This is a genomic window from Siphonobacter sp. BAB-5405 (assembly GCF_002872335.1).
Taxonomy (GTDB): domain Bacteria; phylum Bacteroidota; class Bacteroidia; order Cytophagales; family Spirosomataceae; genus Siphonobacter.
Map to the genome: position 1 here is coordinate 1 of NZ_NJAG01000005.1, position 57,671 is coordinate 57,671.

At 48.9% G+C, this 57,671-nt stretch carries 49 protein-coding genes and 1 pseudogene (1 of these 50 running past the window's edge); 23 read left to right on the forward strand and 27 right to left on the reverse strand.

Annotated elements, in window-relative coordinates:
- Positions 1-121: 121 nt before the first annotated feature.
- The 3 genes from BWI97_RS04045 to BWI97_RS04055 form a co-directional block, all read right to left on the reverse strand.
- A complete protein-coding gene (locus tag BWI97_RS04045; protein WP_102200133.1) occupies positions 122-1,234 on the reverse strand; it encodes an MBL fold metallo-hydrolase in 1,113 nt (370 codons plus the stop codon).
- A gap of 43 nt (positions 1,235-1,277) precedes the next feature.
- Positions 1,278-2,324 carry a bile acid:sodium symporter family protein gene (locus BWI97_RS04050; RefSeq protein ID WP_102200134.1) on the reverse strand — a complete coding sequence of 349 codons (1,047 nt, stop codon included), beginning with the start codon at positions 2,322-2,324 and terminating at the stop codon, positions 1,278-1,280.
- A gap of 211 nt (positions 2,325-2,535) precedes the next feature.
- Positions 2,536-4,644 (reverse strand): M3 family metallopeptidase, encoded by a 2,109-nt coding sequence (locus BWI97_RS04055; protein ID WP_102200259.1) that lies wholly within the window; start codon positions 4,642-4,644, stop codon positions 2,536-2,538.
- A 271-nt stretch (positions 4,645-4,915) separates the two neighbouring features.
- Here BWI97_RS04055 and aqpZ point away from each other — a divergent pair, with 271 nt between their 5' ends.
- Positions 4,916-5,656: an aquaporin Z gene (gene aqpZ, locus BWI97_RS04060; protein ID WP_094812295.1), complete on the forward strand. Its 741-nt coding sequence runs from the start codon at positions 4,916-4,918 to the stop codon at positions 5,654-5,656.
- Between the two features lie 72 nt (positions 5,657-5,728).
- Here aqpZ and BWI97_RS04065 read toward each other — a convergent pair whose 3' ends face one another.
- On the reverse strand, positions 5,729-6,862 hold the full coding sequence (locus BWI97_RS04065) for a glycoside hydrolase family 18 protein (RefSeq protein WP_102200135.1): 1,134 nt from the start codon (positions 6,860-6,862) through the stop codon (positions 5,729-5,731).
- 300 nt (positions 6,863-7,162) lie between these two features.
- Between BWI97_RS04065 and BWI97_RS04070 the strand changes: the two genes are divergently transcribed.
- Positions 7,163-11,371, forward strand: a complete 4,209-nt coding sequence (locus BWI97_RS04070) for a M4 family metallopeptidase (RefSeq protein WP_102200136.1) — start codon at positions 7,163-7,165, stop codon at positions 11,369-11,371.
- A 120-nt stretch (positions 11,372-11,491) separates the two neighbouring features.
- Here the strand turns inward: BWI97_RS04070 and BWI97_RS04075 are convergent, their stop codons facing one another.
- Together BWI97_RS04075 and nudK are read right to left on the reverse strand one after the other, a co-directional pair.
- Positions 11,492-12,028 (reverse strand): hypothetical protein, encoded by a 537-nt coding sequence (locus BWI97_RS04075; protein ID WP_102200137.1) that lies wholly within the window; start codon positions 12,026-12,028, stop codon positions 11,492-11,494.
- A gap of 91 nt (positions 12,029-12,119) precedes the next feature.
- On the reverse strand, positions 12,120-12,701 hold the full coding sequence (gene nudK, locus BWI97_RS04080; protein ID WP_102200138.1) for a GDP-mannose pyrophosphatase NudK: 582 nt from the start codon (positions 12,699-12,701) through the stop codon (positions 12,120-12,122).
- A gap of 113 nt (positions 12,702-12,814) precedes the next feature.
- Here nudK and BWI97_RS04085 point away from each other — a divergent pair, with 113 nt between their 5' ends.
- Entirely contained in the window at positions 12,815-13,567 is a 753-nt protein-coding gene (locus BWI97_RS04085; RefSeq protein WP_102200139.1) for a DeoR/GlpR family DNA-binding transcription regulator, read from the forward strand.
- A 67-nt stretch (positions 13,568-13,634) separates the two neighbouring features.
- Here BWI97_RS04085 and fumC read toward each other — a convergent pair whose 3' ends face one another.
- The 3 genes from fumC to BWI97_RS28240 form a co-directional block, all read right to left on the reverse strand.
- Positions 13,635-15,032 carry a class II fumarate hydratase gene (gene fumC, locus BWI97_RS04090; RefSeq protein ID WP_102200140.1) on the reverse strand — a complete coding sequence of 466 codons (1,398 nt, stop codon included), beginning with the start codon at positions 15,030-15,032 and terminating at the stop codon, positions 13,635-13,637.
- Between the two features lie 138 nt (positions 15,033-15,170).
- Positions 15,171-16,112 (reverse strand): T9SS type A sorting domain-containing protein, encoded by a 942-nt coding sequence (locus tag BWI97_RS29175; RefSeq protein ID WP_369826538.1) that lies wholly within the window; start codon positions 16,110-16,112, stop codon positions 15,171-15,173.
- The gene (locus tag BWI97_RS28240; RefSeq protein WP_102200142.1) at positions 16,013-17,152 is read right to left on the reverse strand and encodes a sialate O-acetylesterase; all 1,140 of its coding nucleotides are present in this window, start codon (positions 17,150-17,152) and stop codon (positions 16,013-16,015) included. The genes BWI97_RS29175 and BWI97_RS28240 overlap by 100 nt, the downstream gene beginning before the upstream one ends.
- Before the next feature lie 337 nt (positions 17,153-17,489).
- Here BWI97_RS28240 and BWI97_RS04105 point away from each other — a divergent pair, with 337 nt between their 5' ends.
- Together BWI97_RS04105 and BWI97_RS04110 are read left to right on the forward strand one after the other, a co-directional pair.
- Positions 17,490-18,929, forward strand: a complete 1,440-nt coding sequence (locus BWI97_RS04105; RefSeq protein ID WP_158242681.1) for a serine hydrolase — start codon at positions 17,490-17,492, stop codon at positions 18,927-18,929.
- 255 nt (positions 18,930-19,184) lie between these two features.
- Positions 19,185-20,807 carry a hypothetical protein gene (locus BWI97_RS04110; protein WP_102200144.1) on the forward strand — a complete coding sequence of 541 codons (1,623 nt, stop codon included), beginning with the start codon at positions 19,185-19,187 and terminating at the stop codon, positions 20,805-20,807.
- Between the two features lie 68 nt (positions 20,808-20,875).
- On the opposite strand, the gene BWI97_RS04115 is transcribed toward BWI97_RS04110, so the two are convergent.
- Entirely contained in the window at positions 20,876-21,136 is a 261-nt protein-coding gene (locus tag BWI97_RS04115) for a response regulator transcription factor (RefSeq protein ID WP_102200145.1), read from the reverse strand.
- A gap of 142 nt (positions 21,137-21,278) precedes the next feature.
- Between BWI97_RS04115 and BWI97_RS04120 the strand changes: the two genes are divergently transcribed.
- The 4 genes from BWI97_RS04120 to BWI97_RS04135 are packed head-to-tail and all read left to right on the forward strand — an operon-like array spanning position 21,279 to position 26,826.
- Positions 21,279-21,875, forward strand: a complete 597-nt coding sequence (locus tag BWI97_RS04120) for an RNA polymerase sigma factor (RefSeq protein WP_102200146.1) — start codon at positions 21,279-21,281, stop codon at positions 21,873-21,875.
- 3 nt (positions 21,876-21,878) lie between these two features.
- Positions 21,879-22,586 carry a hypothetical protein gene (locus tag BWI97_RS04125; protein WP_102200147.1) on the forward strand — a complete coding sequence of 236 codons (708 nt, stop codon included), beginning with the start codon at positions 21,879-21,881 and terminating at the stop codon, positions 22,584-22,586.
- Between the two features lie 36 nt (positions 22,587-22,622).
- On the forward strand, positions 22,623-24,170 hold the full coding sequence (locus BWI97_RS04130) for a S8 family serine peptidase (protein WP_102200148.1): 1,548 nt from the start codon (positions 22,623-22,625) through the stop codon (positions 24,168-24,170).
- The gene (locus tag BWI97_RS04135; RefSeq protein WP_146010868.1) at positions 24,139-26,826 is read left to right on the forward strand and encodes a CHAT domain-containing tetratricopeptide repeat protein; all 2,688 of its coding nucleotides are present in this window, start codon (positions 24,139-24,141) and stop codon (positions 26,824-26,826) included. The genes BWI97_RS04130 and BWI97_RS04135 overlap by 32 nt, the downstream gene beginning before the upstream one ends.
- Here the strand turns inward: BWI97_RS04135 and radC are convergent.
- Both radC and rpsT read right to left on the reverse strand, forming a co-directional pair.
- Positions 26,823-27,523 (reverse strand): annotated as a pseudogene (gene radC / locus BWI97_RS04140) (DNA repair protein RadC). The gene BWI97_RS04135 and the pseudogene radC sit on opposite strands and share 4 nt — an antisense overlap.
- A gap of 87 nt (positions 27,524-27,610) precedes the next feature.
- Positions 27,611-27,874 (reverse strand): 30S ribosomal protein S20, encoded by a 264-nt coding sequence (gene rpsT / locus BWI97_RS04145; RefSeq protein ID WP_094812331.1) that lies wholly within the window; start codon positions 27,872-27,874, stop codon positions 27,611-27,613.
- Positions 27,875-28,054: 180 nt separating this feature from the next.
- Here rpsT and BWI97_RS04150 point away from each other — a divergent pair, with 180 nt between their 5' ends.
- Both BWI97_RS04150 and BWI97_RS04155 read left to right on the forward strand, forming a co-directional pair.
- Positions 28,055-29,005 carry a zinc dependent phospholipase C family protein gene (locus tag BWI97_RS04150; RefSeq protein WP_102200150.1) on the forward strand — a complete coding sequence of 317 codons (951 nt, stop codon included), beginning with the start codon at positions 28,055-28,057 and terminating at the stop codon, positions 29,003-29,005.
- Positions 29,006-29,223: 218 nt separating this feature from the next.
- Positions 29,224-30,414 (forward strand): class I SAM-dependent rRNA methyltransferase, encoded by a 1,191-nt coding sequence (locus BWI97_RS04155; protein WP_094812335.1) that lies wholly within the window; start codon positions 29,224-29,226, stop codon positions 30,412-30,414.
- A gap of 198 nt (positions 30,415-30,612) precedes the next feature.
- Here the strand turns inward: BWI97_RS04155 and BWI97_RS04160 are convergent, their stop codons facing one another.
- The 9 genes from BWI97_RS04160 to BWI97_RS04200 form a co-directional block, all read right to left on the reverse strand.
- Positions 30,613-31,488: an inositol oxygenase family protein gene (locus tag BWI97_RS04160; RefSeq protein ID WP_094812337.1), complete on the reverse strand. Its 876-nt coding sequence runs from the start codon at positions 31,486-31,488 to the stop codon at positions 30,613-30,615.
- Between the two features lie 146 nt (positions 31,489-31,634).
- The gene (locus BWI97_RS04165) at positions 31,635-33,245 is read right to left on the reverse strand and encodes a sodium/sugar symporter (protein ID WP_102200151.1); all 1,611 of its coding nucleotides are present in this window, start codon (positions 33,243-33,245) and stop codon (positions 31,635-31,637) included.
- Between the two features lie 164 nt (positions 33,246-33,409).
- Complete coding sequence (gene lepB, locus BWI97_RS04170) at positions 33,410-34,543, reverse strand: signal peptidase I (RefSeq protein WP_102200152.1); 1,134 nt, start codon at positions 34,541-34,543, stop codon at positions 33,410-33,412.
- A 97-nt stretch (positions 34,544-34,640) separates the two neighbouring features.
- On the reverse strand, positions 34,641-35,357 hold the full coding sequence (gene dapB, locus BWI97_RS04175; RefSeq protein ID WP_102200153.1) for a 4-hydroxy-tetrahydrodipicolinate reductase: 717 nt from the start codon (positions 35,355-35,357) through the stop codon (positions 34,641-34,643).
- A gap of 124 nt (positions 35,358-35,481) precedes the next feature.
- The gene (locus BWI97_RS04180; protein WP_094812345.1) at positions 35,482-36,096 is read right to left on the reverse strand and encodes a DUF5683 domain-containing protein; all 615 of its coding nucleotides are present in this window, start codon (positions 36,094-36,096) and stop codon (positions 35,482-35,484) included.
- Between the two features lie 73 nt (positions 36,097-36,169).
- Complete coding sequence (locus BWI97_RS04185; RefSeq protein ID WP_233207749.1) at positions 36,170-37,030, reverse strand: ParB/RepB/Spo0J family partition protein; 861 nt, start codon at positions 37,028-37,030, stop codon at positions 36,170-36,172.
- A gap of 101 nt (positions 37,031-37,131) precedes the next feature.
- Positions 37,132-37,911, reverse strand: a complete 780-nt coding sequence (locus BWI97_RS04190; protein ID WP_094812349.1) for a ParA family protein — start codon at positions 37,909-37,911, stop codon at positions 37,132-37,134.
- Positions 37,912-38,105: 194 nt separating this feature from the next.
- Positions 38,106-39,128: an SPASM domain-containing protein gene (locus tag BWI97_RS04195; RefSeq protein WP_094812552.1), complete on the reverse strand. Its 1,023-nt coding sequence runs from the start codon at positions 39,126-39,128 to the stop codon at positions 38,106-38,108.
- Between the two features lie 98 nt (positions 39,129-39,226).
- On the reverse strand, positions 39,227-40,984 hold the full coding sequence (locus tag BWI97_RS04200) for a cytochrome c peroxidase (RefSeq protein WP_094812352.1): 1,758 nt from the start codon (positions 40,982-40,984) through the stop codon (positions 39,227-39,229).
- Between the two features lie 193 nt (positions 40,985-41,177).
- Between BWI97_RS04200 and dprA the strand changes: the two genes are divergently transcribed.
- A complete protein-coding gene (dprA, locus tag BWI97_RS04205) occupies positions 41,178-42,275 on the forward strand; it encodes a DNA-processing protein DprA (protein WP_102200155.1) in 1,098 nt (365 codons plus the stop codon).
- 149 nt (positions 42,276-42,424) lie between these two features.
- Entirely contained in the window at positions 42,425-43,243 is an 819-nt protein-coding gene (locus tag BWI97_RS29180) for a DnaJ domain-containing protein (protein ID WP_094812356.1), read from the forward strand.
- Positions 43,244-43,722: 479 nt separating this feature from the next.
- Here the strand turns inward: BWI97_RS29180 and pyrE are convergent, their stop codons facing one another.
- Positions 43,723-44,358, reverse strand: coding sequence for an orotate phosphoribosyltransferase (pyrE, locus tag BWI97_RS04215; protein ID WP_094812358.1), 636 nt, complete (start codon positions 44,356-44,358; stop codon positions 43,723-43,725).
- A 206-nt stretch (positions 44,359-44,564) separates the two neighbouring features.
- Between pyrE and BWI97_RS04220 the strand changes: the two genes are divergently transcribed.
- Positions 44,565-45,248, forward strand: a complete 684-nt coding sequence (locus tag BWI97_RS04220) for an NUDIX hydrolase (RefSeq protein ID WP_094812360.1) — start codon at positions 44,565-44,567, stop codon at positions 45,246-45,248.
- A gap of 104 nt (positions 45,249-45,352) precedes the next feature.
- On the opposite strand, the gene BWI97_RS04225 is transcribed toward BWI97_RS04220, so the two are convergent.
- The 5 genes from BWI97_RS04225 to BWI97_RS04245 form a co-directional block, all read right to left on the reverse strand.
- The gene (locus BWI97_RS04225) at positions 45,353-46,417 is read right to left on the reverse strand and encodes an NADH:flavin oxidoreductase/NADH oxidase (protein WP_094812362.1); all 1,065 of its coding nucleotides are present in this window, start codon (positions 46,415-46,417) and stop codon (positions 45,353-45,355) included.
- Positions 46,418-46,514: 97 nt separating this feature from the next.
- Positions 46,515-46,976 (reverse strand): pantetheine-phosphate adenylyltransferase, encoded by a 462-nt coding sequence (coaD, locus tag BWI97_RS04230; RefSeq protein WP_094812364.1) that lies wholly within the window; start codon positions 46,974-46,976, stop codon positions 46,515-46,517.
- A gap of 36 nt (positions 46,977-47,012) precedes the next feature.
- Positions 47,013-47,855: a DUF3822 family protein gene (locus BWI97_RS04235; protein ID WP_102200156.1), complete on the reverse strand. Its 843-nt coding sequence runs from the start codon at positions 47,853-47,855 to the stop codon at positions 47,013-47,015.
- Between the two features lie 77 nt (positions 47,856-47,932).
- Complete coding sequence (locus tag BWI97_RS04240) at positions 47,933-48,313, reverse strand: hypothetical protein (RefSeq protein ID WP_094812368.1); 381 nt, start codon at positions 48,311-48,313, stop codon at positions 47,933-47,935.
- Positions 48,314-48,494: 181 nt separating this feature from the next.
- Positions 48,495-49,739 (reverse strand): ABC transporter permease, encoded by a 1,245-nt coding sequence (locus BWI97_RS04245; RefSeq protein WP_102200157.1) that lies wholly within the window; start codon positions 49,737-49,739, stop codon positions 48,495-48,497.
- A 209-nt stretch (positions 49,740-49,948) separates the two neighbouring features.
- Between BWI97_RS04245 and queA the strand changes: the two genes are divergently transcribed.
- From queA to BWI97_RS04290, 9 genes are all read left to right on the forward strand, one after another.
- Positions 49,949-51,004, forward strand: a complete 1,056-nt coding sequence (gene queA / locus BWI97_RS04250; RefSeq protein WP_094812371.1) for a tRNA preQ1(34) S-adenosylmethionine ribosyltransferase-isomerase QueA — start codon at positions 49,949-49,951, stop codon at positions 51,002-51,004.
- Positions 51,005-51,056: 52 nt separating this feature from the next.
- Entirely contained in the window at positions 51,057-51,737 is a 681-nt protein-coding gene (locus BWI97_RS04255) for a 2-C-methyl-D-erythritol 4-phosphate cytidylyltransferase (protein ID WP_102200158.1), read from the forward strand.
- Between the two features lie 188 nt (positions 51,738-51,925).
- Positions 51,926-52,885: a YitT family protein gene (locus tag BWI97_RS04260; RefSeq protein WP_094812375.1), complete on the forward strand. Its 960-nt coding sequence runs from the start codon at positions 51,926-51,928 to the stop codon at positions 52,883-52,885.
- A gap of 268 nt (positions 52,886-53,153) precedes the next feature.
- The gene (locus BWI97_RS04265; protein WP_094812377.1) at positions 53,154-53,525 is read left to right on the forward strand and encodes a BlaI/MecI/CopY family transcriptional regulator; all 372 of its coding nucleotides are present in this window, start codon (positions 53,154-53,156) and stop codon (positions 53,523-53,525) included.
- Positions 53,526-53,622: 97 nt separating this feature from the next.
- A complete protein-coding gene (locus BWI97_RS04270; protein ID WP_102200159.1) occupies positions 53,623-54,894 on the forward strand; it encodes a M56 family metallopeptidase in 1,272 nt (423 codons plus the stop codon).
- A 174-nt stretch (positions 54,895-55,068) separates the two neighbouring features.
- Entirely contained in the window at positions 55,069-56,136 is a 1,068-nt protein-coding gene (locus BWI97_RS04275; RefSeq protein WP_102200160.1) for a lipopolysaccharide assembly protein LapB, read from the forward strand.
- 2 nt (positions 56,137-56,138) lie between these two features.
- A complete protein-coding gene (locus BWI97_RS04280; RefSeq protein WP_102200161.1) occupies positions 56,139-56,357 on the forward strand; it encodes a hypothetical protein in 219 nt (72 codons plus the stop codon).
- Between the two features lie 89 nt (positions 56,358-56,446).
- Positions 56,447-57,262 carry an energy transducer TonB gene (locus tag BWI97_RS04285; protein WP_102200162.1) on the forward strand — a complete coding sequence of 272 codons (816 nt, stop codon included), beginning with the start codon at positions 56,447-56,449 and terminating at the stop codon, positions 57,260-57,262.
- Positions 57,263-57,484: 222 nt separating this feature from the next.
- A protein-coding gene (locus BWI97_RS04290) for an isoamylase early set domain-containing protein (protein WP_094812385.1) crosses the window boundary here: on the forward strand, positions 57,485-57,671 show its 5' portion. 122 nt of this gene lie beyond the right edge of the window; only the first 187 of its 309 coding nucleotides appear in the window; it begins with the start codon at positions 57,485-57,487; its stop codon lies beyond the right edge, outside the window.

Genomic DNA, 57,671 nt, shown 5'->3' on the forward strand with positions numbered 1-57,671 from the left:
TGGAAACTGAAACTGAAAACTGGAAACGGGAAACTGGAAACTGGAAACTGGAAACTGGAAACTGAAAACTGAAAACTGAAAACTGAAAACTGAAAACCGCAGCGGCCGCCGCTCACAACCCCTAATATCCCTCCCACCAACGTTCGGTAGAATAGTTACCTCCAATCGGCACTAGCTCACCAATGCGGGGCGTGGTAATCGGTTGTTGAACCTCTTTCGCTTTTTTTGTCATCCGCTCGATGGGCTCTTTCCAGGGGTGTAAGGCCAGCGTAAACTTGCCCCAGTGTACGGGCATCAGTACTTCGGCCTTTAAATCCTTGGCGGCCTGAACCGTTTCCTCGGGCATCATATGGATGTAATGCCACATCAGGTTATACTGCCCGCATTCCAGCAAAGCCAGATCAAAAGGACCATATTTCTCACCGATTTCCTTAAAGTGAGGGCCGTATCCCGAATCCCCACCGAGAAAAATAGTCTGCGTAGGTGTTTTTAGTACGTATGAATTCCAGAGCGTCTGTCCGCGTTTGAGTCCCCGACCGGAAAAGTGTCTTCCCGGCGTAGCGGTCAACTGAAGATCATCCGAGATTTTCCCGGCTTCGTACCAGTCATATTCAGTAATGGCTTCCGGTTTCACGCCCCAGCGTTCCAGGTGTGAACCTACGCCCAGAGCCACGTGAAAATGTTTGGTTCGGGAAGCCAGCTTCAGGATCGTATCATAATCCAGGTGATCGTAGTGATCGTGGGAAATAATGATGGCATCCAGCTCCGGGAAATCGTCTGCTCCGTACATTTCCGTACAGGGATAGGCCTTCGAACCCACGAATTGAAAAGGCGACGTTCGTCCGCTGAAAACCGGATCTACCAACAGATTTTTTCCGTTAACGCGAAGGAAGTACGACGAATGTCCAAACCAGACCAGCACGGGTTCCGTACCGGTTAGCGTTTTCAGATTGGTTTTCACCGACGGTAAAGGCCGTTCCGGCTCCCGCCCTTCGGTGGGTTTGAAATAGGCGGCGATGAGCTTAAACCAGGAAGATTCCGGGTTCATCATCGGCGTTTCGAGCGGATACTGAAACGTGCCGTTTTTGTAATTCGGCGAATGCTTAATTCGTTCGAGCCGGCCCCCCGAAGCCGTTCCTCCGAAGGTGGGCAACTGCAAGACGAGTACCGTAATCAAACCTAAAATCACAAGCGTACTCAGCAGAATAATCATGCCTTTTTTAAATTTTTTCATGGGGGAATAGTGAAAGTCCAACGCTTTCCAGACGACGTAATTCTCAATTCGTTAAAGTAGTTCCTTCCGACAAATGGTGCTGGGCCGCCATTCGTTGGGCCATCACACTCACTACGATCAATTGCAAGGCATGGTACAACATCAGCGGTAATAACAGAATCCCTAACGCCGCACTATTGGTAAAGAGAACTTTAGACATTACGGTACCGTGCACCAATGACTTTTTCGAGCCACAAAAAACCGCCGTAATGCGATCTTCCCGATTGAATCCCAGTAGATTACAGATACCCGTAATGATAAAATAACCCGTAAAAAACAAAACTAACATCCCTGCACTCAGTATCAACAAATCACCCCAGCTGAGGTTGCTAAACAGGTGTTGATCGAATGATTCACAGAAAGCCGTATAGACAATAATCAGAATGGTCGTCTGATCGAAATAGCGAAGAAACTTCTTCTTACTCTCGGCCCAGGCTCCACCGTATTTGTTGAGTACAATTCCCACAATCACGGGTAACAGTACCTGTAACATCAGTTTACCCATAATGTCGCCGAGGTGATTTTCGCCCCCTTCCCCTGCCGTATTCACAACCTGCATCCAGAGCGGCGTAATAAACACACCCATGATACTGGAAATGCTGGCGTTGAAAATCGCCGCCGGAATGTTTCCCTCCGCAATGGAGACCATCACTACGGAAGAAGATACTGTTGAGGGTAAGGTAGACAGAAAAAATACGCCCATCCACACCATTTGGTTGTCGGCATTTTCCAGAAAGGTTTTGGCGATTAAGACCAGCACCGGGAACAGGATAAAGGTACTAACGTGGACGACAATATGTAACCGCCAATTGGTAAGACCAGCCTTTAGTTTTTCCTTACTCAGTCGTAATCCGTAAAAAAAGAAGATCAGCGAAACACCGTAGTTAGCCAGATTGGATAACGAAAACGTTCCTTCTCCCAGTCCACCTTCGGGCCAGAGATACGCCAGGAGAATCATTCCCAGCAGGGCCAGAATGAACCCGTCCAGGCCAATTTTACTGAGCAGTTTCAAGGGATTGAACGAACGGGAAGACGCGGATACATTCGACATAACAGAGCAGTTTGTGGGATACTTTTCCTGATTTAGTATCCGATTCTTTTCAATAAGATCATACCGACGAAACTTCGGTTGCGATCCAGTCATTCAGAATTAGCTACAAATAAGCGTTCAGCTAACCATTTGTGAAGCAGAAATCTAAAAATAAAAGCAGGATGCGATTCTAGCCGCATCCTGCTTTTCAGTACTTTACCTTTATTGGTTTCTACATATTCGTCAGTAAGCCCCGACGACGCAGTAGTGGTTTGATGTCGGGTTCGGCTCCCCGGAAGTTTTTGTACAACTTCATGGGCTCGTCCGTACCGCCGCGTTCAAGTACGTTTTTACGGAATGCTTCCGCCGATTTTTTGTCAAACAGACCTTTTTGTTTGAAAACCTCAAACGCATCCGCATCCAGTACTGCTGACCAGATGTAGCTGTAATAACCTGCCGAATAGCCGCCCGAGAACGAGTGCTGGAAGTACGTACTCCGGTAGCGAGGTGGAATCTGCTCGATCAGGCCGATTTTATCCATGGCATTCTTCTCGAACGTCAGTACGTCGCTGGGTGTTTGTCCGGGAGCCAGCGTGTGATACGCCATGTCGAGGATGGAAGCCGCCAGGTATTCGCTGGTCAGGAAGCCCTGATTGAACAGGCTACTTTTCTTAAGTTTTTCGACCAGAGCGTCCGGAATGATTTCGCCCGTTTGGTAATGTTTGGCGTAAAGCTTCAGCATTTCTGGCTCAGTAGCCCAGTTTTCCATGATTTGCGAAGGTAGCTCCACAAAGTCACGCGGAACCGACGTTCCGGACAGACTACCGTAATTGACGTTCGACAGTAAGCCGTGCAGGGCGTGACCAAATTCGTGGAAGAAGGTCGTCGTCTCATCTATACTCAACAGAGCCGGAGCGTTGCCTACGGGTTTCGAAAAGTTACAAACGATGGATACGACGGGAGCGATAAACTTCCCGTTTTGCACTTCCTGCTTCCGGTAACTGGTCATCCAGGCCCCGCCACGTTTGCTGGCCCGGGGGAAGAAATCCATGTACATGATACCCACGTGCTTGCCATTGGCTTCCTTCACTTCGTACGCCATCGCTTCGGGGTGGTACACGGGTAGGTCAGCAAGAGGCGTAAACTTCAAGCCGTATAATTTTTCACAAAGCGTAAAAATTCCCTGCTTCACATTTTCCAGTGAGAAATACGGACGTAATTCTTCTTCGTCGAGGTTGTATTTTTCCTTACGAAGTTTCTCGGCATAATACCGCCAGTCCCAGCCCGCGAGTTTTTCGTTTTTACCCTCTTTGTCCATCAAAGCCTGTAAGTCAGCGGCTTCTTTTTTAGTCACGGGTACGGTAGCCGTCCACAGTTGGTTCAGCAGTTCGTTCACCTTGGCGGGCGTTTTAGCCATACTTTCTTCCAGCACGTACGCCGCGTGATTTTCGTAACCCAGCAACTGAGCCCGTTCGGCTCGTAGAGCGACGAGCTTGGCAATGATGGCTTTGTTGTCGCGATCGTCGTTGTGATTGGCCCGTTCGATATACGCCTTGAAGATTTTCTCACGAAGCGAACGATTATCCGCGTATTGCAGGAAAGGCATGACGCTCGGATTTTGGAGCGTAAAAACCCATTTACCGGCCATATTCCGCTTTTTAGCTTCGTCAGCAGCGGAGGCAATCAGTGATTGGGGTAAACCGCTTAAATCGGATTGCTGATCGATCACCAGCGTGTAGGCGTTGTTTTCACCCAGCAAATTCTGACCGTACTTCAGTGTCAGCAGGGATTGCTCCTGGTTGATTTCCCGCAGGCGAGCCTGTTTATCGGGCGAAAGTGCCGCTCCACTCCGTACGAAATTCTTGTAGGTTTTTTCCAGCAACATCAGTTGCTCGGGCGTCAGTTTCAGGGATTTCCGCTGATCGTATACGGCTTTTACCCGCTTGAACAGATCGGGATTCAACTGAATATCATCCCGGTGTTTAGACAATTGAGGAGCCAGTTGCTGAGCGATCTTCTGAATTTCATCGTTCGTATTGGCCGAATTCAGATTGTAAAATACGGTACTAACCCGATCCAGAATTTCGCCACTGTTATCCATGGCGACGATGGTATTCTCGAACGTTGGCATATCCCGACGGCGTACCAGAGCCTGAATCTGAGAGGCCTGTTGCCGCATGCCTTCTTCAAAAGCTGGCTGGAAATGTTCCGTGCGAATTTTATCAAAAGGCGGAACACCAAAGGGCGTCGTATAGGCTGCCAGAAAGGGATTGTCCGTAGCCGGACGAGGCTGTCCGAACGCCAGTGTTGCAGTCACCATGAGCGGGAGCAGAAGTTTCATTCGTAACGCGTTGTTGATGCTGAAAAAAGAAGCAAGGTACGGCTGAAAAGCGAGTCGAACAACCACCGCTTTCGCCAATGGTAAAAGCTATATCGCCTGATTTCTGTCATACTAAGTAAAATACCTGCCATACGTCTAAAATATACCTACCTACTTATGACTCATTTTACCTTCACATCAATTAGTTTAATAAACCTAAATATTAACGTATTTCTTACAGTATCTACCAAAAATATACTTAAGCATTTTAACCTTTTAACTTATCTTTTTTATGACAAAGAAATTTGCAGCTGAGTTTGTAGGCACCTTATGGCTGGTTCTGGGCGGTTGCGGCAGTGCAGTACTGGCGGCCGCTTTTCCTGAAGTGGGCATTGGTTTGGTGGGCGTATCCCTGGCCTTTGGTCTTACGGTAGTTACAATTGCCTACGCTTTAGGTCACATTTCAGGGGCTCACCTTAATCCTGCCGTTACGTTCGGATTTCTCGCCAGTGGCCGATTCAAAGCCAGCGAACTCATTCCTTATTTACTGGCTCAAATCCTGGGTGCCATTGCTGGAGCGGGCATTCTGTATCTGATCGCCAGTGGTAAAGCCGGGTTTGATCTAAGCGGCGGATTTGCCGCCAATGGTTATGGTACACATTCGCCCGGAGGCTACTCTTTACAGGCTGCGTTTGTAACTGAATTTGTCATGACGTTCCTGTTTCTCATCATCATTTTGGGAGCTACCGACGTAAAAGCAGCGAAGGGTTTTGCCGGTCTGGCCATTGGTTTAGGACTGACGCTGGTTCACCTGATCAGTATTCCGGTAACGAATACCTCCGTAAATCCGGCCCGTAGTATCAGTCAGGCTCTTTTTGTGGGGGATTGGGCGATGTCTCAATTATGGCTATTCATCGTGGCTCCGATTGCTGGAGCTATCGTAGCGGGAATTTTCTACCGCTTTGTATACAGTGAAGCTCCACGATTCTCGGATGATAAAATTCAGAAAGAACTGATTGAAGATAATCAGTAAAAGCAGCTACGGCTTCATACAGAAAAGGGTACGTCTTTATGGACGTACCCTTTTCTGTTGCTTTATGTTTTCTTACTTCAACCCTTCCACTACTTCGTTGAGTAGTTTCTTGCCGGGCATGTCGAGCTGGTATTCCCAGTACATGACGCCCGCCATCCCCTGCTTTTTGATATAGTCCATTTTGTATTGCATGGACTCTTCATCGCAGTAGGAAATGAAGGATTTGGTTTCCGGATTCCAGAGGTAAGGCACTTTCGCAGCCTCGTCCCAGTGACGGATATAGCCGTTTTTATTGATGTATTGGTCCGTCAACTCCGTGTAGCTGGTGAAGGAATGTTTGGTATTGGTTGTCGGTTGAAACAGCCCGTTTTGCTCGGGCTTCACGTTCGTCCAGCCGCGACCGTAGAAGGGTACGCCTAAAACGATTTTACCGATGGGCACGCCTGCTTTCACGTGACCTTTTACCGCATCATCCGAACTGTTCCGCGAATGATCCCCTAACTTAGACTGGTACAGTGGACTGTGATGCCCCGTTACTACATCATTGCCATGGTACAGATCGTAAGTCATGATGTTCACGTAATCGAGGTATTTCGCCGCCTTGCCCAGCTCCGTATGACTGACAAAAGCTGTATCACCACCGGTGGCCGAAGTCAGCAAATACGGATTGGATTTCAGTCGCTTGTTTTTCTTTTCCTGGGCATCCAGGTGTTCGCGTAGGGTCTTCAACAACAACGTATAATTCTGCTTGTCTTCCGGACGAAAAATGTTTCCGGCTCCGACCTGAGCGGGGTACTCCCAGTCAATATCCACGCCATCGAGGTGATACTCATTCAGGAGTTGCATACAGCTTTTGGCAAATTTCTGACGGGCCGGTTCATTCACCGAAACGTCCGAAAAGTACTTGCAACCGCCCCAGCCCCCAATGGAAATGAGCAGTTTCAGGTCTTTATTGACGCTACGCAGAGCATCCAGAGCTTTGAGCGTTTTTACGTCGCGTTGGTTCAAAGGAGCCAGTACACCTGCCTCGTTAGGTACGGCAAAGGCAAAATTGATGTGCGTCATTTTTTTTGCATCCGCTTCCAGGCTTTCCCTGGTCCAGCCACCGCCCGTCACGTAACCGATTACTACGTATTTTTTGGATTGCCCGAAGGCCCCTGCCGTACAAAAGAACAGCATCAGGATTAGAGAAAGATATTTAAGCATGTGAAGAAAGTTTAGTGGATAAAGGTACGCCGTATTCTGCAGTATGAACCAGATCAGTCACCGAATAACAGCCTTGTCCTGTCTCCTGCTTCATCTAAATCCGATCTAACCATCCCCTATACATGAATAAGATTTTACTTCCTCAAAATCTTATTCACCAGCCTTTTTGCATATAAATACACAGTTTAAAACTATACGTCATAGCTATTTATACTCCGCTTTTGCACCTTTCTTAGGATATTACTTACTTGTCGACATTATATTGAATAAGACTTTTTATCTAACCTTTGGGCTCCCTGTATGAAGCACGTATTACTTCTATTTTTTCTCATCTTCTTTCATGCCACAACCTTTGCTCAACGCGTAGCTAAGGAAACCATTCAGGCGTTTACCAGTCAAACGGGTTCTTTTGTATCCATCAGCCCGGTTAATCAAAACGTGAACTTTATCCGTCTCCCCTCCGCACGGGCTTTAGTACTCCCAGGTAGCGACGTTCAGGATAAATCACTGGCATTCTTAACTCAACAGGCCAAACTCTACGGTATTCGTTCGGGTATGGATTTATTCAGTCCGCAGCAATCGCAAAAGGACCTTTACGGAATCGAACACATTAGCCTCCAACAGTTGTACGCGGGTGTACCCATCTTCGACGGCGTTTTAAGATTCCATTATGATCAGGGAGGGGCATTAACTTCCGTCAATGGAAATTTTATTCCGGGTATTAAAGTAAATCCGAAGCCCACGCTTTCGCAACAAATCGTTGAGGAGCGGGCATTGAAAAATATTGAGTTACCGACAGGCACCCAGTCGCCATTGAAAGTGCGTCAGTCAACCTTATATATTTTTCAGAAAGGGTTGCTGCAGGGCTATCCCGGAGCGATCCATCTGGTGTATGAGGTGGAAGTTACTAATGATGTCAATGTACGGGAATTTGTCTTCGTCGATGCCCATACGGGTGAAGTCGTAGAGCAATTTACGGGCATTCACGGGATTCATCGTGAGTTATCAGAAAACAACCGGTCTAACGTCATTTGGAAAGAAGGCGATCCTTTCCCGGGTTCGCTGAATAAATGGCAACAATCCGAAATCGAATCCGCTGGGAACATCTACAATCTGATGAAAAATGCCTTCGGCTACGTTTCATACGATAACAAAGATGCACCCATGCGAACGGTCAACAACGACCCGCAAATTGCCTGCCCCAATGCGAGCTGGAATGGCAGCACGACTAACTATTGCGACGGCACAGCCGCTGACGACGTCGTGGCCCACGAATGGGGTCATGCCTACACCCAATACACGAGTGGTCTGATTTACGCCTGGCAATCGGGGGCTCTGAATGAATCCTATTCCGATATTTGGGGCGAAACCGTCGATTTGCTTAACGGCTACATGGATGAGGATGAGAATCTTTCCGTACGAACGAGTTGCGGGAGTTCCAGCCGATGGCAGGTGGGAGAAAAAGCCACGGCTTTTGGTGGGGCCCTCCGCGATATGTGGGATCCTACCTGTCACGGAGATCCGGGAAAAGTTTCCGATCCACAATACCGCTGCATTCCCTCCGACAGAGGAGGTGTACACGCAAACTCAGGCGTACTCAATCACGCCTACGCCCTGCTTGTTGACGGAGGTACCTATAATGGCTATACGATTAACGGCATTGGCCTAACCAAGGCCGCTCATATTTTCTGGCGGACACAAAGGGTATACCTGACCCGAACGAGCGATTTTACGGTCCAGGCTAATGCCCTGGAAGCCTCGGCTAATGATCTGATTGGCATCAATCTAAAAGCCCTTTCTACGGCTTCGAATGATCCTGGCTTCTCCGGACAAACGATTACCTCGAACGATGTGGAGGAGCTCGGTAAGGTTATTAAAGCCGTTGAATTACGACTCGCGAATACTGACTGCGACTTCACCAGCCTGTACAAGCCCGTTGCCGATAATTGCGACGGCTCCCTGCCCGGTAAAGCGTTTTTCTACGAGGATTTTGAAAGTGGTATGGACGGCTGGACGGTCGCTACCCTCGACACAAACGGTACTTTCACGCCGCGTCAATGGGAGGTAAAATCCACTTCACTAGTAAATCGCCCCGGACATGCCGCGTTTGCAACCGACCCTAATTCGGGCGACTGCTCAACGGTATCAGAAAGGGGCGTTCTTCGTTTGTATAGCCCCACCATTACCATTCCGGCGAACGCTTCTGGCCCTTTCAACCTGGCTTTCAAGCACTACATTGCACTGGAACCAGATTACGACGGAGGGAACATCAAATACAAGATTGGTGATGGGTCGTGGACACTGGTTCCATCCGATGCCTTCCTGGTGAATGCGTATCCTTCCCAATTGTTTACCAGTGCCCAGGACAATACAAATCCGCTGCAAGGCCAGTTCGCCTTTACGGGGGGAGACCGATCGAGCAATTCAAGTGGCTGGATTGAAAGCCGCATTGACTTAACGGCACTAGGGCTGGCTGCCGGACAAACCATTCAACTCCGTTGGGATATGGGTACCGACTGTGGCGTGGGTTGGTACGGATGGTACATTGACGACGTCAGTGTGTATTCCTGTGCCCTACCAGCCGTTCACTTTGCCCTGGCAGAATCGCAGCTCAATGAAGCGGAAGCGACGACTCCCGATAACTGTCGTAAATACGTGGAAAAAACGATTGAAATCGTCATTGACAAAGCCCCCTCTCAACCCGTAACGGTTACGCTTCAGAACCCTGGCGGTACCGCTACTCAGGGAATAGATTATACGTTTTCCCCGACTTCGGTCACCTTGCAGGCTGGCCAGCTCTCCAAACAAATTACGGTCCGAATGTACAGCGATGGTAATGTGGAGGGCGATGAAACAATTCAGTGGCGGTATACGGTCCATGCAAATGGAGGGGATGGATTTGCGGGAGGAACACTCCAAACCCACACGTTAACCATCCACGATAAGGAAATTGATCCGGAGAACTTTGGAGGCACCCTTTATTCGGCCAACTTTAATAATAGCCTTGAAAACTGGACCATCACCAATGGGGGAAATTCCAGCCCAACCTGGGAACGCGTACCTTATTATACATACAGTACGGGGGGCACTCGCTATTATCAAGCCCTGTACAACACCCCATTTTTGTTCGTGAATAGCAACGCCACGAGGGGCGATATGATGGATGAGATCGTGGAATCACCCCCATTCAATACCCTCGGATTCTCAGACCTGAAACTTTCTTTCGATCAGTATTTCCGCGTTTACAGGGGTTCAACTGACTACGATGAACAAGGGATAACCGAAATATGGGATGGGAATTCCTGGCAAACGTTAGATGTACAAACGGAAACTACCGGATCGAAAGGATCTTTTGGCTCTCCGAATACGAGAACGCTCACGATTCCTACTGCCTACGCCAATGCAGCGATGAAGATCCGATTCCGGTACCTGGCGAAGTTTGACTATTACTGGGCGATTGATAATGTAAAAGTGACCGGTACGCCACAAATTCAGACCTCCGTCAATACATCAGCACCGGATCAAAAGTACCTGGGCCCTAAAGCAACCGTTTACTTCTACGATCCTACTTCAGGGCGAGTGGTTACTAAAATTAAAAACCTGACGGATCATGATTACGGCTGTACCACCGTAGCGGTGGATCGTCAAGGTACGGATGCGACTCCCTGGTTTGATACCTATAAAATCACGAATAAAACTTTTAAAATAACACCGACGACTAACAATCCCTCGGGCGAATACGAAATCACGCTCTACTACCAATCGGATGAGTTGCCTTCTTTCAACGGTGACCAGATTAAGTCCATGGGCAAAAGCACGGGTTCGATTGGCAATACGAATAATGCGTCTAATTCTTCGACTCAGAAATTTGCCAGTTCCGCCTTCTACGGCCATTATGCGTTCAAATCCCGGTTTCAGTCCGGCTTTTCTGGATTTGGCATGTCGGATGCTCCGTTCGAAGGTGCCCTTCCCGTCACGCTGGTTGAATTCCAGGGCAAGTCTATTCCTGAAGGAAACCTGCTTCAGTGGAGTACAGCAAAGGAATCACAAAATGATTCTTTTATTCTGGAACGTGCTACGAAGGGCCAGGCTTTTGAAGCAATTGCCCGAATCCAGGGAGTTGGCAATGCCAACACGCTTCAGAGGTACCAGTATGTGGATCGTAAGGTTTCCAGCGGCATTCAGTATTACCGACTCAAACAAGTCGATTTTAACGGTGCCTCGACCTATAGCAAAGTGATTTCAGTAGACTCGCGTGTGCTACGTAATCTGGTGGGTTCACCCAACCCCGTCCACGCCTGGCTGACCATCAAACTGCCCGATGTTAAAACCGAAGCAGTCGATTTAATCGTGGTAAACGCCGTAGGCCAGCAGGTACTGCACCAGCAATATACCCAGTTGAAAGAGGGTACCCTCCAGACAGACCTGAGTCAGCTTCCTCCGGGAGTATACCGGATCATCCTCCAGGATGAAGTCGATCGCTATACGCTTTCCATCATCAAATACTGATGGGCATAAATCGTCCAAACAACACCCGCTGGTGAAGCCATTTCCTGCCTCCCCAACGGACAAAAAGAAAACCTCCCGAGCCTGCACTCGGGAGGTTTTCTTTTATTAGATCTTTTCCTGTTACTTAAGTTCTTTTTCAACACTCATGAGCCAGGTAGTTAGTTCCTCAGCGGCGGCATCCGTATTTTTCGTTTCCCAGTCCCCCGTTTCCTGCAACAGAATCGGCCAGTACATTTGCTTTTCTGCGTCGTATCGATAGGCGTAATACTGCCTCGATCCCTGGTCATTCCCCCGGTTTGTACGTTTACTAAAATGTTCGGCGTCTAATGCATTAATTTTAGAAGCGTACGTTTGTAGCACTACCGCCGAAATAGGTTCGCCCATTGGAGTAGTTTGCTCCATATTTTCCTGCACCTCACTTACCGTCAGGCCTTTATTCGGTTCGGCCCAATTCCAGCGGCTCGGATTTTGAAAAACCTGTATGTTTCCGGACCTGTCAATCAGGAACCCTTTTTGCTGTTTTCCCCAGGCCTGATTGGTGTACGTTACTTCAAAAAGTACTGCCTGGCTGATGCGTACGCCTTCTGTTTCCTTTTCACAATGGATAAAGGATAGAAGCGGGAAGACAAGACAGAAAGTACGAACGATTTTTTTCATAGTCTCAGTAAGCTATTAGCCTTAAATATACTAGTATTCCTGTTACCCGTATAGAAAACAAAGCTTAAAAACAGACTACAACTAATTACATCTACTCACATTTCATTCGACCGTTCAATTGGAGAAATTGAAGCAACAAGACGGTCTTCGCATCTTTGATTTCACCACTTCCTATCATTTGCAAAGCCTGGGGGAAAGGCAACTCCAGGACCCGAATGTCTTCTTCTTCCACTACCCCACCCCCTTGGTTGATCCGGTGCGTATCCTCGTATTCCGCGATGAAAAAATACAGGATCTCGGTAACCGAACCCGGACTCATATATAACTCAAACACCCGCTCGGGCTGCGTAACGCGGTAGCCCGTTTCTTCCTCCGTTTCGCGACGGATACAGTCCTCCGGGCTATCGGCATCGAGTAAACCCGCACAGGCTTCGATGAGCATACCGCTGGCATTGCCATTCACGTAGGTGGGCATACGGAATTGTTCCGTCAGAATGACCGTATTCTTTTCGCGATTATACAGCAGGATTACCGCTCCGTTTCCCCGGTCATAACATTCCCGCGACTGTCGCTGCCAGGAACCGTCTTTCTTAGGGTAATCGAAGGTGACTTTACGTAGGGTATACCAGTTGTCGGAAAGGATTTCTGTACTGACAATTTGAACGGTATTCATAAGGGGTCATTTTTGATGGTTGAACGAATGACACCAACAAAATTCGATCATTATTGATCAAAACCAAATTATTTCGATCAAAATAAATTATATTTGTTCATATTCGATCAACTATGAACATTACCAGACAGAAACAGATACTTGAATTTCTGGCCGACGGAAACGAACGGAGTGTGAGTTTCCTGGCCGAACAGTTACAAACGTCTGAGATTACGATTCGCCGGGATCTGAATACGCTGTCCGAACGGGGCAAACTGATTCGTACGCACGGCGGAGCCACCCGGAATGACTTGCCCTTTGTGCCCTTTACTCACAAATCGGTCATCCATACGCAGGCCAAAAAGCAGATTGGACAGCGGGCGGCTACATTAGTAGAGGAAAACGACGTACTCTTTCTGGATTGCGGCAGTACCGTGCTGGCGATGGCTCCGTACCTCAAAACCTTCCGTAACCTGAAGATTATTACTAACTCCCTGCCTTTAATTTGGGAATTGCGGGAAGCTCCTCACCTCTCCATCAATCTCATTGGTGGAGAGCTGGACGTACAGCGGCAGGCCGTACACGGTTCCGTAGCCCTGGAACACGTAGCTCGGTATCATGCTGATAAGGCGTTCATTGGGGTGGATGGTATTTCACTCAAAAATGGCTTGACGGCTCGCAGCGAAACGGAAGCTTCCTTTACCAAGGCCTTACTGGCCAACGCCGAAAAAAGCTTTTTACTGGCCGATCTCAGTAAGTTCGAGCAGGACAGCTATTTGAAATTTGCCCCGCTTTCGGCCATTCATCACATCATTACCCGTGCTGGACTGGATGAAAATCTGGTGCAACAGTATCGGGAAGCCGGTTGCGAATGGATTGAAGCGTGAGATAACAAAAAGGTCCCCGGAAACGTCGCGTTTTCGGGGTCCTTTTGCAAGTAAATTCTCTTCAATACTAGATTTTACCCACCATATTTTCAGGTTTCACCCACTCGTCGAATTCTTCGGAGGTAAGGTAACCTAGAGCAATAGCCGTTTCTTTCAGCGTAGAACCATTTTTGTGGGCGGTCTGAGCGATTTCGGCGGCTTTGTAGTAACCGATTTTCGGGTTCAGAGCCGTTACCAGCATCAGGGAGTTATTGACGTGCTTTTTGATGTTTTCCGTCAACGGTTCGATGCCCACGGCACACTTGTCGTTGAAGGCTACGCAAACGTCGCCAATCAGACGAGCCGAGTGCAGGAAGTTGTAGATCATCACGGGCTTGAATACGTTCAGCTCGAAGTGACCGTTTGAACCACCAATGTTGATGGCTACGTCATTACCCAGCACCTGAGCCGCCACCATGGTCATGGCTTCGCATTGCGTCGGGTTTACTTTACCGGGCATGATCGAGCTGCCGGGTTCGTTATCCGGAATGAAGATTTCGCCAATTCCCGCCCGTGGGCCAGACGACAGCATCCGAATATCGTTACCGATTTTCATCAGGCTTACGGCAACCGTTTTCAGGGCACCGTGAGCTTCCACGATGGCGTCGTGAGCCGCCAGAGCTTCGAATTTGTTTTCAGCCGTTACGAAAGGCAGACCCGTCAGATCAGCAATGTGCTTGGCTACTAACTCGGAATACCCTTCGGGCGTGTTGATTCCCGTACCTACAGCCGTTCCACCCAAAGCCAGTTCGGACAAGTGTTCCAGCGTATTTTTGATGGCTTTCAGACCGTGATTCAGTTGCGATACGTAGCCGGAAAACTCCTGACCCAATGTTAGCGGCGTCGCATCCATGAAGTGCGTACGACCGATTTTCACGACGTTTTTGAACGCTTCCGCCTTGGCTTGCAGCGTATCCCGCAGTTTTTCGATGCCGGGGATCGTAATCTCGATCAGAATTTTATACGCCGCAATGTGCATGGCCGTCGGGAACGTATCGTTTGACGACTGCGACTTGTTCACGTCATCATTCGGGTGAACAAATTTCTGCTTGTCCGCCAGATCGCCGCCATTTACGACGTGAGCCCGGTACGCAACAACCTCGTTCACGTTCATGTTCGACTGCGTACCCGAACCCGTTTGCCACACCACCAGCGGAAACTGATCGTCGAGTTTACGGTCCAGGATTTCGTCGCACACCTGACCAATCAGGTTTTTTTTATCTTCTGGCAGTACGCCCAGTTCGAAGTTAGTAATGGCCGCTGCTTTTTTCAGGTACGCAAACGCCGCGATGATTTCTTTCGGCATTTTATTAATGTCCTGAGCAATCGGAAAATTCAGGATGGAACGTTGGGTTTGAGCTCCCCAATACACATGAGCGGGCACTTGCACTTCACCCATGGTGTCTTTCTCAATACGGTATTCCATGATTTATCGTTTAACGGTTCCGCGAGAACGCCTGGCCGCGAACAGAAAACGTTCGGCCAGGGGCTTACGCAATTCGCCGCAAAGCTACCAAGTGAATGGAACGGGTAATGGATTTTTCTGAAAATTTCTGGTGATTTCTTAATGGCGAATCAGTAGTCGCCGGGTGAGTGTTCCCCGATTGGTTTGCACGCGGAGCAGATACAGGCCATTGGCGAGGTTTCCTACAACGAGTCGACTCTCACGCTGGCTCGTCGATTGTTGCCGATGTACCCGACCTGTCTGATCGAATAGCGTAATCTGAGCGGGCTGAGCCTCCGAAAGCTGGATAAGTACCTCCTGAGCGGCCGGATTGGGGCTTAGTTGCACCGACCAAGGTTGCGGTTCTTCAATCCCCGTAGGCAAGGACATCATCACCAACAACAGCGTCGTAACCTCTGCTGCTGACTGCAAGGTAGTACGCAGTCGGTAAACGTAACGGGAACCGGGAGCGACGGACTTATCCGTATACGTAGTACTGCTTGCGGGCAGTGTAGCCAGAGTCGTGAATGTACCCTGGTTCTCCTGCCGCTCAAGTTTCATTTCCCGGGTATTCGGCAACAGACTCCAGCGGAGAGCAACTTCAAATAAATCCACGCTGGTAGCCTGAAGCGTCTGATTAGGCTGGTAGGGACCAATGGCTACGTTTTCGAAACAAAACGCATACTGCTCTCGCTTGTTGAGCAGATACGGACCTGTATACGCAATGGCGTGTCCCGTCGGAACGACCGGTGGCAGATACGTCAGCCGGGTGGCCGTAGCGGGTTTATTGAGGTACACATGCACTTTATTACCTTCAGCCCGCAGGGAATCTACGCTGCCGCTCTGTCCGTCCAAATAGATATAATCTTTCAGATACAGCGTGAATTGCTGCCCATTAAGCACGGAAGTACCAACGAATGATTTTTGTGCTACCAGCTCCTGGTCTATATCAAATTCGATGGTTAGCTGGGTCTGTTGGGTATTGGAATAATAGATTTTACGTGGATCGGGGGAGTTGATTTGCAGCGTATCCGTCGAGCCGTAAAAATCCCGATTGACCATGCGATACAGATTATGGGCGAAAATGACGTTATCCTGAGCCCGGTAATGAATGCCATCGTGGCCCAGTAATCCCATGGTCGTAATGGTTCGTACATCGGGGTACAGCTGGGCCGTCCGACGCTGGAAATCCCGGACAAAGGCCGATCGATCCCCCACCCCGGCGGGCTGAATCCCGGTTTGCGTAACGTATACCTTTTGCAAACGGGGTAATCCTGTTTCCAGCTGCGGTACAGTTTATCAAATTGAGCGGGATACTCCAGCATTTGCGAAGATAAACCCCCAATTTCCGCCTCACCCTGCCGCCAGAAAATAGCCTTGACCTGATTCTGAACGCCTGCCATCATACTCCGGTGCAAAGCCCTCCCGTAATCGGTAGTCAGATCGGATGGATTAGCGGCGTTACGATCATTGAAAAACGTAATAGGCTGCCCCCCTGAACCATTATTGAGAATACAGGTGGGGATTTGATTATTCTGTCGGATCAGGCGTTGTAATTCCGTACCCCACACGCCAACGTTTACACTCAGACCATTGGCCACTACCCACTTGGGGCCTTCCGAACCGTAATTGGTGGTATAAGTTCGACAAAATTCATTCTGCTGGGGGTCGTACAAAATGTACTCGGGCCCTTCACCCCCGGCTACGGCATTCGACTGCCCGCTGATCAGGTACACATCGCCCGCGACCAGATTGACGCGGGTGGCATACAAGGTTGAGTCCCGGTTTTTGACAAGGTAAATTTTAGCCTGGTATTGAACCGTTTCGGCTTTGATGGTTGGGTTGAGAGCAAAGAAAGCTCGTCCGTTCTGAAAACTCAGGTTTTGCGAAGCGTAGCGGTACAGATTCGATCCGCGAAAAATCTGAACGGAGATTTTAGTAACGCTGGCATCGGTCACCGTACCAGCGATGGCCACCGTTCCTTCCGATTGCTCATTACGGGGAAAAAGCTGATTATCCGCTGGAAGTTTGGAGAAGGTTACCTGACCTAATACGGTCCCCAGACTCGCTATACTGAATATCCAGGTAAAAAATAGTTTCATAGAGTGGTTTTTGATGGGTATCGGGCGGGTGTTAAAAGCTAGTTACGCCCTTACAGTGCCCCTATGGAGACAACACCGGAAGTGAGCAAAGGTTAACACAATCAGAAAAGAAAATCCAGCATCAGCGTAGTACCGGGAAAGGCGGACTCAATACTACTAGGATAATTTGGCAAAAGCAGACAAGGCAGGCCTTATTCTCAGCTTTCCCGTATATATGATCGCTTGTTTGTGTCGTTACATTTGTAAATTCCCTTCGACATTTTCGTTAACTGCTTGTTCCTTATGCCAGGATTAAGGACTAATTTTGTTTTGTACCGTAACTAAACTCCCAATTACCGTGTCCGTTGCTCGTTTTTGTTCCGTTGCTATTATTTGGGGTTTATTTTCACTACTCGGTTGCTCGCAAAGCCCCAAAGAAGCGGCTTCGAGCGTTGCCGTCAGTAACCCAGCCGTAGCGATTCTTAACGACAGTATCGCCAAACGATTCAATCCGGCTGAAGCCAGCCGGAAAGCCGGTCAGCTCGACACGTTTTTTCATAATCTGCACAACAGGTACGGCTTCAACGGAACCGTATTGGTTGCTCAGTACGGTAAAGTAATTTACAAAGGTGCATTCGGCTACAAGAACCTGACCCTGCGGGATACGCTTACCACGACGACGCCCTTTCAGCTCGCTTCCGTTTCCAAGCAGTTTACGGCCGTGGCAATCATGCAGATGAAGGAAAAAGGACTGCTTAATTACGACGATCCGGTTTATAAATTCATTCCTACTTTTCCGTACGATTCGTCCATCACCATTCGCCTGCTACTGACGCACCGTTCGGGTCTGCCCAGCTATCAGTACGGACTGGAAAAGTACTGTGACAAATCCCAACCACTCAGTAACCAGGAGGTAGTTGATAAGCTTTGTCTGTACAAGCCCGTTCCCTACGGTCGCCCGGATGTGCGGTTTCACTACAACAATACCAACTACGTACTGCTCTCCTACATCGTCGAAAAACTGAGCGGTAAGCCCTTTAGCAAATACGCCGAACAAAACCTGTTCAAACCCCTGGGCATGAACAACACCTTCGTGTATGACGGCACCAATACCAACCTGCTCATGGCTGCCGCGACGGGTTATACGGGCGGGAGACGATCGCTGGCTATTGACTACCTCGACAGCGTAACGGGCGATAAGAGTTTGTATTCCACTGCGGAAGATATGTTTAAGTGGGATCGGGGTTTATATACCGAACAGCTCATTAGCCAGAAGACACTGGAAGAAGCCTTTCGACCAGCCAATGACGACGCCCGGCTCGTTACGCGGAACTACGGCTTCGGCTGGCGTTTACAGAAAATCCCCAACGATCAGTGGCTGACGTTTCATACCGGCTGGTGGCATGGTTTCAAGAATTATTTCATGCGAAACCGCCCCGATCAGAGTAGCATCATTATGCTTTCCAACGTAGCCAACAGCTACCTTTCGCAGGTAAAAATGGTACAGGCCATTCTGTATCCGGACAAAGCCCGGTTCTTCCTGCGGGGTGAAAACGTAGATCCCGAAACGGGTGATCAAATGCTGGCGGGCGAAGGGATGCAGGGCGGAGGCGACGTAACGCCGGAGCTTTCCCTTTCCGATCTCTACAAAATGCTACCTGTCGCTCCGGTGGTCAAACATAAGGTGGTTCACCGCAAAGGAAAGCAACACGTCGTGACCAGGCGGGGGGCAAAAGCTACAAAAGCCAAGGCCCCGGTCAAACGTAAGGCTCCGGCCCAGAAAAAAAGAAGACGATAACCCCAAGGCTGGTCCAGCGGAGACCAGCCTTTTCTGTACGCAAACTTTCCGAATTTATTTGCTATTTCAGCGGGTATCGCTGATCTTGCCAACTGTTCCGCCGCATTTCAGTATGCATCCATACGCTACTCCGCCAGGTAGTATTTCGCTGAAGCTGCTTTTTTAGAGGGAATCCGCTCATCCCTGCGTTTCAGCACCCCGCGTTCCCCTATTCATTGCTTTTCCATCAGGCATTAGTGTCATTCTTAACTACGAATGATGAAGGAACTCGTTTTGTTTGATAGCAATCCCATCTACTTTTTTATCCTGTCGCTGGGATTTCTGTTTATCCTCATCCAGTTGAACTGGCAGAAACATCAATCCGATACGGTGTTTCTAAGTACGTTGATTCTGATTCTCACCGTCTTACGCTTACCTTTTATTCTTTATAACCAGCAGATCAACATTGATGAAAGTTCGGTCATTACCCAAGCCATGACGTTATGGGAGCGGCCGATTTTCTGGCAGTCGGTGGATGGGACCACTTCCGGCCCTCTGAATAGTTACGTACTCTTTCTGGGAAAACTCCTCACGGGTACTTTTGATTATACGTCCTGCCGCCTGGTTTGCTTGCTTCTCATCATCGGCACGCTCATAGCTTTGTATAAGGCTCTCCAGTCTTTTTTCGATTCCCAGTCGGCTCGTTTATCGCTTACGCTGACCCTGCTCTTTTACGCGTATAATCAGACCCACGATTTCATTCATTACTCAAGCGAAATCCTGTCGATTTTTCTCTTCAGTATCAGCTTGTACATACTGGCTTCGATTCAGAAATCTCCGGGGGCGTTCGGATTTTTGCTGGGTTTTGTACTGGCTCTAGTGCCCTGGGCCAAGATTCAAAGCTTACCCATAGCCCTGGTTTTTACTGGCTATGGTTTGCACCTATGTTTTCAGATTCGAGCGTACAAAGGCATCCTTAACCTTGTGCTGGGAGCGACTTCCGTCACAGTACTGATTTTTGGCTTACTGCTCTATTACCAAGTTCTCGGCGATTTTTACCGGTATTACATTGAAGGTAACCTAGTGTATGGACAGGAAGTTAGTCTGTACCGACGGTTCCATCATTTGGTAGCCATGCTGGTGAAAGTATTCCCGTTCCGTGATTTCCTGCTGATTAGTATTCTGCTCTTTCTGTTTGCCTTTCGCTGGTTCTGGAAACTCGAAAAATCCCTGCTTGTTTTTCTGTTTAGCTGGTTGCTGATTACGGCTTACACCATTGTGAAACCGGGTATGTTTTTCCATCATTATTTACTGTATTTCATTCCCTTTCTGACGTTCATCAATACGTTTTCACTCCGTTCGATTACGCGAAATTTCTCCTACCGCACGGTTCAATTCAGTTATACCGTCGCTTTAATTGTCGTGGGATCTTCCGTTTGGTGGACTTCCCTGATTCGGGATACTTCCTATACCAATGCGGAAGAAAGCAAAGACCTGGCTTCCAACCGAATCATTACTACGATTCATCAGTATTCCGGACCGGGCGAAAGTTTAGCGATCTGGGGCTGGTGGACCGAAGGGTACGTTATGGCTCAGATGCCGCAGGCCGTCGCCGAAAATCATTCCGTCCGTTGCACTACGGAAAGTCCGCTCATGGTGGATTATCAGCAACGGTATTTACACAACCTGAAAACCAATACTCCCGCCGTTTTCGTGGACGCCGTTGGTTCCCGGCACAACTTCCCGTTTGTGCATACCTCGGCCATTCATGAAAGTATCCCTGCCATTCGACGCTACATCCAGCGACACTACCAGTTTCTGAGTCGCGTGGAGGGCGTACGCATTTACATTCGGAAAGATCGTCTGGCGGCGGTTCAGCGAGGAATTCAATTCCTGTAAACAGATAAGGCTGACTTTCGGGAAAGCCAGCCTTTGATCAAAAGCAATTGAAGGTTGAACGGGTCGAACTATAAAGAAATGATACCCTTCCGGAAGCCCAGTAAAATGGCCTTGGTAGCGGAGTTGACGCCTAATTTCATATACACGCGTTTGATGTGCGTTTGAACCGTATTAAAGGTGATTCCACATTCACAAGCAATCATTTTGTAACTCATTCCCTGAGCCAGTAGCCCCAGCACTTCACGTTCGCGGAGGGTTAAGGCCGTATCAGGTAACTGGAGTTCGCGGGGCGACAGATAAAAGCGGCGAGACTGAGGTAAGCTAGACATGATGGTAGCTGTTAGTGCGTTCTGATGGTTTGGTCGCACTTCGCCTGTAGAGTGGAAACATCTTTCGATAAAAAAAATACATCGTTCGATTATTTTACTACTAACTGTTTAATTTACAGCCGCTTTCCTGGCCTGTTCCTCCATGATTTTATTAAAACGAGCTCTTTCGGATTCGGATCTTATCGCGGGAATCAAAGCCGGCGGGAATTTGCGTCGTAATTGTGAAAATCGCCTCTACGAGCAGTATCAGTACCTGATTCGGGAAGCGACGTTTAAGCACAAACTGAGTCCCGATGAATGTGCCAGTGCCTATTCCGATGCCGTACTCACCGTCATCGAACACCTTACCTCCAATCGTTTTGAAGGCCGCTCAGGTCTGAAAACCTACCTCTATCAAATTTTTTATAACAAGTGTGTTGACCTGGTTCGAAAAAATTCGACTAATCGGGAAAGTGTCCATCAGGGCGTATCGCTGGAGGATTTGGTACTGCCCGACGAAACCCGAACGGCACTACAGAATCTGATGACGGAAAGTGACCTGACGCTACTTCGGGAACGATTGGCCAGTTTAGGCGATAAGTGCCGACAGATGGTGCTAGCCTGGGGAGAAGGGTATTCCGACGAGGAGATCGCCCAGCACTTACAATACCAGACGGCAGCCGTAGCCAAAACCAGCCGCTTACGTTGTCTGGAGCGATTACGGGCCTTATACGCGGAATCCAAAAGCAGAAGATCGTAGGTGATGAATGAATTAGAACAAGTGGATCGGTTTTTCCAGGGTGAAATGCCCGAGACCGAGCGAAGAAAATTTGCAGAAGCCCTGAAAACCGACCCCGAACTTGCTTCGGCTGCAGCTTTTTATTTGCAGGCTCGCCACGTGGCCCGACAGGAAGTACTAGCTGAAAAACGGAAACAATGGGAAGGGCAACCCCCTCGACCCGTCGTACAGCGTTCCTGGATCGGATACGCGGCAGGGCTGGCAGCCGTATTGCTGGTGGTACTGGGCCTGTGGTTCTGGCGAATGCAGGAACCTTCGCGGCGGGAGCTGGCCGATGCGTACGTAAGCCAGGAATTACAAACCCTGGGTACGGCCATGAGTAGTCGCAGCGATACTCTTCAGCAAGGCATTGGCCTGTATAACCAAGGCAAATTACCCCAGGCCGCTCAGCTCTTTGACGCCTGGCTGGTACAACATGCTACCGACAGCGACGCTCAACGACTGGCGGGCCTTACGGCTCTGCGACAGAAACACTATGATCAGGCCATTGAACACTTTCAGCACCTGAGTCGGCGAGCCGATCTGTACGCGAATCCGGGTCCTTTTTACGAAGCACTGGCCCGTATCCAACGTAATCGTCCTGAGGATGCGGAAGCCGTGGAGTCTTTACTGAAGCGTGTGGTGCAGGAAGGCTTACCGGGTAAGGCCGAGGCTGTTGAATGGATGAAGTAACCCCTTTGATTCGTTTAACCTTAACTCCTATCTTCTATGCAAAATCAAGAGCCCGACCCCCATCGGGAAGAGCCCCTTCGCCGGGGCAAACCCATGGTCAGTTCTTTTCGTACCAAAGATGATTTCCTTCGTTTGTTCCGGGGGAATGCCAAGTACCGGGATATTGTAGAAGTAGAATCGGGAACGGGTTTCGCCTATCGGAACCGTCAGATTGTACAGATTGAATCCCTGGAATTGTTCGATGAAAAAGGGAATCGGTTTAAACTGACGACCCGCCAGCAATTACTCGACTTCTTCAACGGCAGGAATTACGAGATTTTGTTCAACCGAACGCTGACGGAAGTCGAACGGGCTAGTTGCTCGGCGTACCTCTACGATTTAAATCATAAACGGTATCAGATTCAGCGGACGGTTGAATGTGATTGTCTGGGACCGCTCACTTTTTTACTGGAAGGTGAAAACCTGCACGAGCTTCGGGGCATTAGTCAGGTAGAAGGCGTTCCCCCCAAACACGCTTCGACACAACCACCGGTAGGGAGGATGGAGACAGAACTGGACTATTGCACCTCCGCCGTAACCTGGGATCCTTCCGCCTGCGAGGTCATTGAATCTACGCGGGTCGATCCGGATCAGTATTCCCTGGAAAAATATAATCAATCGTCCGACGATACGACCGTAGCCATCATCGATACGGGGCTGGAAGACCGGGATTATCAGATTCCGTGCTGGTACCAGCAAGCGATTGATCCTTGCTCGAAAGGTACCGTAGCGGTGGAACAAATTGGCTGGAATTTTGCGTACCCCGACCTGGCACCGCCTTCCTCCGAGCACCTGCCGATTGATAACAACCTGTACCGACACGGTACTAAAGTGGCTCACATCATTCATCAACTCTCGCCCCGCACGCGACTGATGATTCTGAAAGTTTTCGATCAGGAGGGCATTGGCTCGCTTTCCGATCTGTTGTGTGCGTTAGCCTACGTGGTTCGAAACAAAGCGAACATTGTCAACGCGAGTTTCGGGTATTACGGAGCGAAAATTCCGTTGCTGGAGCGATTTTTCAAAACGCTTGATAAGGCTGGGGTGATGGTATTCTGTGCCGCGGGTAATCACGGGGATATAGACGGTACGCCGAAAGATATTTCCAGTACTTCCTTTTATCCGGCCTGTTTGGGGCTCGATAACATCATTACCATTACGACCGTAAAACCAGGTCCGATCCGGAGGCCCCTACCCCGCCCCCTTGAGATTTTGCCAAAGCCTACCGTGATTGCTAAAAAGCAGCTGGTACCTTACGAAAACTACTCGAACCGATACGTTACGCTTGGCGTGCTAACGGAAGAGGGTAGTTTCCGCAACCCGTATCGTTCCTGCAAACAGGAGTCTGGTACCATTGAAGGTTCGTCTTTTGCCACGCCGTATGCCTTGGGATTGGCCGCCCGCCATTACGCCGCCATTCGGGCCGATTACGAGTCGGGCAACCTTTCGCTGAAAGCCGCGTATCTGAAACACCTGCCCCTACAAGTCAATGAGTCGTTGAAAGCCTACGTCGTTGACGGCCAGTATATCCCATATCGTCCCTAAACTACTCGCGGGTATTCTGTTCCTGAGTGGAGGGTCGGCCTATGCCCAATGCCGACCCTCCACTACGTTTGCCTCCCAAGTCAGTCGCCTGCTGCCGTCGGAATCCATCGCTGACTGGGAGAACCTGAAACGCGACTGGAAGCATTGTGAAATAGCCAGGGATTCTTCCTACGGTCGGTTGCTAAACACTCTGGGCAATCTGTACTGGCTGGCGGGTAATAAGAAAAAAGCCCTGGAACAGTTGCAGGAAGCCGTTCGTCTGCCTGCCCTTCCCCCCGATTTGTACACGCAGAGTATGTACCGCTACGGGGCCTATCTCATCGGAAACAACCGTTGGGAAGAAGCCGAAAGTACCTTACTCCAGGTCATTACGCATAGCGAACGTTACCAGTTTCACGAACGGGTGGCCGCAGCCTGTGCCCAGTACGCGTATCTGGCCAACGCCAAAGGTGATTTTCATCAGGCCGTTGAATATGCCGACAAGGGGATTGACTACGCCCGTCTGGCCCATAGTTCTTCCCGCGAATTGTATAATCTGAATCAGAAAGTAGAAGGCCTCATTGGGTTGAATCAGTTGCCCGAGGCGGCCCAGTTGATGGAATCGGTCATCGATTCTAAACACGGCCCCCTCAATCCAGACCACTCGTTACTGGCCATTGACATTTATTTGCAACTACGACAGTTGCCCCGGGCTCAGGAATTACTCAAACAGGCATTACGCACGTTTACTGACAGCGTTTCACAGGGAAAACTCTACAACGAACAAGGAATACTTTTCAAACATCTAAGGCAACCCGTACAGGCTCAGAGAGCCTACCTGCTAGCCTTGACGTATTTTCAGGAACCCGATGTACGAGCGATTGTATACAGCAACCTGGGTGAACTGAACAGTATCCGTCCAACGGTGGCTTTGGCTTATTTCCAGCGGGGTATTCATCAATTAGTGCGTTCCTGTACGCCCCATCGTCTGAGTGCCAATCCGCATACGAGCCAGTTGCAAAGTGTATCCCGGAAGGAATATCTGCTGCTGTTACTCAAGCAAAAAGTGCAGGCCTTACGAATGCGATACCAGCAAACGCACGATCCGCAGTACCTCACCCTCGCTCAGCAAACCATCACGGTTACCGATCAGATGATTGACCGGATGCGGTGGAGTCATCAGGGGATGAAATCCAAGCTATACTGGCGAAATACAACCCGATCTTTTTACGAAGATGCCATTCAGGTGTGTTACTGGCAGAAAAACAGCAGTCGAGCCTTTTACTTTTTCGAAAAAAGCCGGGCCGTACTGCTGGCCGACCGTCTCAACGAGTGGAATGCCAGTCGGCAATTACCCGCTCAGCTGGCCGAGCAGGAACGGGCCTATCGTCAGGCTATCGAGCAGTTGCAGGAACTCTCCCCACTCGGCTCATTGGCGGAACAACGAGCCACCCGTATCCGCCTGGATAGCGTGACGCAGGCTCAACAGGCTTTTATCCGTTCCCTCGAAAAAACCCACCCGACGTACTATCAGTACAAGTACGAAAATCAGGTGCCGTCGCTGCAAACCGTACAGAAATCGTTGCTGGCCAAAGATCAGGCTCTGGTTAGTTACTTTATCGGCGAACGGGCTCTGTACGCACTGGGCATCACTCCAACTAAAACGGTTTGCAAACGCCTGCCGCTAACCGGCCTGCAAGGCATAGCCCAGCAATTCCTCAAGTACTGCTCCACTGCCCAACTCACTGTCACGGAAGTACAGCAGTTCAACCGGCTGGGTTATGAATTATATCAGCGATTACTGGCTCCTTTAGGTCTGACTTCGACTCGCTTCATCATTTCCTCGGACGGCGTCGTGCTTCCCTTCGATGCCTTCCGTTTTTCACCTGACCGTCCTTCCGATTATCTTATCCATACGCATGCCTTTAGTTACACGTACTCCGCGGGATTTCTACTGCGAAAACGTCCGCCGATGGGATGGAGTAAAAATTTTCTGGGCCTGGCTCCCGAAGCCTTTGCTCCGGCTCTGCATCAACAGCCTTTGCCGGGTTCGGTCCAGACCTTAAACCGGATTGAAAAGCAGGTCTTTTTCCCGAAAACGCTGGTACACGAGGCGGCTACCAAACGGGCCTTTCTGGAGCAGGCTGCCGATTACCGGATTCTACACCTGTTCACCCATGCTGACGCCGATAGTACCGCTACCCACGAACCGGTCCTGTACTTCGCAGATTCGGCTCTGAAACTTTCTGAACTGGAGAACGCTCCTCCTTTTCGTACGCGTTTACTCGTGTTGTCAGCCTGTAAAACGGGGGTGGGGGTTAATCAGAAAGGAGAAGGTGTATTCAGTTTGTCGCGGGGATTTGCGGCTTTGGGTATTCCCAGTACCATTACGACCTTGTGGAGTGTCGAAAACAAGGCTACGTACACCTTGATTGAAGATTTTTACCACTTTCTTTCCCAGGGTTTACCACAGGATCTGGCCTTACAAAAGGCTCAGCTTCAATGGTTACAAACGCAGGATCAGCAACTTCCGTATTACTGGTCGGGCCTCATCCAGATGGGCGAAACGACTCCCTTGTACGACGATGCAGCCCTTCCTGCTACGGCGGGCATTGCGGGTGGTTTGGTATTGATTGGTTTAGGCCTTTGGTGGCAGCGAAGAAAGAGACACCTTTAAAGTAAGCCTTCGTCTGCGAAGCTCAAATACTTATGATCGCACAGGATGAGGTGGTCCAGAATGGGGATGTCGAGTAGCTTTCCGGCTTCCTTTAACTTTCGGGTCAGGTCTTTGTCCGCCTGACTGGGTTGCAGGTTTCCTGAAGGGTGGTTGTGAGCCAGAATCATACCACTGGCTAAATGCTCGATGGCGTGTTTAAAAATCAGCTTAGGATCGGCTACTGTACCCGAAACGCCGCCCGCTGAAACTTGCATAGGTCGTATGATCTGATTAGCCCGGTTAAGTAGCAGAATCCAGAATTCCTCGTGCAGTAAATCCATCAGATGCGGTCGTAACGCCTGATATGCCGTTTCTGAACTCGTGATGATTGAGCGTACGATCGGTTCCGATTCTTTCCGGCGGCGACCCAGTTCCAGAGCGGATACAATCGTAATAGCCCGGCTTCGCCGATGCCTTTAAATTTAGAAAGCTCCTTGATACTCAGTTTAGCCAGTTGATTGAGGTCATTGCCCACGCTACTCAGGATCATCTTGGCCAAGTCGACTGCCGTATAATGCTGAATACCCGAATTGATCAGGATGCCCAGTAATTCGGCATCACTCAACGCGGCTTTGCCTTTCAGCATTAACTTTTCCCGGGGGCGATCTTCTTCGGCCCAGGTCTTGATCGTACTTAGCGGCTGGTAAACAGGAGTCATAGGGGAATAGCGAAAAAGCCTTACTAGCGAAAGTAAGGCTTCTAACTGAACGGAAGGCTACCGTTCAATCAATGGGCTATCCGGCAATTAAGCAGCAGCTTGCAGTTTGTTGACAAATCTTGCCAGCTTCGACTTGTTGTTAGCCGCTTTGTTTTTGTGGATGACGTTTTTCTTCGCCAATTTATCCAACATAGAAGCAACTTTTTTGTACAGGTCCTGAGCTTCTACTTTATCGGTAGTAGCACGCAGTTTCTTGATGAACGTACGAGTCGTTTTATGCTGGAAACGGTTACGAAGGCGTTTCGTCTCGTTTGCCCGGATCCGCTTCAGAGCTGATTTGTGGTTTGCCATGTCTTTATATTACTGAGAATCTATGGATTTTCGGAATAGGAATGCAAAAGTAAGACTTCCTTCTCAGATTACCAGCCGTTCGCTCAAAAATTCTTTACTAAATACGTGAATCCCTTCAAATTAGCTGATGGCTAATGATTTGATCAATGGCCATTCGCTCCTTTTCCATTACTCCAACCCATGAAACGGTTCTTTCTGCTGATTTTTCTGCAAATTCCTCTGTATCCGGCTTTTAGCTGGGGCTTTTATGCTCACCAGCGAATTAACCGCCTGGCGATCTTTACGCTGCCCCCTGAAATGGGTCGCTTTTACAAAAAGAACCTGATGTATCTGATGGAAAATTCCGTCAATCCAGATAAGCGTCGCTATGCTGTCGTGGGTGAAGCTGCCCGCCATTACCTCGACGTAGAAGCTTATGGTGACAGTGTATGGAACAAACCGTACTGGAAGGATGCCGTGGCATACTGGGGCGAGGATACGCTTAATACGCATGGCATCGTACCCTGGCACATTCAACGCATGAAGTTTCAGTTGACCGAGGCTTTTCAGCAACGAAACATCGCTCGTATTCTAAAACTTTCGGCGGAAATGGGCCATTACATTGCTGATGGGAATGTACCCCTACACACCACGCGTAACTACAACGGCCAACTGACTGGACAGGAAGGCATTCACGCCTTCTGGGAAAGTCGTCTGCCCGAGCTTTACGCCGAGCAGTACGATTTTTTCGTCGGTACAGCCGCGTACGTTCGCTCGCCCGCCCGCCGCTCCTGGGAAGCGGTACGTCAGGCTCATCATTGCCTGGATTCGCTGTTTTCGCTGGAAACGCAGGTGACTCAAGAACTAGGTCAATCCCGGAAGTATTCGCTGGAAGAACGAGGTAACGTCATTCAAAAGACCTACTCCCGTGAATTTTCCGAACGGTATCATCAGTTACTCAATCATCAGGTTGAAAGACAGATGCGGGCTTCCGTAAAAATGATCGGCGATTTCTGGTATACCTGCTGGATTGATGCGGGTCAGCCAGATCTGAATCAACTTCCTACACTCAGTGAAAAAGACAAACAGATGGACGAGGTAGAGAAACGTTCGTGGTTGCAGCGTTTGTTTCGGGTACGGTCGGAGGAGTAAGGGTTTGGGATTGTTAGTTAGTTGTTGATGGTTGTTACCCTGCATTCCTTCAGGATTGGGGTGTTTGATTGAAACCTGTACCAGTATCCATTGCTTTGTAACCTATATCCTACACAACTCCAGCATCGGTTATTGCCGACTTAGTAATCTTACCTTCCTCCATTAACTATCAACAATCTACTGACAACGATTGCCCCATCCCCTGTTATCTTTGTGGAATGGAATCAGTGGTACAGATTATATTGAAGCCCGGAAAGGACGCTCCCGTTCGTCGTTTCCACCCCTGGGTGTTTTCGGGAGCTATTGCCAAAACCCTCGGTAAGCCAAAGGATGGCGAAGTGGTAGAAGTACTCGATCATCAGAAAAATTACCTGGCGACGGGCCACTACCACGAGGGTTCAATTACCGTAAAATTATTCTCGTTTGAGCCGTTAACGCCCGATGCAGATTTCTGGTTACAAAAACTAGAAAATGCCCTTCGCGTTCGGCAAGCCTTACAGTTTACGACCACGACCTGCTACCGACTGGTGCACGGCGAAGGGGACGGATTTCCCGGTCTTATTCTCGACTGGTACAACGGCGTAGTTGTCTTTCAGGCCCACAGCGTAGGCATGCACCGGGAACGGGAAGCCATTGCCCAGGCTCTGCAAAAACTATACGGCGATGCTCTGAAAGGCATTTACGATAAGAGTCACGAAACCTTACCGGATCGCTACGCTCAATCGGTACAAAACGGCTATCTCTGGCAAAAGGATACGATTACGTTACCACACCCGGTACTGGAAAATGGTCATACCTTTTTGATTGACTGGCAAACCGGACAGAAGACAGGCTTTTTCCTGGATCAACGCGAAAATCGGCAATTGCTGACCAAGTACGTAAAAGGCAAACGTGTCCTGAATGCCTTCTGCTATTCGGGTGGCTTTTCGATTTATGCCTTGTCGGCGGAAGCCTCGCTGGTCCATTCGGTAGATGTATCGGAAAAGGCCATTAAGCTGGTGGAAGCGAACGTCGAAGCCAATGCGTTTGGCCCCGAAGCCACGCACGCTTCGTACGCCGAAGACGTGGTAAAATACCTCAAAACGCACGATCAGCAGTACGATGTGGTGGTACTCGATCCACCCGCGTACGCGAAGAGCATGGACGCCCGTCACCGGGCCGTTCAGGGGTATAAACGACTGAATATTGAAGGGCTCAAGCGACTCGCTCCCGGTGGTATTCTGTTTACGTTTTCCTGTTCACAGGTGGTAGACCGGGAATTGTTTTATAATACGATCGTCGCCGCCGCCATTGAAGCTGGCCGGCAGGTACGCGTCCTGCATCACCTGTCGCAGGGACCCGATCACCCCGTCAACTTCTTCCATCCCGAAGGTCATTACCTGAAAGGATTGGTTTTGTACGTGGAATAAAAAGAAACCCCCGACTTGTGATGAGTCGGGGGTTTCTTTTTATTCCAATTGTCACCTGTATCTATGACCTTGGCTCCCATTTCTTCCATGGGTTGCACCCATGGCTAATGAAATTGAACCTCTTCGGGGTTAGTGATACCCGAACCAAAGAGTTTCAATCAAATAGCCCCGCCTCTAACGCGGAGTATGCCTCTTCGACTAGAATTTAATCGTTGAGGGCAGATATTTCGCAATCAGATCTTCGTAATACGGTTTGAGCTCCTTCACATTGGGTGGTACGGGAGCTTTCGAATACAAGTCATACGGATTGAAGAGCTTCACCCATTTGAACATTTCGCGGTCGTGATCGTCCATCAAGTGATCGTAGGCTCCTTCCCGATGCTGGGCGTAAAACGAGTGGTACCGCATCATGTACAGAGCCGACTCAGGCATGTGATCTTTCATCATGTGGTACAGATATTCGTCGTGACCCCAGGATAGATGCACATTGTTCAGACCACAATTGGGTTCATAAACTCCGTATTTGGTGTTGTAGCGTTCGTCTTTGCTGTCCGGATTGGCTTCAAAGAATTCGGGATAGACAATTTTATCCGAAGGTTTACAGCCCACCGGGAACGTATCGCCTACCACCGCCCACTGCGGTTCGCCAAATAGACATAGTACTTTTCCCATATCGTGCAATAGACCCGTCAGGACAAACCAGTCGGGATGACCGTCGGCCCGAATGGCTTCCGAGGTTTGGAGCAGGTGTTGCAACTGGTCGAGTTCAATGTCCGGGTCGGAATCATCCACCAGCGTATTCAGGAAATTGAAAGCCTCCCAAATGGGCATTTCTTTCCGATCAAACTTCAGGAAATCCGCTTTTTTCTGCTGAACGAAGTCGTAGGTTTGGTAGGTATGATTAAGGCGATAGAACTCCCGTACGGTATCCCGCTCCGGATTATCGTAATTCCGAAACTCTTCCTTGGCCTTGGCCGTCGTTTCCGGCTCGGGATAACGTTCCAGCAAATCATCTTCCCAAACGTCGAGACTCGATAGCGGTGCTTTTTCTTGAGGACTGAAGTCGGTTTTCATTACTTCTTGGTTTAACAGGACAGAAAAATCGTTTATGCCGTTGAAATTGAATTCGTTACCGTTTTTTCAAAGGTAATTTAATTTTCAAAAATGCTTAGACAATAAATAGTATTTTTTGAACTAATCTCAGAACGTATATTCTTTTTTTACCAGAAAACCGTGTATAACGCCGCAATAATCCCCCAAACCAGGGCCGAAAAAACGACGAACGAAGGTGAAATCCGGAACATGGATCGCGTCAGTACCAAGCCTTTGGGATTGAATTTACTGGACGTATCAAGCAGTGAAATGATAATCATGAGTGCCGCCAGAATCAGGAAACACCAGCCCGTACGGTGCAGAAAAGGAATGGGTGTATCGGGTAGCCACTTGAACAGCAACGCCAGCGGAATGGATACACTCGCCGCCACGAGAGCTGCCGTGGAGGTCGTACGCTTCCAGAACAACCCCAGGAAAAACAGGGCGAAGGCCCCGGGCGTCAGGTAATTGGAGTATTCCTGAATGAACTGGTACGCCTGTTCGAGGTGACGTAATTGCGGCGTGATGAGTAAGGCGATGGCAAAGGCCACCCACACCGCTATTCTTCCAATTAAAACGGTCTGTTTTTCGGAAGCATCTTTATTGAGGAATTTCTTGTAAATATCCAGACTAAAAATCGTCGAGATACTGTTACACTTTCCCGCCAGTGACGCTACAATTGCCGCCGTCAGGGCTGCAAACGCCAGTCCCTTTAAGCCACTCGGCAGGAGATTCATCAGCGTTGGGTACGCGTGATCGGGTTTTACCTTTCCGGCAGCGTCAACCATTTCCTGTTGAAAAGCCCCGTTCTGATAAAGCACGTACGCCGCAATACCGGGAATCACACAGATGAGCGGAATGACGAGTTTTAGAAACGCCGCAAACAGAATACCGCTCCGGGCCGTCGGCAGATCGGCCCCTAAAGCCCGTTGCACGATGTACTGATTACAGCCCCAGTAATTCAGGTTGTTAATCCACATACCGCCAAAAAGTACGGCCATGCCGGGTAATTCGTAGTAGTAAGTATGTCCTTCGGAAAAGATCATGTGGAAATGGCCATTGGCGTGCGTATGCAGCAAACTCAGCCCATCAATTACGCCGTTTCCGCCCCATTGATCCGATACCATTTGCAGGGCTAAGAACGTTACTGCAACGCCACCCATGATCAGTACTACCACCTGAATCAAATCCGTATAGCCAATTACCTTCATACCACCAAGGGTAATAAAAATGGCAAAAGCGGCCAGTCCAAGCATACAGGTGGTGAAGGGTACGCCGGAAATGGTTTCAACGGCCAGGGCCCCGAGGTACAGAATGGAGGTAAGATTTACAAACACGTACAGCAACAGCCAGAATACGGCCATGATCGTTGCCACGGTATCGTTGTACCGTTGCGACAGAAACTGCGGCATCGTATAAATCTTGTTCTTCAGATAAATGGGAATGAAGAAAATGGCTACAATAATCAGCGTAGCTGCCGACATCCATTCGTACGAAGAAATGGCCAGTCCCATCGCGAAACCCGAGCCCGACATGCCGATAAAGTGCTCGGCAGAAATGTTGGACGCAATCAGCGAAGCCCCAATCGCCCACCAGGTTAGTGAGCCCTCCGCCAGAAAGAAATCTTTGGTATTGGTTTCACTGGACTTTTTGCGGCGGTAAATCCAGTAGCCATAAGAAGAAACGAGCAAGAAATAAATCAGAAAGACACCGTAATCAATACGTTGCAAGCCTTGCATAGGGGTTTAGAGATTAAATGAACGAATCAGTTCAGCAGGCAATCAAATCATCCAAGAGGCTCTAAATTATGATTATTTCCTTAAAAAATTGTTTTTATTACTCACAAACAAAAAAGCCCGTATTCTTCCGAACACGGGCCTTGTAAAAAGACAAGACTTACTAGTTAGTCGATCAAGTGAAACAGACGTTTCCAGCGAATTTTGTTTAGGAAACTTCCTTCAGGATCCAGCGACATCCAGATAAAGACGGCTTTTCCGACGATATGATCGGAAGGAACAAAACCCCAGTACCGCGAATCGGCCGAGTTGCTGCGATTATCCCCCATCATGAAGTAATAATCCTGTTTGAACGTGTACGTTGAAACGGCAGTACCATTGATTTTCACCGTCGTACCATCGATTTCTACTTTGTCATTGTACTCGTAATTTTCAATGACGTCCCGGTACTTCGCAATATTTTCAGTCGTAAGCTGAATGGTTTCCCCTTTCTTCGGAACCTGAAGCGGACCGAAATTATCCTGATTCCAGTCAAATAAAGGAGAGTTGGGATAAATAAACTCACTCCGTTCGCCTTTCTCGTAGATTTTAGGTTCTACCCGCATGCCCATTTCCTTGAATTTTTGGGCTACCTCGGCACTCGTATTTACTTCATAGCCAACGGTAATCATTTCTCTACGTACGGAATCAAGCTCCGTGAGAGGAAATACATTCGGGCTTTCATTGCGACGATTCCAGATGTCGTATTTCAGGAAAAACTTCTCATCCAGGGGTTCGTTGGTATACACCCGGTAAGGCTGAAGCATTTTCTGCGGATTTTCCATGGCTTTACCATTAATGAAAACCTGCGTAGCTCGTACCTCTACTACGTCTCCCGGAATACCGATGCAACGCTTAATGTAGTTCGGCCGTAAATCTGCGGGCAAGTGGAGCGAATCCGGGTAGTTGAAAACGACCACATCTCCATTTTTCACGTGCGAGAAACCGGGCAGGCGGTACATGGGAAGTTTCACCCAATCCAGGTATGAATCAATATTCGTACCCCAGATTTTCTGGTGTGTAAGAGGCACCTGCAACGGCGTCTGGGGCGTACGGGTACCGTAATGCAGTTTGCTTACAAACAGGAAATCCCCCACCAGCAGGCTGTTTTCCATCGAGGGCGTAGGAATCGTATAGGCTTCCAGAAACAACCAGCGAATCAGCGTGGCGGCTACTACCGCAAACACGATAGAATCCAGCCACTCCCGAAATGCCGACTTCTTCTTTTTGGGTTGCTCCTGATGTACAGTTTTTACTTCCATTTTTTCAGTATACAGTTTCTGTTTTCAGTTGGTAGCACTTTAACGGGCCAATCCCCTTACTGTCAACCTTTCTCCAACGTCAAACGCGTTTGTTTTCTTATACGCCCAGTAAATCATCCATACCAAATACGCCTACTTTCCCTACCAGCCACTCAGCGGCAACGACGGCCCCTAATGCAAAACCCTGGCGGTTATGGGCGGTATGTTTGATCTCAATGGAATCGACCGCGGATTCGTAGGTTACGACGTGCGTACCCGGCACTTCCCCCTCCCGCAACGCTTTGATGGGCAAGGTACTACGTCCATCGCCTTCTTCCAATGCCCATTGGGACAGACGGTGATTCACCTCTAAAATGCCTTCAGCCAGGGTAATGGCCGTACCACTCGGAGCGTCTTTTTTATGGATGTGGTGAATTTCAGTCATCTCCACCTGATATTCCGGGTACGGACTAATCAGTTTAGCCAACTGTTTGTTCAGACGGAAAAACAGGTTGACACCAATGCTGTAGTTGGAAGCGTAGAAAAAGGCTCCGCTGGTTTTAGCCGTGAGGGCTTCGATTTCCGAACGATGTTCCAGCCAGCCCGTGGTACCGCATACGGTGGGCAAGCCCTGTCCGATCGAATCCTTCAGGTTTTGTAAGGCAGCCGTGGGGTGACTGAATTCAATCACGACATCGGCCGTAGCGGGCGAAAAGCTGGCAAAATCAGCCCGATTGGTTTCGTCGATCCGACCTACAATTTCGTGGCCACGTTCAAGGGCAATGCCTTCAATGACTTTGCCCATTTTTCCGTAGCCCAGGAGTACTATTCGCATGGAAATGAATTTCAGGTTTGCTTTTAGGTAGTTTTTGGTTTGAAGCGTTTTAGGTTTAAAAGTTTAAGGTCTGTGTAAAACTCAACCCTTAAACTTCAATTCCGTCCAAACCTTAAACGATGGATTATTTCAACGTAAAAACAGCCGTGACCCCCATAGGCGTGCTCACGTAATCGGTCTGCACGCCTGGTTTTAGCCGGAATGAAATATCGTCGGTATTGTCAAAGGTTTTCAGGTGAGCCGTAACGTTCGCTTCCACGAGTTGAAACGCGTAAAGCACTACGCAGCCGATAATGGATAAATCCCGTTGTCGACGGTAAAAAGATGTTCTTTGCCTTAGCTGGTCTTGATTCAAAGCATTGTAGTACGTACCTCCAATAGTGACAGGCACCGTTGTAACCTTTTGATCAATGAGACTTTGCCAGGCCGTTATGGACTGTTTGTATCGGACCTGATTCCAGTGAATGGCGTACCCCAATGCACCAAATCCCCCGTATATGATGGGAATGGTCCAGTACTGCCGTACGTAAGCCTGCCCCCAACCTGGTAACGCCAGCGAACGATACGTGGCGTACTTGGGAACAATGTTCAGGGGTTTTCTAAGCTTTCCTTTCGGCTCGGGAATGGATTTCGTCAGCGAATCAACGCCTACGCGGGCAATCTGTACCGAATCGGCTTTCTGGGCTAATGCGGGTCTTACCAGTCCTAAAAACAATACGAAATAAATCAGAAACCTCATGGCGATTGATAAATGAAAGGCCAAAGAACGCTCTGATTTACTTCGTATCACTTCTAAAAACTGTTAAATATTCTTAGGATAACTCACCCAATACACCCAGGATTCGATCCAGATCTTCCTGATTGGTAAAGGGAATACGGATTTCACCTTTGTCTTTTTCATCGGACTTAATGGAAACCTTTGATCCGAAGTACGAGGAAAGCCGAAACTGAAGATTACGGATTTCCTGCTTTAAAGGCACTTTTTTGGTTTTATCCTGAGCCAGTTCCGGATTCTGGATTTTCCGGACCTCTTCTTCTACCCGCCGTACCGACCAGTCTTCGTCAACAATGCGTTTGAACAGGCTCAGCTGCGTATCCACATCGTCGATGTTGATGATAGCCCGGGCGTGGCCCATGGAGATTTTATTATCCCGCAAAGCCGCCTGAATCACCGGTGGTAATTTCAGTAGACGAATGTAGTTGTTCACCGTCGTCCGGTTTTTACCTACGCGATCGCCGAGTTCTTCCTGTCGCAGGTTACACTCCGAAATCAATCGTTGGTAACTCAGAGCAATTTCGATGGCGTTCAGGTTTTCCCGTTGAATGTTCTCGATTAGAGCCATTTCCAGCATCTGCTGGTCGTTGGCCGTGCGAACGTACGCCGGAATGTGCGTCAGACCGGCCCGTTTCGAAGCCTGCAAGCGACGTTCACCCGAGATGAGCTGATACTGCTCACGGCCCAATTGACGAACCGTAATGGGCTGAATAATTCCCTGAATACGAATGGATTCGGCCAGTTCCGCCAGCGACTCTTCGTCGAAATGCGTACGGGGCTGAAAAGGATTCGTTTCGATAAAGTTAACATTGATCTCGTTCATGGAGCTAATGTGCTCCAGAGCCGACAACGGGGTTGCACTGGGTCGGCTGTTGTTCACCGAGTCCGAATCCTGCAATAAGGCTCCCAGACCGCGTCCTAACCCAACCCTTTTTTATTGGTGTTATTCATGTCGTCACTGCTTAGGGTTCAGGCGAGTACCTAAACGCCCAACTCTTCTCAATCTATGGTTACTAAGCCGTTTTTGGTCAGAATTTCACGGGCCAGGTTCAGGTAACTGATGGCTCCTTTGGAATCTGCGTCGTGAGCAATGGCAGGCACCCCAAAGCTGGGCGATTCGGAAAGACGGATGTTCCGGGGAATGATGGTATTAAAAACCATATTCTGGAAGTGAGCCGTTACTTCATTCACCACCTGATTGGATAACCGTACCCGCAGATCATACATCGTCAACAGAATTCCCTCGATACTCAGGTTGGTGTTCAGTCGCGTCTGAATGATCTTGATCGTGTTGAGCAACTTCCCTAAGCCTTCCAGAGCGAAGTATTCACACTGTACGGGAATAATGACGGAATCAGAAGCCACGAGGCTGTTGATCGTAATTAAGCCCAGCGAAGGCGAACAGTCGATAATGACGAAATCATACTCATCGCGAACAGAAGCCAGGGCTTCTTTCATTTTTTCTTCGCGGGTTTTCAGATTGATCATTTCAATTTCCGCCCCAACCAGATCAATGTGCGAGGGAATCAGATCGAGGTAATCAATTTCGGTCTGAATGATGATATCGGATACGTTAATTCCATCGACCATGCATTCGTAGATGGAATTTTCAATTTCTTTCGGATTGAACCCGAGTCCCGACGTAGAGTTAGCCTGTGGGTCAGCGTCTACAATCAACGTGCGGTACTCCAGGGTTGCCAAACTAGCGGCGAGGTTGATCGTAGTGGTGGTTTTCCCGACTCCCCCCTTCTGGTTGGCAATGGCAATGACTTTGGCCATAAGTAAACTCAGTGCGTTAGAATTTCAAAGATGCGAACAAACCACCGGATTGCCTAGCAAATGTTCCACGAAGTTTCACGCTAAAAGTTTTTCTTGAAGCAGGGGTAGAAACTCTTATTGATTGTCAGTGCCTTATTAAGCAAAGTACCCTAAAAAAATAAGTAATCAGGCGATTTGTCGGGCTTTGGGCCTCCTCAACCCCATACTTTGGTGCCTTCCGTACAGTTCTTGCACATCTCAATTTCCGAACGGCTTCGAATCAGGGAAGCCCGGAATTGTTCGTAAGGTTTGGACTTCCATAATTGCTTGAAGGAATCCTGCTTGAGGTCGCCCAGTCGGTACTCGGCATCTTTATCAAAACAGCAGGGTACTACCAGCCCGTCCCAGGTAATCACGCAGCTGTGCCACATTTTCCAGCAGTGATCCACGAATTTGTTTTTGATGCGGTACGTACCATCCGTTTGTTTGGCGTAGCGGGAGTATTTGTCAATGGTCGGAATTAGTGGATCCCCTCCTTCGTAATCGTAGATCTGGGCCGTTTTCAATCCGACTGCATCCACGCCAAGTTCAGCTGCCAGCTTTTTCACGTCCTCAATCTGGTGCTCATTGGGCTGCACGACCAGAAACTGAAAAATGACGTGGGGCGTCTGCGACTTCAGTTCTTTTTTCCACTTGAGAATATGCTTCGTCCCCTCGATAACTTTATGCAGCTTCCCGCCTACGCGGTACTGCTGATACACATCCTGGGTGGTACCGTCGATGGAAATGATGAGTCGGTCGAGACCGCTTTCGACCGTTTTCTTTGCGTTAGCGTCGGTCAGATAATGAGCGTTGGTGGAAGTCGCCGTATAAATTCCCTTCTGGGAAGCATACTGCACCATCTCCAGAAATTGCGGATGCAGGTAGGGTTCGCCCTGGAAATAAAAAATCAGGTACAGCAATTCGGCTCCAATTTCATCGATCGTACGCTTGAACAGATCCCCTTCGAGCATACCCGTGGGCCGGGTAAACGACCGCAGGCCACTCGGACATTCCGGGCAACGCAGGTTACAGGAGGTCGTAGGCTCAAAGGATAAAGCAATGGGCAAACCCCGATGCACGGGCTTTTGGGTAATCTTCGATTCGATATAGCTCGATACGACTTTCAGTCCGTTCCAGACTCGCCGGGCGGTGAGTTTGGAGGCGAAATTCAGTCCATCGCTAAGGTTACGGTTGATCATACGGTCAGCTAAAAGGCCGGACATGGGCCGGCTACTCCCCATCGGCAAACTCTCTTTTCTCAGTATTTATTCCCGACAGGCTCCGAAATTTCCAGTTAAGGCAAATCCGTCAACGTTTTCATGAACGCAACCAGATCGGATTTTTCCTGAGCACTCAGGTGCAAAGGCTCAGGCGAAAGGGTCTGATTGGGGACGTTCAGTCCAATACCCAGGCCTCCGCCCCGATCATAAAACTCAACAACTTCCTCCAGGGTTTGAAATACGCCATTGTGCATGTACGGACCCGTATGCTCGACATTACGGAGCGTCGGCGTTTTGAAGGCATAACGGACAACGTCGAAATTAGCGATGACACCCGCTCCCCGATCCGTATCCAGCCGAGGGTTTGATAAATCCGCGTTGGCAGGAACGCCCAGTACTTCCACATCCGAATGTTCATACGAAGGCGGTAACATGCTGTTGGTCAGGGGCAAAAAATGGCAGGTGGCACACTTCGCTTTTCCGGCAAACAGGTTCAGTCCGCGTTTTTCTTCCGGATTCAGGGCTGCGTCGTTTCCCCGCATGTACTGATCAAAGCGGGAGTTGAGCCGTTCCAGAGACCGCAAGTAGGCGGCCAGAGCATTCATTACCTGCGGCGGATTTAATTCTCCGTACGCTTTCTGAAAAGCTTCCTGATAGGCTTTATTTTTTGAAAGCTTGTCAACCGCCGAGGCCAGCGAAGCATCCATTTCCAGCGGATTCCGTAGCACATCCGCAATCTGCATTTCCAGGGAAGCCGAGCGAGCATCCTGAAACAGCGTAGCCTGTAACGCAGCATTCCAGAGCGTAGGAGCATTTCGGGGTACGGACCCATGGTTGCCCATGGCCATACTCTTCGGCAACCCATCGGTGAACGCTCGCCCCGGCTGATGGCAGGTGGCACAGCTCCGCTGTCCGTTTCCGGAAAGCAGGGGTTCTGAAAACAGTTTCTGTCCCAGAGCAATCCGTTCTTCCGTAGCCGTCCATTCGGGATGAGGACTGTACAGCTCGGGCCGGAAAAGCTGTTCGTCAAAAATCCACCAGGCCGTGGGTATTAGGAATCGACCGTCATCTTCCAGCGATTTAATCCCCAATTCCTGCTGGTACTTTTCCAGGGCTTTACACAACGGTCGCAGTCGCTGCGTCAGAAAAGCCGAACGGTCCAGGTTATCAAATTCAGTCTGTAAGCTTTGTTTGGTCTCTGCTAATAACTTCTGAATATCCGGCACATCCTCGTATTCTTTCAGCAAATCCTCACAGCCTTCCAGCGAAGCAATTGCTTCCGGGAGCGAATACCGTACCGTCGGCGAATCGTAGCCTGTCATACCCAGCGTCGCGATGCGGGCTAGTTCGAGCCGCATGGCATCCCAGAAATTAACCTCTTTAAGTTCGTTGAGCCAGGGATGTTTCCGTAGGAGTCCGGCATTGATCGTTAATTGCTCGCATTCCTGCTGTAATTCATCCAGTCGAGTGGTATCTAATCGTGGAAAAATGATCGATTCGATCACCTGAAACCCCTGGGGTTCAATCAGGAGCTGATCTTCCATTTCCACTTCATCGACGGGCGGACCATTGATCTGACGAGCCATGACGGGATCGTAGCCTTCTACCAGCCACTCAATTCGTTTATAAGCCAAACGAGCATTCAGAAACGACTGGCGGGAATTGACCGTATCCAGCGGGTAACTCAGTTCGAGGCGTTCGGCTGTTCGTTCAAATTCAATCAAACGTTGTTGAAAACGCGTTTTAACATCTTCCACACGGGTCTGACTGTGCCAGGCGGGCAAAGTCGGTAAGAGTACGATTCCAATCAGAATAATCCACCAACGGGACATAGAGACAAGGGGGTTTGGGAAGGATCACCAGGTTTTTCACTCAAAAGTACCGCTCTTTTTCAGGATTTTCTTTCTTTTTCTGGCGGGACTTTCATTCAAAAGCATTCTACCGCTCAGGAATTTCCCGATCATTTTTAGTAGTTAATTCCTGGATTTTCGCCACATTTCCGGGGTATTCAACCTCTTTTTAGGCATGCATTCGGATCGTTTATATCAACTGGCCCTCTGGCTTACGCCGGGCGTAGGCGATATGCTTACCCGCTTGCTGATGGCCCATTGCGGCTCAGCAGAAGCGGTTTTTAAACTTCCTCCCGGAAAACTTCAGAAAATACGGGGTATTGGTGATTTGCTCTCGCGAAACATCGCCGCCAAAAGCACTTTTGTCCAGGCCGAGCAGCTACTCGAACAAGCCTTACGGGAGGCTGTTGAGATTACCGCTTTCAATGAAGAGGGCTATCCGCAACGGCTCAAATCCGTTTACGACGCACCCGCTCTGCTTTTTTCAAAAGGAAAAGGCTCGGTCAATCCCGTACGAAGCGTAGGCATTGTGGGTACACGGCGAGCCAGTGAGTACGGAAAAAAAATTACCGAAGAAATTGTTGAACAACTCGTTCCCTATCGGGCGGCTATTATTAGTGGACTGGCCTACGGAATTGACATTACCGCTCATAAGGCGGCTTTGAAACACGATTTGCCCACGTTTGGAGTCATGGCGAATGGCCTGGATCTGGTCTATCCCGCTGTGCATCAGAAAACGGCTTTACAAATGCAGGAAAAAGGAGGTCTTTTTTCGGAGCAAACCCTGGGTACGCAACCAGACCGCCGTTTTTTTCTGGACCGTAATCGCATCATTGCCGGACTTTCGGACGTAGTCATTGTCATTGAATCGGCGGTTAGAGGCGGGGCAATGGGTACTGCCGAATACGCCAATAACTACAACCGGGACGTTTTTGCGGTACCGGGCAACCTGACCAGCCCAAATTCAGAAGGATGCAACTCCCTGATTGCCCGCAATAAGGCCACTATTTTTACCAGTGTACCGCAGATGATTGAGACATTAGGCTGGCAAGAAAATGGGGAGCCATTGAAAATGCCAACCCTGGATTTAAGCCGATTTTCGCAGGAAGAAAGTCAGATTATTCGCCTTTTTCGTGATTCAGGAGCCATGCACGTAGACGATCTGGCCTGGAAATCGCAATTACCTATGTCCCGACTGGCTTCCTTACTGCTTAATCTGGAATTTCAGGGATTCATTAAAAGTTTGCCGGGAAAAGTATACGGTTTGGCCTGAGAAGTAAGTTGAAAGTTTGAGTAGGTTTGAAGTTTAAAAGCACAACATCCCCATCCGACTAGCAAGGTCTGGTCTAACCGATTTATCTTTTCCAGAACTACTCAACTGGCTAGTTCATACCACTGTAAAGCTCAGAATCTATTAAAACTTTGACTCATTACGAACAACTTGGCGTTTCTTCCCGGGCATCCATTGAAGAGATCAAGCGAGCGTACCGAAAGCTGGCCGTAACCTGGCATCCGGACAAAAATCCCGGTCAAACCCAGGCAGAAGAGCGTTTCAAGGCTATCAATGAAGCCTACCGGGTACTTTCCGATCCGGCTCTCCGAGCTTCGTACGATCTAAAGCTTACCTACGGAACTCAGCCCCCCGTTACGCCGCCACCGCCGCCCAGACCCCGCCCTACTCCGGTGCAGCCACCACGACCTACGGTTCATCGCTGGCTGATTCCGGGCATTGGCTTACTGGTTGTATTCGTGGCGTTGGGGGTGGTTGCTTTTCAGCAATACGAACAGAAACAAGCCGTAACCGAAGTAGCGGATGCCACCCGGTTGCTAGTCGATGAAGATACGACCGCAGCGATGGGGAAACTTAACGAGGCCATTCACCACGACGAAACCCTTACTTCGGCTTATCGTCTGCGAGGACAGGTATTATTGCGGTTACGAGAATTTCAGACGGCCTATCCGGATTTGTTGCGAGCCTCGCAGGAAGATCCTTTCGATGAAGACTTGTACTTTAATTTGGCTACCTGTAGCTATTACCTGAAGAAGTACGCCCAGAGCCGCTCGCATCTCAACAAGGTACTGACGCTATCCCCTCAAAATGGCAAAGCTCTGACCATGCGGGGAACCAACTTCTGGCTGGAAAAAGATTCCTTGCAAGCCTGTGAAGATTGGCAAAAAGCTGCCAGTTTGGGCGAAACGGAAGCGAAAACTTTGGTTCATGACTATTGTAACCTACGATGATACGATCATCGTTTATCTTAGACAGCATCAGGTGCGTTTTCCGTCCCGCTGAGACGGCTGGTGTTTTAGTCCGTATCGCGAACACCGCTCACTTCCTTTTGCTCGGTCCACCGTATTGCTAAGGGATTAGGCGGCTTGAGCCCGCCATGGAATGGGATAGGACGGGGATCGGTTTATGTCGTCGACTATGCTAATACACTAATAAATATCAGAAGATGAAAACCCCTCCCGCCTATCACCGCGTAACGACCTACGATAGCTGCAATGCGGTGGGCTAAAGCAGGCTATCGTTAGTCGTGGAGTGGCTGATAGGCTACCGAATAGCCGTGTATGCGGCCCCAAACTTCGTCTAGGTGAATAACGACCTTCCAAAGGAGCCACAGATCGTTAAATAGAAAGAGGTTACTAGCTCTCCGTGTTTACTAGGACCGAATTCTACACTGTCTAGGAAAACGTAAATAGATAGAAATAAACGATCATTACTGCCGCCACGTATCAGGCGATTGTCGCCACTCCTTGAGTGTATCTACCTGATCGTCGGTAATATAACCCAGAGGTACGGCAGCTTCTACTAGGGCATTATAGTTACTCAAACAGTGAAGCGTAACGCCTGCCTGCTGGAAATTTTGTTCGGCAACGGGAAAACCGTAGGTAAAAATAGCCGCCATACCCACGATTTCAGCTCCGGCGTTTCGTAACGCATCTACGGCTTTCAATGAGCTTCCACCCGTCGAAATCAAATCTTCAATCACGACGACTTTCTGACCCGCTTCCAGACGACCTTCAATCTGATTGCCCATGCCATGTTCTTTCGGTTTCGGACGAACGTATAGAAAGGGTAAGCCCAGCACATCAGCCACCAAAGCTCCCTGCGGAATACCCGCTGTGGCAACTCCAGCAATGGCTTCGACACCCGCAAACTGGGTTTTGATTGCCTCAGCGAGTGCTTCTTTGATGTACGTACGAACCGGAGCCGAAGAAAGCGTAACCCGGTTGTCGCAATAAATGGGTGATTTCCAGCCCGAAGCCCAGGTAAAAGGCGATTCAGGACTTAGACGTACAGCTTTTACTTCCAAAAGCATTTCAGCCACGCGGGCTGCTACAGTTGATTCCATGGCACAAAAATAAAAGGAAGTTGCGGGGTTCCAGCAACCAGCGTTGGCTTCTAAAAATAATCCATACCGGAACGCAGACTATTCCTTCCGCGTTGTAGGCGGGTCTCCGGTTTTCGTCGTATCCAGGCGATACTTTGTAGATTCGAGGATAGAGACTTTCGCAACATCGCTTACTTTTGTACCATTAACCATTAGAGAACTCCTGCATGGTCCTGTTTATCAACGACCGTCCCGTTAAGCTGACTGATGCTCAGCGATCTGATTTACTACGGGAAAAACGTGACTTTGACGTGGTGATTGACACCCGTCTTGAAGTTATTAAAACCGAAAATTTACACGGTCATGTACTTATTCTCAACGCTTCGCTGGCCACTACGGAGCGTTTAATGGATCTTCTTCACGACGAACACCCGGCAGCTCTGCAAAGCATTCTGTTACAGGTAGCCGATCAGAAGGCCGCCGAAGGAAGATTGAAAAATTACTTCAAAGTGGTAAAGGCAGCTGGTGGCGTAGTCTTCAAAGACGACAAAATGCTGTTGATCTACCGCCTCAAACGCTGGGACTTACCGAAAGGAAAACTTGATCCGGGCGAGAAATCGAAAGAAGCTTCCTTACGCGAAGTGGAAGAAGAAACGGGCTTACAGGCAGAACTGGGCGAGAAAATCTGCACCACCTGGCATACCTATACGCACAACGGCAACCGAATCCTAAAGCGTACGAAGTGGTACCGGATGACTTGCCTTGACGACCAGCACATGCAACCTCAGGAGGAGGAACACATCGAAAAAATTGCCTGGATGACGAAAAAAGAAGTCCAGAACGCCATGGTCGATTCTTACAGCTCCATTCGCTACGTTTTTGACCGGCTTTGGAATAGCGTATCGGTTTAATAACTGGTACCGAAGCACATACAAGGTAAAAGTCCCGAAGGCAGCATGGCTTTCGGGACTTTTTTTTCGATTTTTTTATCTGAGAATAAGCTCGATTTACATCTTTAGCGTTTGGCCCGTTCATACTGTGGAACCCAGGCTATATCGTCCCCTAACACTTTAGCGGCATGCAGGGGAAAGTTGGGGTCACGGAGCGATTCGCGGGCGATTAAAATAAGATCGGCCTGCCCATTTTCGAGAATAGCTTCGGCTTGTTCCGCTTTCGTAATGATGCCTACCGCTCCGGTCAGCATACCGGACTCTTTTTTGATTTGCTCGGCAAAAGGTACCTGATAATTCGGTCCAGCCTGAATGCGGGCGTAGGATACTAAACCGCCCGAAGAGGAATCGATTAGGTCCACTCCTTTCGTTTTCAGTACTTTCGCTAGTTGGACGGACTGCTCCACATCCCAACCGCCTTCGGCCCAGTCACTCGCCGAAATCCGGACAAATACGGGTAATTCCTGCGGCCAGACCGTATGCACGGCTTCCAGTACTTCGAGTAACAAGCGAATCCGGTTTTCAAAACTTCCACCGTAATCGTCCGTTCGCTGGTTACTTAAGGGCGAAAGAAACTGATGAATCAGATAGCCGTGAGCCGCGTGAATCTCGATCAGTTCATACCCTGCCCGAAAAGAACGGCCGGCGGCTTCTTTAAAATCGTTGATCACTTTCGCAATACCCGCTTCGTCCAAGACCGTGGGAACGGGTTCTTCTTCCCGAAACGGAATAGCACTGGGGGCTACGGTTGTCCAGCCGCCCTCTTCCACAGGGACCTTGCCTTCTCCTTCCCAGGGACGACGCCCACTGGCTTTCCGACCGGCATGAGCCAGCTGAATCCCCGGTACTGCTCCCTGCTGGCGAATAAAAGTGGTAATCTGCTGAAGTTTATCGAGATGCTCATCCTGCCAGATGCCCAGATCCTGGGGTGAAATACGCCCCTCGGGTGAAACGGCCGTAGCTTCCTGGATAATCAATCCGGCTCCGCCGATAGCCCGGGCTCCCAGATGCACCAAATGCCAGTCGTTAGCAAAACCATCGACGGCCGAGTACTGGCACATGGGTGAAATGGCAATCCGATTGCGAAGCGTAATTTTTTTTAGCGTTAATGGAGCAAACAAACGTGACATATTTCCAATGTTTTAAAATCCGAAGAAAGATCTGTCACTAAAAAAAATACGCCCGAAAAAGGTTCAGCATTCCTCTCTCGGCAAGCCGCGTATACATTTACTCCAATTCACTGACGGGATAGGGCAAATACTGATCTACCCTGGCCCCGTAGCGGTGCAGGTCACGGATGATGGTACTGGAAATGGGAGCCAGTTCCGGCGAACAGATCAGGAAAACCGTTTCTACGCCTTCGTATAAATCACGGTTTACCTGAGCAATGCTGTTTTCATACTCAAAATCCGTTGTATTTCGTAAGCCGCGTAACAGAAAAGTGGCTCCGTTGTCGCGGGCAACGCGGGCCGTTAGATCCTGGTACGGCACGACCTGGACCGGATCGTTGATGAACGTCCGCTGGATAGAGCGAGTCATGGGCTCCAGCGGGAAATGACGTTTTTTGTTGGAATTGTGGCCAATGCCAATGATGATTTCGTCGAACAGTTTCAGACCCCGCCGAACAATGTCTTCGTGTCCTTTCGTAAAAGGATCAAACGAACCGGGGAAAAAGGCAATACGAGGCATTCGGGCGATTGACGTTAAGCTTGTCAGGAAGAAAATTTAACTGATTAAAGTAACCATCCGGTGAGACGGGACCTGATCGGCGGATAGCTCGGGAATAGCAACAGACTCCGGCAGACCCAGCGTTAACTGAGCCAGGTAGGGCAGTAAGCCCTGGTATACATCGGATGCTTCGGTAATCTCTCCGAAAGCCCAGGCCTGTACCACTTCCGTATTGACTTTAAGCTCGTGCAACACGAACAGGATGTAGTAAATTAAATCAGCAGAGGCCCGGTATACAAAGCGGTTGCAATAATGCAGCCTTCCGTTCTGTAAATAAATTAGCGTAGCAGCCTGTTTTTCTACGTACAGCAACAGGCCTTCTTCCGTAATTTTTGTACTGAGTTGCAGTAAAATATCGACCTGGTGAACGATCTGAATGGTTTCAAACGGGTATACTTCCAGCAGCCATTCCGTCCAGCTGACTGGTAGGGAAAAAACGGTGACGGCTTCCCACGCTGGATGTACGGTGTGTTGTACGGATTCGTGACTGGTTACCAGTCCACGTGCCAGCGACAGAGCCCGGGCCGCATATTCCTTCCGAAACAACGAAGTAGGCACCAGGGTAAAGGACTGATTGGAAATAATGACCCGTACGGCTTTCCAGAACGTCTTTTGCGTCAATTCGTGCTCGCTGAGCAGACGTTGAATGGCCGTCAGGTACTCTTCTTCCGTGTTGACTTCCATCAGAGCATATTCGTCAAGCCAGAGGCAACGATTCCGAGCAGGATCGATGATACTGATTTGAAGTTCCTGCGATCCCAGTCCAAGTGTAAGAATATACGAACTGACACTTGTCAGCGAAAGGGCTTCCTGCCGAAAGTGGGTAGCAGCGGTCATCATCGAATGAGTATATAGGGATAAGGGGATTCAACACGATTCCGGCGAGCCAGGGTACCAACCCCCTCATCCCTGGCAGCCTAGGGCCGTCCGTCAGCGAACGCAGCCCGTACTACAAAGAACTTGGTTTCGCCGTCAAAGTCAAACTGAAAGAGTTTTTCTTCGTAATAAAGCGTTACCCGGCGGCCAGAGCGTAACGCTTCATTGATGGTATTGATCGTTGAATCTTTGCCCGAATCTACGCTAAATTCCCATTTTTCAGCATTCATCTGGCCTGTACCTTCAGAAAAACCGCCCAGTAGCAACTCGCCTTCCCAGGTTTTGAATACGTAACCGCGTTTGCTGAATCGAGTGATCGTTCCGGCTCGTTCGCCTTCTGAGTAATTAATGAGCGTCAATACCCAGAATACAAGAATGGTTACGACAAGTAAGCCGAGTAAAACTTTACCAAAGGTTTTCATGATAGGTTGTTTAATTACGTTTGGAGCACCAGGTGTGGGTGTTACCAGCCTTTTCTCCGCAGGGTTGTTGTGCGATAGTTCAGGGCCTGGTGCGGGGCCAAAGAAAAGTACGTTTATTGAATTTTGCTTATGCTTCGTGTTTTTTTCCTAGCTATCGGCTTAAAAAATATTGCCAGCAAAATTACTTGGAACGAATCGCCAGTACCGGATCCATCCGGGCGGCAATCCAGGCGGGTACGATGCCCGAAAGGAGTCCGATTGTACTGGATACGCCCAACCCAATCAGGATGTTTCGCAGCGAAAGTTCGATGGTTAGGGTTTCCTGCGGATAAAAAGTCAGTAGCCAGACGAGCACGATCCCCACCAGACCGCCAATCAGGCTTAAGAAGATGGCTTCAAACAGGAATTGAAATAGTATAAAGTAAGTTTTCGCTCCCAGCGATTTCTGAATGCCAATCAGGTTTGTGCGTTCTTTTACGGATACGAACATGATGTTGGCAATCCCGAATCCCCCAATAAGCAACGAAAACAAGGCAATAATGAGGCCTGCTCCGCGTAAGGCACTAAAGATCGTCTCGACAATGTTCTGAATGGCTTCGGGACGGTTGATGGAAAAGTTATCTTCCTGGTAGGGTTTAAGGCCGCGTTTGGTTCGCATCAGGCCCATTAGCTCGCCCTCAAGTTCCTGAAGTTTCTCGTCGCGGTCGTATCCTTTGATGGAAATATTCGGTTCGGAATACTTGGTATGAAAAAGTTTTGAAAAGGCCAGGTACGGGATATAGCAACGAATGTCGGGCTTACCGCCAATCTCAAACATACCCGTACCGATCCGTTCAATGACGCCGATTACCTGAAAACGCAAGCCTTTAATTTGGATGTAATTACCGACGGCTTCTTCGTAGGGAAACAAATTAGCCGCAATGTCGGCTCCGATCACCGCCACATTACGGGCGGCCTCTTCTTCCATGGGGCTGAAGTAACGTCCTTTTTCGACGGGTAAATCCGAAATCTGATTGTACTGATAGGTGATTCCCCGCACACCCGCCGTCATTGAATTATTCCCGTGTTTAAGCGTTTGTCCACCCCGCCCGTCCGAAATGGCGATGTACTGGGCATTCTCCAGATTACGTTCCAGAAAACGATATTCAGAAAAACTCGGAGCAGGGCGACGGAAGTATTTCCACCAGGCGTAATTCGGCTCGCTGTAATCCCAGGACCATTTGGATACAAACAGCGTATTACTGCCCGTAAAACTCAGGCTTTCCCGGATGCTGTTTTCCAGGGAATCGACCATTGTAAAAACGGCAATGATGGAAAAAATCCCAACCGTTACACCCAATAGCGAAAGGATGGTACGCAGGAGGTTTGACCGCAGGGCCTGCCAGGCGAAACGGAGGCTTTCGAACACTTGTCGAAGAAATTTCATACCGGGAATTCTTCTCGTCATTAGGGAAAATCTAAAGTAGAACGATCGCCCCGTCGGGTGCAAGCAAAATGTGGAGGAAAGGCCTGTTTTTCTGGGTTAAACGGCACCCAGCATTTAAAAGATTTTCACAAAAAATCCAAAAAAGCTTGACATTCGGTAGTAAGAAATTGCATATTTAGCCAAAACTATCTGGTATCTAGCTGAATTCCATGAAGTTATCCGAATTTAAATTTGATTTGCCGCAAAATCTTATCGCTCTTCACCCGGCCGAACGCGGCGATTCCCGGCTGATGGTAGTTAACCGGCAAACCAAGCAAATTGAACATCGAAAATTCGGTGACATTGTATCATACTTCGGCGACGGAGATACCATGGTAGTCAACGATACGAAAGTTTTTCCGGCCCGTCTCTACGGAAGCAAGGAAAAAACCGGTGCTCAAATTGAAGTTTTCCTGTTGCGGGAGCTGAACCGTGAACATCGCCTCTGGGACGTACTCGTTGACCCGGCCCGTAAAATTCGGGTGGGCAATAAGTTATACTTTGGCGACAGTGATCTGGTAGCCGAGGTGATTGATAACACGACTTCCCGGGGCCGTACCATTCGGTTCCTGTACGACGGTGATCACAGTGCCCTGATGAAGGCCATCCACGAACTGGGTGAAACGCCGCTACCGGAGGAAATCAAAAACCGTCGTAAAACGACCGATGAAGATCGCGAACGTTACCAGACGATTTTTGCCGATGATAATAAGGTAGGAGCCGTAGCTGCCCCAACGGCAGGCTTGCACTTTACCAAGAACATCGTCAAGCGAATGGAAATCAACGGAACGCAATTTACGCCCATCACTCTGCATGTGGGATTGGGTACGTTCCGTCAGGTTGACGTGGAAGATTTGACTAAACACAAAACGGATTCCGAGCCGTATTTCATTCCACCCGTTACGGCTGAGGTGGTTAATGCTTCGCTCGACGCCAATAAACGCGTTTGTTCTGTTGGAAATACCGTACTGAAAACGCTGGAATCATCCGTATCGGCGAATTCCCGCCTGAAACCGAGTGAAGGCTGGACCGATCGGTTCATTTTTCCTCCGTACGACTTCAAAATCAGTAATGCCCTGCTGACCAATCTACACTTGCCCGAGTCCGTACTACTGATGGGCGTTTGTGCCTTCGGTGGTTATGATCTCGTCATGCAGGCCTATGAGATTGCGATGAAGGAGAAATACAAGTTCTTTAGTTACGGTGATCTAATGTTGATTTTATAGCCAAAACCGGACGTGTACTAGCCATACGTCCGGTTTTTGCGTTTTTCTCTGCATGAAGCAATACGCCATTCTGGTGGCGGGCGGAAGTGGCAGCCGTATGGGTGTTGCCCTGCCCAAGCAATTTCTATCCGTTGCGGGTAAGCCTATTCTGGTTCATACGCTCGAACGGTTTCTGGCCTATTCTGCCGATCTTCAGATTATTCTTTGTCTCCCGGCCGATCAGCTGGCCTACTGGCAGGAGCTCAAACAAGCGTACCCCCTTCCCTTTAGGCACCCTATCATCGAAACGCCCGGAGGAGCGAGTCGCTTCCAATCCGTGCGGAATGGCCTGCAGCGTATTGAGGGAAGCGAAGGACTCGTAGCTGTGCACGATGGAGTACGTCCCTTCGTTCCGGTAGAGGTCATCGCCGAAAGTTTTCGTACGGCCGCTCAGAAGGGCACGGCGGTAGTATCCGTAGCCGCGAAAGATTCAATCCGACTGGTGCACAGCGAAACGGAAAACCAGGCCCTTGATCGTTCCCGATTACGACTGGTACAAACACCGCAAACGTTTCAGGTAGCTGTATTGAAGAAGGCGTTCGAACAATCCGAAAGTCCGTTATTCACAGACGATGCCAGCGTAGCCGAAGCAGCCGGATTTCCGATTTTCCTCGTGGAAGGTTCATACGAAAATATCAAAATTACGACACCCGAAGATTTATGGATGGCCGAAGCCATCCTTCAACGGTCCTAATTCAGGCCCACCTCTTCCTTTAGTTCATTAACTTTTCTTACAAAAAAATATTCCGCATTAGAATTTACTAATCTGATGTGGATAACTCTTGTTTCTGCCGAAAACATGAGTCAAAATCCTTATATTTACTGATTGCCCATTTCAGGGTAGCTTTTATTTTTTATATATTCCTTCCTCATACTAGCTTTATGCATCACACGTCTCCGCCTCTCTTACAAGCAGCTATCGCCTCGACTAGCCGAGGCCCGGTACAACGTTTTCTACGTAGTCAGATCCGGGTCTTTCGTCAAACGTCCCCCCGACAAATCATTAAGGATAATCTGCTTATCGCGATGGGAATTTTCACCGCTGCCATTGGGCTTCGCGGCTTTCTTCTTCCCAGCGAATTTCTGGACGGCGGAGTAACGGGTATTTCGCTGCTGGTTCGGGCACTGACGGGCTGGGATCTTTCCATTCTTTTGATTGCCTTTAATATTCCGTTTATCGTTCTGGGTTATCGACAGATTTCTCTGGGTTTTGCGATACGTACGCTGGTAGCCATTATCTGCCTGGCCTTGTGTCTCGCTTTTCTGCAGCTGCCCGTCTTCACGCACGATAAGCTATTGATTGCCGTCTTCGGCGGATTCTTTCTCGGGGCGGGTATCGGTATGTCTATTCGAGGTGGCTGCGTACTTGACGGTACTGAAATTCTGGCTCTGTACCTGAGCCGTAAGACAGGGTTTACGGTAGGCGACATCATCATGGCGATTAACGTCTGCATTTTTAGCGTCTCAGCGATCCTGATTAACGTTGAAACGGCTCTCTACGCCATGCTTACTTACTTCTCGGCTTCCCGTACCATTGAATTCATTATTACGGGTCTGGAAGAATATACGGCCATCACCATCGTTTCGGAAAAGAGTGAGTACATCCGGCGAATGATTGTGAATGAGATGGGTCGCGGCGTAACCATGTTCAAAGGACAACGGGGATTCGGCAAACGCGGCGAACGCGACGGCGATATTGACATTGTGTATACCGTAATTACTCGACTGGAAATTACACGGCTTAAAAATGCCGTCGCCAAAATCGATAATCAAGCCTTTATCGTGCAGCACAGCATCCAGGATACTAAAGGCGGAATGATTAAAAAACGAGCCTTTCACTGATCAGCTGCCAGCCCACCAGGCTGGCAGTTTTTCTATCCATTCAAGGATAACCGGACGTAACTTTTTAAGCAATTCTTTGCTTACTCTCCCCGAAGGATCTCACTCATTTTCAGCCCCACCCGATTTCCTAAAACTATTTATCGAAAAAAACGAAAAAAATAGTTGTTAAACTAAAATATTAGTTTAACCTTTGAAGCAAGGATACTTCTGCAAGACGGAAAGGTCTATAGTTTTGATCATTGAAGTATTCATTAAACGATGCACAATTATGGTTGAAAAAGAACTTACCCGGGCCGAGGAGCAGATCATGCACGTACTCTGGACACTGGAAAAAGGTTTTGTCAAAGACGTTCTAGATCAATTACCTGAGCCGAAACCGGCCTACAATACCGTTTCTACCATTATCCGGATTCTGGAACAGAAAGGCTTCGCAGGGCATACAGCCTATGGCAAATCGCACCAGTACCATCCCCTTATTACGAAGGAACAGTACCGGACGTTTGCCACCGAAAAACTAATGGAAGGGTATTTCGGCAATTCCATCGGCAGTTTGTTTTCGTTTTTCGTGAAGAAGAAGAAAGTAGAGCTTAACGAAGCTGACGATATTCTGAAAATGATTGAACAGATGAAGAAGCAGTAAACGTTGCTTTGCGTCCGTTCCGCTTCTACCCTACACGGGTAAGGGCAGCCCACACCCTCTATCCACCTTTAAACGACCGAAAGGCCACTCCAACGGTATGAATTGGTTGCACTATCTCCTGCAAGTAAATCTGTATTTGGCTGGTTTTTATGGGTTTTACTGTATCCTGCTTCGGCGGGAAACCTTTCACCAGCTTAATCGCAGCTTTTTGCTGGCAGGTACAGCACTGGCTTTCTTTATTCCCGCCATCCAGTCCGACTGGGTACGGAGCTGGTTTGTAACGCAGCAGGTCAATGAATCGATTTACGCCTATTATAATCCAGGGGTGGTATTCATTCGGCCTGATTACCTGGACAACCACGAATCGGTTCATCCACTCGCCTGGGGACACGTGCTGGCGGTCGTTTACATGTGTGGGATGCTTTTTCTGTTAGGCAAGTTCGCCTTCCAGCTCATGCGACTGAGCGATCTGATTCGGTACCGGTACCACCGTAAAGCGAATACGGCTTTTGCGTTTTTCAATCACTTTTTCGTCGGTAAAAATTTACCTAACCGACAAACGATTGAAGCCCACGAACGCGTCCATGTACGGCAGCTTCACTCCGCAGACGTGATCTTTTTTGAGTTGGTCGCCATTATCAACTGGTTCAATCCACTGGTTTACTTAATGAAGCAGGACATTCGTCTCTTGCACGAATACCTAGCGGATGAAGTGGCCAGTAAATGCGAACCCAGTCGGGCCGATTACGCCATGCTGTTATTTTCCCAGCAGTTTGGGGTCAATACGACGGATTTAGTTCATCCTTTTTTTAATAAATCGCTTCTTAAACCTCGAATCAGTATGTTACAGAAAACACCTTCCAGCACTGCGGCTCTGGGTAAGTATGGATTGATTTTCCCCGTCTTTGGGACCATGCTCTTTCTTTCAACCGCTTTTTCGGAGCAAGTAACGGCTCAATCCCAACCTGCTACGCCTGCGACTTCTTCGCAAAAGCCCGCAAAAACCAGCCAGCCCGCTCCCGACCCTGATGTGTATACCGTTGTTGATAAAGCAGCTGGATTTCCGGGTGGTCAGAGGGCTATGTATGATTTTCTGGCTAAAACCGTTAAATATCCGAAGCCTGCGGCACGAGCCAATGTCGGAGGAAGAGTGTTCACCCGATTCGTGGTCGAAAAAGATGGCTCGCTTAGTAATATTGAGATTGCAAAAGGCCTGGGTTTTGGTTGTGACGAAGAAGCTCTGCGAGTCTTAAACGCCATGCCGAAATGGGAACCGGGTATAGTTAAGGGAGAAACCGTTCGTAGCTACTACAACTTGCCGATTTTCTTTAAGATGGACAAAAAGAAAACAGCTAAAACTTCCAAGTAAAGCTTTGCTGCAACAGTGGCCATTTTCACGGGAATGCTTCCCTGATTGGTTCTTTTACGCATAAATTTGCTCCCCGCGACGTATACGATCTAGCGTAGTATACGATTTCATCCAATACTATTCTCTTTTCTGTAATTGGTACCCTTAGCGTAACACTTCAATTCACTTATCGCTATGATTTTCCGATTTTTACCTCTACTCCTGTTACTACTGGAGTGCCTGACAGGTATGGCCCAATCACAGCAGGAGCCCTGGGTACAGGCCCAAGAACATATTCGTCGCGGGGAGTATATCCAATCGGTTCCAATCCTACAAAAGCTTGTGGAAAGTGATAGTACGCAGGTAGAAGCCGCCCTGCAATTAGGCTTCGTACAACAGCGACTAGGCCAATTACCAGCGGCCCGTAAAACGTATGAAACCGTACTGAGACGTGATACGAGCCAGACCGAGGCATTAAATCAACTGGCGATACTATCCGAAAAGAACGCTCAGTATCGTCGGGCCTTGCACTATTACCAACGTCTTATCCAACTCGACACGACGAATGCGTATCTGTTTAAACAGGCTGCTGTCCAGTATAGTCGTCTGGAGCAGTTGGGTCAGGCCATTGCTTTTTACAATAAGGCGGTGGCTCTCAACCCACAGGATATTGAATCCTGGGGAGAGTTGACGCGGATCCATCTGGATATAAATGATGCCGCTCATCTAAAACTAGCGGGTGAATGCGTTGAGAAAGGCCTGACTATTGATCCCAATTCCATACGGCTGTTGCTACAGAATAGCCGGGTTGATTTCCGGTTGGGGCGATTTGCCGAAGTAATCACCAGTCTTCAGAAAACCATGGCTCAGGGTGATTCTTCGGCTTTTTACCAGCGAATGTTAGGGCGGGCGTATTACGAAATTGATAGTCTGGATCAATCCATTTTTACGTTCCGGCGATTACTGAATGCGGGGGAAGAAACGGAATACGTGTACGGCGGCTTAGGTACGGCTTATCTGCTCAAGGCTAAAAAGATTCGGCTCATTTTGATCTCAATGCCTTCCGTAATTTCAAACAGGCCATTCAACTGGCACAAACCCGGGTGCCTGACTACCAGATGGGCCTGGGAGATGTCTATGAGCTGGAAGGCAAACCTGCATCCATCAAACGGGCTATTAAAATCTACCAGGAAACCTTTAACCTGTCCGAACGTCCGAAGGCTCTGTACCGACTGGCTCAGTTGCACGATACCTATCAGGTAGATATGGAACTGGCAAAGACGTATTATCAGGAACTCATCAAAACCTGTAAAGTCATTGTGAGTAATCCCCGGAACGCCAGACCCATGGAAATGCTAGATTGCACGTATGCAACGCTGGCAGCAAATCGACTGGCTGAACTCAATAAGTTAACTCCCAACGCTACTGCTCCGCTGGCTCAGGATAGTGTTCAGGTAATAGCCGATACTACCAAAAACGATTAATCATTTTCCACTAAACCCTTTATGGCCCGTTCATTCGGGCTTTTTTCTCCATTTTTATAACTAAAAACTTAGTTTAAACTTATACACCCATGGAAACGTATCAAACCCTCGAAGACTATGTTTTTGCGAACCGCAATCAGGCCTACGGAGCTTATGAACTACGCCAGAGTATAAGCCAGTACCTCCGTTGGGCAACCGTAATCAGTATCAGCCTGTTTCTGGTACTCGCTTTAGCTCCCGTACTTTTTGCTCGTTTATCTCCTTCCAGAAGTTCGGTTTCTGCTCATCTTACGCCGGTAAAAGTAGATCTTGAAACGCCTGAGATTCCCCAAACACCACCTACTCTGCCTCCACCACCCGCTCCTGACGTTCCTCAAACGAACACGTATGAACTTAAACCCCCGGTTGTAGTCGCTGATGAGCAGGTCCCTGACGATTCATTTCTGGCAACCCAAGAGCAGTTGCAGGTCCATCAGGCTGGTTCGCGGACATTTCTGGAGGGTAATGATCTGCCTGCTATTGTAGATGTCACGGAAAGTTCCGGGAAAAAGGAGGATCTGATCGTAGAAGTCAGTCCTAAGGAAAGTAATGAAGTGATGCTAACAGTCGAAATCCAGCCAGAATATCCGGGTGGAATGGAAGCGTTCAATCAGTATTTACGAAAGAATCTTCGTTATCCCACGCAGGCCCAGCAGGCCAACGTGAGTGGCAATGTATATCTCTCGTTTGTGGTCGAAAAAGACGGAAGCATTACGCAGCTCCAGATTCTGAAAGGATTAGGTTTCGGCTGTGATGAAGAGGCTCAGCGGGTATTACAGGCAATGCCCCGCTGGAAACCCGGCCGCCAACAGGGTCGAGCGGTTAAGTGTCGGTTTAATCTACCTATCGCGTTCCGGCTTGAATAAGTTTTGTGTACTAGCTTATTAGGAAAAATAGTACGGAACAAGGGAAGAAACGGAGAGGTTTTTGTAGCCTACCGCTTCGATCGGACAATTGAACTTTACCAATAAAAAATTTTAAATAGTATATTCCGGTGTTTAGTGTAATTTAAATTTCTGATAATCAGTTGCTTTGTATTGTCGTTAATTGCATATTTGCCTCTGTAAATCAAATGGAATAATCCAACCATGAGTCTGTCTAAGCAAACACTCAAGAGTAAGCCTGTTACAAAGGTCACATTCACTGTTCCTTCTGAGCATTGCAATGGAGCTAAAGCAGTTGCCGTTGTAGGTGAATTCAACGGATGGGATGCCGATGCTACTCCTTTGAAAAAACAAAAAGATGGTTCTTTTAAAGGCACTGTTGAATTAACAA

Excerpts from the sequence above, each read along its gene's own strand:
- coaD (WP_094812364.1), bottom strand. The coding sequence starts at position 46,976 with ATGCCTCGTATTGCCTTTTTCCCCGGTTCGTTTGATCCTTTTACGAAA.
- BWI97_RS04065 (WP_102200135.1), bottom strand. The coding sequence starts at position 6,862 with ATGCTTAAATATCTTTCTCTAATCCTGATGCTGTTCTTTTGTACGGCA.
- dapB (WP_102200153.1), bottom strand. The coding sequence starts at position 35,357 with ATGCGAATAGTACTCCTGGGCTACGGAAAAATGGGCAAAGTCATTGAA.
- BWI97_RS04050 (WP_102200134.1), bottom strand. The coding sequence starts at position 2,324 with ATGTCGAATGTATCCGCGTCTTCCCGTTCGTTCAATCCCTTGAAACTG.
- BWI97_RS04085 (WP_102200139.1), top strand. The coding sequence starts at position 12,815 with ATGAACATTACCAGACAGAAACAGATACTTGAATTTCTGGCCGACGGA.
- BWI97_RS04160 (WP_094812337.1), bottom strand. The coding sequence starts at position 31,488 with ATGAAAACCGACTTCAGTCCTCAAGAAAAAGCACCGCTATCGAGTCTC.
- BWI97_RS04220 (WP_094812360.1), top strand. The coding sequence starts at position 44,565 with ATGGTCCTGTTTATCAACGACCGTCCCGTTAAGCTGACTGATGCTCAG.
- BWI97_RS04280 (WP_102200161.1), top strand. The coding sequence starts at position 56,139 with ATGGAACTGGCAAAGACGTATTATCAGGAACTCATCAAAACCTGTAAA.
- BWI97_RS04240 (WP_094812368.1), bottom strand. The coding sequence starts at position 48,313 with ATGAAAACCTTTGGTAAAGTTTTACTCGGCTTACTTGTCGTAACCATT.
- BWI97_RS04130 (WP_102200148.1), top strand. The coding sequence starts at position 22,623 with ATGCAAAATCAAGAGCCCGACCCCCATCGGGAAGAGCCCCTTCGCCGG.
- BWI97_RS04045 (WP_102200133.1), bottom strand. The coding sequence starts at position 1,234 with ATGAAAAAATTTAAAAAAGGCATGATTATTCTGCTGAGTACGCTTGTG.
- BWI97_RS04115 (WP_102200145.1), bottom strand. The coding sequence starts at position 21,136 with ATGTCTAGCTTACCTCAGTCTCGCCGCTTTTATCTGTCGCCCCGCGAA.
- lepB (WP_102200152.1), bottom strand. The coding sequence starts at position 34,543 with ATGGAAGTAAAAACTGTACATCAGGAGCAACCCAAAAAGAAGAAGTCG.
- BWI97_RS04225 (WP_094812362.1), bottom strand. The coding sequence starts at position 46,417 with ATGTCACGTTTGTTTGCTCCATTAACGCTAAAAAAAATTACGCTTCGC.
- BWI97_RS04125 (WP_102200147.1), top strand. The coding sequence starts at position 21,879 with ATGAATGAATTAGAACAAGTGGATCGGTTTTTCCAGGGTGAAATGCCC.
- BWI97_RS04075 (WP_102200137.1), bottom strand. The coding sequence starts at position 12,028 with ATGAAAAAAATCGTTCGTACTTTCTGTCTTGTCTTCCCGCTTCTATCC.
- BWI97_RS04165 (WP_102200151.1), bottom strand. The coding sequence starts at position 33,245 with ATGCAAGGCTTGCAACGTATTGATTACGGTGTCTTTCTGATTTATTTC.
- BWI97_RS04150 (WP_102200150.1), top strand. The coding sequence starts at position 28,055 with ATGAAACGGTTCTTTCTGCTGATTTTTCTGCAAATTCCTCTGTATCCG.
- BWI97_RS29175 (WP_369826538.1), bottom strand. The coding sequence starts at position 16,112 with ATGGTCAATCGGGATTTTTACGGCTCGACGGATACGCTGCAAATCAAC.
- queA (WP_094812371.1), top strand. The coding sequence starts at position 49,949 with ATGAAGTTATCCGAATTTAAATTTGATTTGCCGCAAAATCTTATCGCT.
- aqpZ (WP_094812295.1), top strand. The coding sequence starts at position 4,916 with ATGACAAAGAAATTTGCAGCTGAGTTTGTAGGCACCTTATGGCTGGTT.
- BWI97_RS04260 (WP_094812375.1), top strand. The coding sequence starts at position 51,926 with ATGCATCACACGTCTCCGCCTCTCTTACAAGCAGCTATCGCCTCGACT.
- rpsT (WP_094812331.1), bottom strand. The coding sequence starts at position 27,874 with ATGGCAAACCACAAATCAGCTCTGAAGCGGATCCGGGCAAACGAGACG.
- BWI97_RS04235 (WP_102200156.1), bottom strand. The coding sequence starts at position 47,855 with ATGATGACCGCTGCTACCCACTTTCGGCAGGAAGCCCTTTCGCTGACA.
- BWI97_RS04285 (WP_102200162.1), top strand. The coding sequence starts at position 56,447 with ATGGAAACGTATCAAACCCTCGAAGACTATGTTTTTGCGAACCGCAAT.
- BWI97_RS04265 (WP_094812377.1), top strand. The coding sequence starts at position 53,154 with ATGGTTGAAAAAGAACTTACCCGGGCCGAGGAGCAGATCATGCACGTA.
- BWI97_RS04200 (WP_094812352.1), bottom strand. The coding sequence starts at position 40,984 with ATGTCCCGTTGGTGGATTATTCTGATTGGAATCGTACTCTTACCGACT.
- nudK (WP_102200138.1), bottom strand. The coding sequence starts at position 12,701 with ATGAATACCGTTCAAATTGTCAGTACAGAAATCCTTTCCGACAACTGG.
- BWI97_RS04120 (WP_102200146.1), top strand. The coding sequence starts at position 21,279 with ATGATTTTATTAAAACGAGCTCTTTCGGATTCGGATCTTATCGCGGGA.
- BWI97_RS04275 (WP_102200160.1), top strand. The coding sequence starts at position 55,069 with ATGATTTTCCGATTTTTACCTCTACTCCTGTTACTACTGGAGTGCCTG.
- fumC (WP_102200140.1), bottom strand. The coding sequence starts at position 15,032 with ATGGAATACCGTATTGAGAAAGACACCATGGGTGAAGTGCAAGTGCCC.
- BWI97_RS28240 (WP_102200142.1), bottom strand. The coding sequence starts at position 17,152 with ATGAAACTATTTTTTACCTGGATATTCAGTATAGCGAGTCTGGGGACC.
- dprA (WP_102200155.1), top strand. The coding sequence starts at position 41,178 with ATGCATTCGGATCGTTTATATCAACTGGCCCTCTGGCTTACGCCGGGC.
- pyrE (WP_094812358.1), bottom strand. The coding sequence starts at position 44,358 with ATGGAATCAACTGTAGCAGCCCGCGTGGCTGAAATGCTTTTGGAAGTA.
- BWI97_RS04190 (WP_094812349.1), bottom strand. The coding sequence starts at position 37,911 with ATGGCCAAAGTCATTGCCATTGCCAACCAGAAGGGGGGAGTCGGGAAA.
- BWI97_RS04270 (WP_102200159.1), top strand. The coding sequence starts at position 53,623 with ATGAATTGGTTGCACTATCTCCTGCAAGTAAATCTGTATTTGGCTGGT.
- BWI97_RS04255 (WP_102200158.1), top strand. The coding sequence starts at position 51,057 with ATGAAGCAATACGCCATTCTGGTGGCGGGCGGAAGTGGCAGCCGTATG.
- BWI97_RS04245 (WP_102200157.1), bottom strand. The coding sequence starts at position 49,739 with ATGAAATTTCTTCGACAAGTGTTCGAAAGCCTCCGTTTCGCCTGGCAG.
- BWI97_RS04110 (WP_102200144.1), top strand. The coding sequence starts at position 19,185 with ATGATGAAGGAACTCGTTTTGTTTGATAGCAATCCCATCTACTTTTTT.
- BWI97_RS04070 (WP_102200136.1), top strand. The coding sequence starts at position 7,163 with ATGAAGCACGTATTACTTCTATTTTTTCTCATCTTCTTTCATGCCACA.
- BWI97_RS04180 (WP_094812345.1), bottom strand. The coding sequence starts at position 36,096 with ATGAGGTTTCTGATTTATTTCGTATTGTTTTTAGGACTGGTAAGACCC.
- BWI97_RS04055 (WP_102200259.1), bottom strand. The coding sequence starts at position 4,644 with ATGAAACTTCTGCTCCCGCTCATGGTGACTGCAACACTGGCGTTCGGA.
- BWI97_RS04155 (WP_094812335.1), top strand. The coding sequence starts at position 29,224 with ATGGAATCAGTGGTACAGATTATATTGAAGCCCGGAAAGGACGCTCCC.